The 48785-nt window shown below is 70.9% G+C and carries 46 protein-coding genes (1 of these 46 cut by a window edge); 20 read left to right on the top strand and 26 right to left on the bottom strand.

Annotated elements, in window-relative coordinates; genetic code table 11:
• From ABZ865_RS15495 to glgB, 4 genes are all read left to right on the top strand, one after another.
• The coding region (locus ABZ865_RS15495) for an alpha-glucosidase C-terminal domain-containing protein (protein WP_361229599.1) at nucleotides 1-653 on the top strand (653 nt) is incomplete at its 5' end.
• Nucleotides 650-2350, top strand: a complete 1701-nt coding sequence (gene treS / locus ABZ865_RS15490; RefSeq protein ID WP_361229596.1) for a maltose alpha-D-glucosyltransferase — start codon at nucleotides 650-652, stop codon at nucleotides 2348-2350. The genes ABZ865_RS15495 and treS, both read left to right, overlap by 4 nt.
• A 93-nt stretch (nucleotides 2351-2443) precedes the next feature.
• Nucleotides 2444-3889, top strand: coding sequence for a phosphotransferase (locus ABZ865_RS15485; RefSeq protein WP_361229593.1), 1446 nt, complete (start codon nucleotides 2444-2446; stop codon nucleotides 3887-3889).
• Between the two features lie 257 nt (nucleotides 3890-4146).
• A complete protein-coding gene (gene glgB / locus ABZ865_RS15480) occupies nucleotides 4147-6384 on the top strand; it encodes a 1,4-alpha-glucan branching enzyme (protein WP_361229753.1) in 2238 nt (745 codons plus the stop codon).
• Between the two features lie 15 nt (nucleotides 6385-6399).
• Here the strand turns inward: glgB and ABZ865_RS15475 are convergent, their stop codons facing one another.
• The 5 genes from ABZ865_RS15475 to ABZ865_RS15455 form a co-directional block, all read right to left on the bottom strand.
• Entirely contained in the window at nucleotides 6400-8670 is a 2271-nt protein-coding gene (locus ABZ865_RS15475; protein WP_361229590.1) for a UvrD-helicase domain-containing protein, read from the bottom strand.
• A gap of 153 nt (nucleotides 8671-8823) precedes the next feature.
• Nucleotides 8824-9309: a hypothetical protein gene (locus tag ABZ865_RS15470; RefSeq protein ID WP_361229587.1), complete on the bottom strand. Its 486-nt coding sequence runs from the start codon at nucleotides 9307-9309 to the stop codon at nucleotides 8824-8826.
• Nucleotides 9310-9437: 128 nt separating this feature from the next.
• On the bottom strand, nucleotides 9438-9770 hold the full coding sequence (gene trxA, locus ABZ865_RS15465; protein WP_361229584.1) for a thioredoxin: 333 nt from the start codon (nucleotides 9768-9770) through the stop codon (nucleotides 9438-9440).
• Nucleotides 9767-10195 carry a MerR family transcriptional regulator gene (locus ABZ865_RS15460; protein ID WP_361229581.1) on the bottom strand — a complete coding sequence of 143 codons (429 nt, stop codon included), beginning with the start codon at nucleotides 10193-10195 and terminating at the stop codon, nucleotides 9767-9769. The genes trxA and ABZ865_RS15460 overlap by 4 nt, the downstream gene beginning before the upstream one ends.
• A gap of 72 nt (nucleotides 10196-10267) precedes the next feature.
• Nucleotides 10268-10789: an Lrp/AsnC family transcriptional regulator gene (locus ABZ865_RS15455; protein ID WP_361229578.1), complete on the bottom strand. Its 522-nt coding sequence runs from the start codon at nucleotides 10787-10789 to the stop codon at nucleotides 10268-10270.
• Nucleotides 10790-10834: 45 nt separating this feature from the next.
• Here ABZ865_RS15455 and ABZ865_RS15450 point away from each other — a divergent pair, with 45 nt between their 5' ends.
• Both ABZ865_RS15450 and ABZ865_RS15445 read left to right on the top strand, forming a co-directional pair.
• Nucleotides 10835-11746, top strand: a complete 912-nt coding sequence (locus ABZ865_RS15450) for an NAD-dependent epimerase/dehydratase family protein (protein ID WP_361229575.1) — start codon at nucleotides 10835-10837, stop codon at nucleotides 11744-11746.
• Nucleotide 11747: 1 nt separating this feature from the next.
• Entirely contained in the window at nucleotides 11748-12641 is an 894-nt protein-coding gene (locus ABZ865_RS15445) for an aldo/keto reductase (protein WP_361229572.1), read from the top strand.
• Nucleotides 12642-12681: 40 nt separating this feature from the next.
• Here ABZ865_RS15445 and ABZ865_RS15440 read toward each other — a convergent pair whose 3' ends face one another.
• From ABZ865_RS15440 to ABZ865_RS15430, 3 genes are all read right to left on the bottom strand, one after another.
• On the bottom strand, nucleotides 12682-13212 hold the full coding sequence (locus ABZ865_RS15440) for an SMI1/KNR4 family protein (protein ID WP_361229570.1): 531 nt from the start codon (nucleotides 13210-13212) through the stop codon (nucleotides 12682-12684).
• Nucleotides 13212-13976 (bottom strand): DUF2127 domain-containing protein, encoded by a 765-nt coding sequence (locus ABZ865_RS15435; protein WP_361229567.1) that lies wholly within the window; start codon nucleotides 13974-13976, stop codon nucleotides 13212-13214. Before ABZ865_RS15435 ends, ABZ865_RS15440 begins: the two co-directional genes overlap by 1 nt.
• A gap of 124 nt (nucleotides 13977-14100) precedes the next feature.
• Nucleotides 14101-15774, bottom strand: a complete 1674-nt coding sequence (locus tag ABZ865_RS15430) for an MFS transporter (protein ID WP_361229564.1) — start codon at nucleotides 15772-15774, stop codon at nucleotides 14101-14103.
• Nucleotides 15775-15902: 128 nt separating this feature from the next.
• Here ABZ865_RS15430 and ABZ865_RS15425 point away from each other — a divergent pair, with 128 nt between their 5' ends.
• Nucleotides 15903-16529, top strand: coding sequence for a TetR/AcrR family transcriptional regulator (locus tag ABZ865_RS15425; RefSeq protein ID WP_361229561.1), 627 nt, complete (start codon nucleotides 15903-15905; stop codon nucleotides 16527-16529).
• Between the two features lie 131 nt (nucleotides 16530-16660).
• Here ABZ865_RS15425 and ABZ865_RS15420 read toward each other — a convergent pair whose 3' ends face one another.
• The gene (locus tag ABZ865_RS15420; RefSeq protein WP_361229558.1) at nucleotides 16661-18022 is read right to left on the bottom strand and encodes a cation:dicarboxylase symporter family transporter; all 1362 of its coding nucleotides are present in this window, start codon (nucleotides 18020-18022) and stop codon (nucleotides 16661-16663) included.
• Nucleotides 18023-18196: 174 nt separating this feature from the next.
• On the opposite strand from ABZ865_RS15420, the gene ABZ865_RS15415 reads away from it, so the two are divergent.
• From ABZ865_RS15415 to ABZ865_RS15405, 3 genes are all read left to right on the top strand, one after another.
• Nucleotides 18197-19834, top strand: coding sequence for a sensor histidine kinase (locus ABZ865_RS15415; RefSeq protein WP_361229555.1), 1638 nt, complete (start codon nucleotides 18197-18199; stop codon nucleotides 19832-19834).
• On the top strand, nucleotides 19831-20526 hold the full coding sequence (locus ABZ865_RS15410; RefSeq protein WP_361229553.1) for a response regulator: 696 nt from the start codon (nucleotides 19831-19833) through the stop codon (nucleotides 20524-20526). Before ABZ865_RS15415 ends, ABZ865_RS15410 begins: the two co-directional genes overlap by 4 nt.
• A gap of 139 nt (nucleotides 20527-20665) precedes the next feature.
• Nucleotides 20666-21355, top strand: a complete 690-nt coding sequence (locus ABZ865_RS15405; protein ID WP_361229550.1) for a helix-turn-helix transcriptional regulator — start codon at nucleotides 20666-20668, stop codon at nucleotides 21353-21355.
• On the opposite strand, the gene ABZ865_RS15400 is transcribed toward ABZ865_RS15405, so the two are convergent.
• Complete coding sequence (locus ABZ865_RS15400; RefSeq protein ID WP_361229547.1) at nucleotides 21352-22377, bottom strand: ATP-dependent 6-phosphofructokinase; 1026 nt, start codon at nucleotides 22375-22377, stop codon at nucleotides 21352-21354. The genes ABZ865_RS15405 and ABZ865_RS15400 overlap by 4 nt on opposite strands.
• Nucleotides 22378-22607: 230 nt before the next feature.
• Here ABZ865_RS15400 and pta point away from each other — a divergent pair, with 230 nt between their 5' ends.
• The 3 genes from pta to pyk all read left to right on the top strand — a co-directional run bounded on the left by pta (nucleotide 22608) and on the right by pyk (nucleotide 27482).
• Nucleotides 22608-24710 (top strand): phosphate acetyltransferase, encoded by a 2103-nt coding sequence (pta, locus tag ABZ865_RS15395; protein WP_361229544.1) that lies wholly within the window; start codon nucleotides 22608-22610, stop codon nucleotides 24708-24710.
• Nucleotides 24707-25912, top strand: coding sequence for an acetate kinase (locus tag ABZ865_RS15390; protein WP_361229541.1), 1206 nt, complete (start codon nucleotides 24707-24709; stop codon nucleotides 25910-25912). The genes pta and ABZ865_RS15390 overlap by 4 nt, the downstream gene beginning before the upstream one ends.
• 139 nt (nucleotides 25913-26051) lie before the next feature.
• Nucleotides 26052-27482, top strand: coding sequence for a pyruvate kinase (pyk, locus tag ABZ865_RS15385; RefSeq protein WP_361229538.1), 1431 nt, complete (start codon nucleotides 26052-26054; stop codon nucleotides 27480-27482).
• A 101-nt stretch (nucleotides 27483-27583) separates the two neighbouring features.
• On the opposite strand, the gene ABZ865_RS15380 is transcribed toward pyk, so the two are convergent.
• The 4 genes from ABZ865_RS15380 to ABZ865_RS15365 form a co-directional block, all read right to left on the bottom strand.
• Nucleotides 27584-29020 carry a hypothetical protein gene (locus tag ABZ865_RS15380; protein ID WP_361229535.1) on the bottom strand — a complete coding sequence of 479 codons (1437 nt, stop codon included), beginning with the start codon at nucleotides 29018-29020 and terminating at the stop codon, nucleotides 27584-27586.
• Complete coding sequence (locus ABZ865_RS15375; protein ID WP_361229532.1) at nucleotides 29010-29633, bottom strand: DUF6114 domain-containing protein; 624 nt, start codon at nucleotides 29631-29633, stop codon at nucleotides 29010-29012. Before ABZ865_RS15375 ends, ABZ865_RS15380 begins: the two co-directional genes overlap by 11 nt.
• A gap of 119 nt (nucleotides 29634-29752) precedes the next feature.
• The gene (locus tag ABZ865_RS15370; RefSeq protein ID WP_361229530.1) at nucleotides 29753-30406 is read right to left on the bottom strand and encodes a DUF6230 family protein; all 654 of its coding nucleotides are present in this window, start codon (nucleotides 30404-30406) and stop codon (nucleotides 29753-29755) included.
• Between the two features lie 622 nt (nucleotides 30407-31028).
• Nucleotides 31029-32000, bottom strand: coding sequence for a tetratricopeptide repeat protein (locus ABZ865_RS15365; RefSeq protein ID WP_361229527.1), 972 nt, complete (start codon nucleotides 31998-32000; stop codon nucleotides 31029-31031).
• 215 nt (nucleotides 32001-32215) lie between these two features.
• On the opposite strand from ABZ865_RS15365, the gene ABZ865_RS15360 reads away from it, so the two are divergent.
• Nucleotides 32216-32842, top strand: coding sequence for a TetR/AcrR family transcriptional regulator (locus ABZ865_RS15360; RefSeq protein WP_361229524.1), 627 nt, complete (start codon nucleotides 32216-32218; stop codon nucleotides 32840-32842).
• A gap of 213 nt (nucleotides 32843-33055) precedes the next feature.
• Nucleotides 33056-34234, top strand: a complete 1179-nt coding sequence (locus ABZ865_RS15355; RefSeq protein ID WP_361229521.1) for a DUF3103 family protein — start codon at nucleotides 33056-33058, stop codon at nucleotides 34232-34234.
• Between the two features lie 81 nt (nucleotides 34235-34315).
• Here the strand turns inward: ABZ865_RS15355 and ABZ865_RS15350 are convergent, their stop codons facing one another.
• The 4 genes from ABZ865_RS15350 to ABZ865_RS15335 form a co-directional block, all read right to left on the bottom strand.
• Nucleotides 34316-36016, bottom strand: a complete 1701-nt coding sequence (locus tag ABZ865_RS15350) for a methylmalonyl-CoA mutase family protein (protein WP_361229518.1) — start codon at nucleotides 36014-36016, stop codon at nucleotides 34316-34318.
• Between the two features lie 89 nt (nucleotides 36017-36105).
• A complete protein-coding gene (locus tag ABZ865_RS15345; RefSeq protein WP_361229516.1) occupies nucleotides 36106-36444 on the bottom strand; it encodes a DUF3817 domain-containing protein in 339 nt (112 codons plus the stop codon).
• A 43-nt stretch (nucleotides 36445-36487) separates the two neighbouring features.
• Nucleotides 36488-36997: a MarR family transcriptional regulator gene (locus ABZ865_RS15340; protein ID WP_361229513.1), complete on the bottom strand. Its 510-nt coding sequence runs from the start codon at nucleotides 36995-36997 to the stop codon at nucleotides 36488-36490.
• An 11-nt stretch (nucleotides 36998-37008) separates the two neighbouring features.
• A complete protein-coding gene (locus ABZ865_RS15335) occupies nucleotides 37009-38250 on the bottom strand; it encodes an MFS transporter (RefSeq protein ID WP_361229510.1) in 1242 nt (413 codons plus the stop codon).
• A gap of 133 nt (nucleotides 38251-38383) precedes the next feature.
• On the opposite strand from ABZ865_RS15335, the gene ABZ865_RS15330 reads away from it, so the two are divergent.
• Nucleotides 38384-39364, top strand: a complete 981-nt coding sequence (locus ABZ865_RS15330; protein WP_361229507.1) for a DUF5937 family protein — start codon at nucleotides 38384-38386, stop codon at nucleotides 39362-39364.
• Between the two features lie 28 nt (nucleotides 39365-39392).
• Here ABZ865_RS15330 and ABZ865_RS15325 read toward each other — a convergent pair whose 3' ends face one another.
• From ABZ865_RS15325 to ABZ865_RS15305, 5 genes are all read right to left on the bottom strand, one after another.
• Nucleotides 39393-40064, bottom strand: coding sequence for a TetR/AcrR family transcriptional regulator (locus ABZ865_RS15325; RefSeq protein WP_361229504.1), 672 nt, complete (start codon nucleotides 40062-40064; stop codon nucleotides 39393-39395).
• Nucleotides 40061-40774, bottom strand: a complete 714-nt coding sequence (locus ABZ865_RS15320) for a DUF4166 domain-containing protein (RefSeq protein ID WP_361229501.1) — start codon at nucleotides 40772-40774, stop codon at nucleotides 40061-40063. Before ABZ865_RS15320 ends, ABZ865_RS15325 begins: the two co-directional genes overlap by 4 nt.
• Before the next feature lie 101 nt (nucleotides 40775-40875).
• Nucleotides 40876-41631: a hypothetical protein gene (locus ABZ865_RS15315; RefSeq protein ID WP_361229498.1), complete on the bottom strand. Its 756-nt coding sequence runs from the start codon at nucleotides 41629-41631 to the stop codon at nucleotides 40876-40878.
• Nucleotides 41632-41779: 148 nt separating this feature from the next.
• A complete protein-coding gene (locus ABZ865_RS15310) occupies nucleotides 41780-42073 on the bottom strand; it encodes an MTH1187 family thiamine-binding protein (protein ID WP_189986363.1) in 294 nt (97 codons plus the stop codon).
• A complete protein-coding gene (locus ABZ865_RS15305) occupies nucleotides 42070-42414 on the bottom strand; it encodes a DUF3817 domain-containing protein (RefSeq protein ID WP_361229494.1) in 345 nt (114 codons plus the stop codon). The genes ABZ865_RS15310 and ABZ865_RS15305 overlap by 4 nt, the downstream gene beginning before the upstream one ends.
• A gap of 159 nt (nucleotides 42415-42573) precedes the next feature.
• Between ABZ865_RS15305 and ABZ865_RS15300 the strand changes: the two genes are divergently transcribed.
• From ABZ865_RS15300 to ABZ865_RS15285, 4 genes are all read left to right on the top strand, one after another.
• Nucleotides 42574-43206, top strand: coding sequence for an AIM24 family protein (locus ABZ865_RS15300; RefSeq protein ID WP_361229750.1), 633 nt, complete (start codon nucleotides 42574-42576; stop codon nucleotides 43204-43206).
• Between the two features lies 1 nt (nucleotide 43207).
• A complete protein-coding gene (locus ABZ865_RS15295) occupies nucleotides 43208-43858 on the top strand; it encodes an AIM24 family protein (RefSeq protein ID WP_361229491.1) in 651 nt (216 codons plus the stop codon).
• On the top strand, nucleotides 43855-44661 hold the full coding sequence (locus ABZ865_RS15290) for an AIM24 family protein (RefSeq protein ID WP_361229487.1): 807 nt from the start codon (nucleotides 43855-43857) through the stop codon (nucleotides 44659-44661). Before ABZ865_RS15295 ends, ABZ865_RS15290 begins: the two co-directional genes overlap by 4 nt.
• Nucleotides 44662-44753: 92 nt before the next feature.
• A complete protein-coding gene (locus ABZ865_RS15285; protein ID WP_100828283.1) occupies nucleotides 44754-45230 on the top strand; it encodes a MarR family transcriptional regulator in 477 nt (158 codons plus the stop codon).
• Nucleotides 45231-45257: 27 nt separating this feature from the next.
• On the opposite strand, the gene ABZ865_RS15280 is transcribed toward ABZ865_RS15285, so the two are convergent.
• From ABZ865_RS15280 to ABZ865_RS15270, 3 genes are all read right to left on the bottom strand, one after another.
• Entirely contained in the window at nucleotides 45258-46484 is a 1227-nt protein-coding gene (locus ABZ865_RS15280; RefSeq protein ID WP_361229482.1) for an MFS transporter, read from the bottom strand.
• A 182-nt stretch (nucleotides 46485-46666) separates the two neighbouring features.
• Nucleotides 46667-47623, bottom strand: coding sequence for a methylmalonyl Co-A mutase-associated GTPase MeaB (gene meaB / locus ABZ865_RS15275; RefSeq protein WP_361229478.1), 957 nt, complete (start codon nucleotides 47621-47623; stop codon nucleotides 46667-46669).
• Between the two features lie 109 nt (nucleotides 47624-47732).
• Nucleotides 47733-48785, bottom strand: partial view of an acetyl-CoA C-acetyltransferase gene (locus ABZ865_RS15270; protein WP_361229475.1) — the 3' portion only. The gene runs 147 nt beyond the window's last position; the window shows 1053 of its 1200 coding nt (coding positions 148-1200); the start codon falls outside the window, past its right edge; it ends in the stop codon at nucleotides 47733-47735.

Here is a 48785-nt window from a genome sequence, read left to right as displayed (position 1 = left end):
TGAGCGAGCTGACCGGGGAGGCGGCCGCCTACATGCGGCCGAACTTCTTCGCCAACACCCCGGACATCCTGCACGCCTACCTCCAGCACGGCGGCCGGCCCGCGTTCGAGGTCCGCGCGGTGCTGGCCGCGACCCTCTCCCCCGCCTGGGGCATCTACAGCGGCTACGAACTGTGCGAGAACACCCCGCTCCGGGAGGGCGGCGAGGAGTACCTCGACTCGGAGAAGTACCAGCTCAAGCACCGCGACTGGGAAGCGGCCGCACGCGAGGGCCGCACCATCGCCCCCCTCATCACCCGCCTGAATGCCGCCCGCAGGGAGAACCCGGCCCTGCGCCAGCTGCGCGATCTCCACTTCCACCACGCGGACAAGGAGGCGGTGATCGCCTATTCGAAGCACAGTGGTTCGAACACGGTTCTGGTGGTCGCCAACCTCGACCCGCACCACACCCAGGAGGCCACGGTCTCGTTGGACATGCCGCAACTCGGCCTGGACTGGCACGAGTCGGTGCCGGTGCGCGACCTGCTCACCGGCGAGACCTATCACTGGGGCAGGGCCAACTATGTGCGACTCGAACCGGGTCGTCGACCCGCGCATGTCTTCTCGGTTCTGCGACCGTCCAACCCGCAGATCGGAGGGTCACCCACCATATGATCGTCAACGAGCCCGTCCCGGACACGTTCACGGACACTCCCGCCAGGGACCGGGATCCGGATTGGTTCAAACGCGCCGTCTTCTACGAGGTCCTGGTCCGCTCCTTCCAGGACAGCAACGGCGACGGCATCGGCGACCTGAAGGGTCTTACCGCCAAACTCGACTATCTGCAGTGGCTCGGCGTGGACTGCCTCTGGCTCCCGCCGTTCTTCAAGTCGCCGCTGCGTGACGGCGGTTACGACGTCTCCGACTACACCGCCGTCCTTCCCGAGTTCGGTGACCTCGCCGACTTCGTGGAGTTCGTGGACGCCGCCCACCAGCGCGGCATGCGCGTCATCATCGACTTCGTCATGAACCACACCAGCGACCAGCATCCGTGGTTCCAGGAGTCGAGGCGGGATCCGGAGGGTCCGTACGGGGACTACTACGTCTGGGCCGACGACGACAAGCAGTTCCAGGACGCCCGCATCATCTTCGTCGACACCGAGGCCTCCAACTGGACGTACGACCCCGTACGCAAGCAGTACTACTGGCACCGCTTCTTCTCGCACCAGCCGGACCTCAACTACGAGAACCCGGCCGTGCAGGAGGAGATGATCTCCGCGCTGAAGTTCTGGCTGGACCTCGGTATCGACGGGTTCCGGCTGGACGCCGTGCCGTACCTGTACCAGCAGGAGGGCACCAACTGCGAGAACCTGCCGGCGACCCACGAGTTCCTGAAGCGGGTACGCAAGGAGATCGACGCCCAGTACCCCGACAAGGTGCTCCTCGCCGAGGCGAACCAGTGGCCGGAGGACGTGGTCGACTACTTCGGCGACTTCCAGTCCGGCGGCGACGAGTGCCACATGGCGTTCCACTTCCCGGTCATGCCCCGCATCTTCATGGCCGTACGGCGGGAATCCCGCTACCCGGTCTCCGAGATCCTGGCGAAGACCCCGGCCATTCCGTCCAGTTGCCAGTGGGGCATCTTCCTGCGCAACCACGACGAGCTGACCCTCGAAATGGTCACCGACGAGGAACGCGACTACATGTGGGCCGAATACGCGAAGGACCCGCGTATGCGCGCCAACATCGGCATCCGCCGCCGCCTCGCGCCCCTGCTCGACAACGACCGCAACCAGATCGAGCTGTTCACCGCCCTGCTGCTGTCCCTGCCGGGCTCGCCGATCCTCTACTACGGCGACGAGATCGGCATGGGCGACAACATCTGGCTCGGCGACCGCGACGCCGTCCGCACGCCGATGCAGTGGACCCCCGACCGCAACGCCGGCTTCTCCTCGTCCGACCCCGGGCGGCTGTTCCTGCCGACCATCATGGACCCGGTCTACGGCTACCAGGTCACCAACGTCGAGGCCTCCATGTCCTCGCCGTCGTCGCTGCTGCACTGGACCCGCCGCATGATCGAGATCCGCAAGCAGAATCCTGCCTTCGGACTGGGGTCCTACACCGAACTGCAGTCCTCCAACCCCGCTGTCCTCGCCTTCCTGCGCGAGTACGAGGACGACCTGGTGCTGTGCGTCCACAACTTCTCGCGGTTCGCGCAGCCCACGGAGCTGGATCTGAGGCGGTTCGGCGGGCGGCATCCGGTCGAGCTGTTCGGCGGGGTGCGGTTCCCGGCGATCGGCGAGCTGCCGTACCTGCTGACCCTGGCGGGCCACGGCTTCTACTGGTTCCGCTTGCGCCGGGAAGCGGCGTAGTCCGGCCGGGTGGGGCGGCGGGCGGTTTCCGCCGCCCCACCCGGGGCACGGATCAGTAACACCCCGACGTTCCGGGGAAAGGATGTGACGCCCATGGCGGACGCGGTCACCCCCTCCGACACCTCCAGCACGACCGGTCACCTCCTCGCTTCGCTCGATCCCCTGTTGCGCCAGTGGCTGCCGAGACAGCGCTGGTTCGCGGGCAAGGGGCGCCCGGTCACCGGGTTCACCCCCGTGGCCGCCACCGAACTGCTCCCTCCCGACGGCCGCCTCGGCCTGTACCACCTGCTCCTGCGCGTCCACCAGCCCTCCGCGCCGGGCGCCGCGCCGCATCCCGGGGACTGCTACCAGCTGGTGATAGGCGTGCGCGAGGCGCTGCCGCCCCGGCTGGCTCCCGCGCTGATCGGCCATGTGACCGAGGGCCCGCTCGCCGGACGCACGGTGTACGAGGCCCTGTACGACCCCCGGCCCGCCGAGGTGCTCCTGGAGGCCCTGCGCACCCGGGCCCGCATCGGCGGGCTCCGTTTCGAGCGGGACCCGCGCCAGGAGATCCGGGAGGGTCTCGTGGCCCGGCTGATGACCGGCGAGCAGTCCAACTCGTCGATCGTCTACGGCGATACGTTCATCCTGAAGCTGTTACGACGGGTGGTGCCCGGCGTCAATCCGGACCTGGAGATACCGCTCGCGCTGGCCCGCGAGGGCTGCGCCCGGGTGCCCGCGCCGACGGCGTGGCTCCATGCCGAGCTGGGCGACCTGGGCGAGCTGGGCAAGCTGGACGAGCGGTCGTACGTCCTGGCCGTGCTCCAGCCGTTCGTGAGCGGCGCGGCCGACGGCTGGGAGCTGGCGCTGGGGGAACTGGCCAAGGGCGAGGACTTCGCCGCCGAGGCTCGGGCGCTCGGCCGGGCCACCGCCGAGGTGCACACCGCCCTCGCCCGCGCCCTGCCCACGGTCACCCTGGGCCACGCCCAGCTGCGGCCGATGGTGGACGGCATGACCGAGCGGCTCACGGCGGCCGTCCAGGCGGTGCCGGCGCTGCGGCCGTACGAGCCGGGGCTGCGGTCCGCCTTCGAGGCGCTGGCCGCCCTGGCCGACGAGGGCCGCACCTGGACCGCCCAACGGGTCCACGGCGACCTGCACCTCGGCCAGTGCCTGCGCTCGCCGACGGGACAGTGGTCGCTGATCGACTTCGAGGGCGAGCCGGCCCGGCCGCTGGCCGAGCGGCGCATGCCGCAGCCGCCGGCCCGGGACATCGCCGGGATGCTGCGCTCCTTCGACTACGCGGCCCACTCGGCGAGCCCGCCCGCCCCGGACTGGGCCCACGCCTGCCGGTCCGCGTACTGCTCCGGGTACGCCGAGATCACCGGCCGCGACCCGCGCACCGACCCGGTCCTGCTGCGGGCCTTCGAGACCGACAAGGCGATCTACGAGGTCGTCTACGAGGCCCGCCACCGCCCCGACTGGCTCCCCGTCCCCCTCTCGGCCATCCGCCGTCTCGCCACGTCCGACCCGACCCGACCCGCCCGGGAGACTCGTCCGTGACGTCCAAGAAGTCAGCCTCCTCGAAGTCCGCCACCCCCAAGAACCAGTCCGCCAAGAGCAGGACCACCGCGTCCGCCAAGTCGGCGCAGAAGAAGCCGGAGAAGAAACCGGAGAGGAAGCCGGAGAAGAAAGCAGAGACGCAAGCGGAGAAGAAGGCCGAGACCAGGGCCGACGTGACCAAGGCCGAGACCAAGGCCGACGTGACCAAGGCCCCGGCCGTCCCGGGCCCGCGCGCTCCGAGGTCCACCCGGAAGAAGGTGCCGGCCCCGTCACCGATCCCCGCCCTGGAAGTCGCCCGAGAGGTCGCCGCCTCCCCCGCCCTCGACTCCGGGGACCGGGAGCGGCTGCTGCACGGCACCCACCACGATCCGCACGCCGTGCTGGGCGCGCATCCGGTCGCCGGCGGGGTCGCCTTCCGGGTCTTCCGGCCGTACGCGCAGGCGGTCACCGTGGCCTCGGGCGACCTGCGCGCGGAGCTGCACGACGACGGCGACGGTTTCTTCTCCGGGCTGCTCCCGCTCACCGAGGTCCCCGCCTACCGGCTGCTCGTGACGTACGACGGCACCGTCCACGAGACGGAGGACGCCTACCGCTTCCTGCCCACGCTCGGCGAGCTGGACCTGCACCTGATCGGCGAGGGCCGGCACGAACAGCTGTGGCGGTCGCTGGGGGCGCGCGTCCTGACCCACCAGGGCGTGACCGGCACCCGCTTCTCGGTGTGGGCGCCGAACGCGCGAGGCGTGCGGGTCGCCGGGAGCTTCAACTTCTGGGACGCGTCCGGGTATCCGATGCGTTCGCTCGGCTCCTCGGGGGTGTGGGAGCTGTTCGTGCCCGGCATCGGCGAGGGCGAGCTGTACAAGTTCGAGATCACCCGCCCGGACGGCTCCCGCACCCTGCGCGCCGATCCGCTGGCCCGTCGTACGGAGGTCCCGCCGGCCACGTCCTCGATCGTGGACGTCTCGGACTACGCGTGGGGCGACGCGGAGTGGCTGGCCCACCGGGGCGACACCCCCGTGCACGAGGCGCCGTTCTCCGTGTACGAGGTCCATCTGCCCTCCTGGCGGCCGGGCCTCACCTACCGCCAGCTGGCCGAGCAACTTCCGGCGTACGTGAAGGAGATGGGCTTCACGCACGTGGAGCTGATGCCGGTCGCGGAGCATCCCTTCGGCGGCTCCTGGGGCTACCAGGTCACCGGTTTCTACGCCCCGACGGCCCGGCTCGGCACCCCGGACGACTTCAAGCACCTGGTGGACCGGCTTCATCAGGCCGGCATCGGGGTCCTGATGGACTGGGTGCCCGCGCACTTCCCGCGGGACGACTGGGCGCTGGCCGAGTTCGACGGGCGCCCACTGTACGAGCACCACGATCCGCTGCGGGCCGCCCATCCCGACTGGGGCACCCTGGAGTTCGACTTCGGCCGCCGTGAGGTGCGCAACTTCCTGGTGGCGAACGCCGTGTACTGGTGCGAGGAGTTCCACATCGACGGGCTGCGGGTGGACGCCGTCGCCTCGATGCTCTACCTCGACTACTCGCGCGAGCCGGGTCAGTGGACGCCGAACGAGTTCGGCGGCCGGGAGAACCTGGACGCGGTGGCCTTCCTGCAGGAGATGAACGCGACCGTCTACCGGCGCTGCCCGGGCGTGGTGACCGTCGCCGAGGAGTCCACCGCCTGGGACGGCGTCACCCGGCCCACGCACCACCGGGGTCCGAGCGGCTTCGGCGGGCTGGGCTTCGGGCTGAAGTGGAACATGGGCTGGATGCACGACTCGCTGGAGTACATGAGCCACGACCCCGTCCACCGGAAGTACCACCACCATGAGATGACCTTCTCGATGGTGTACGCGTACAGCGAGAACTACGTCCTGCCCATCTCCCACGACGAGGTCGTCCACGGCAAGCGGTCCCTCGTCTCGAAGATGCCCGGCGACTGGTGGCAGCAGCGCGCCAACCACCGCGCCTACCTCGGCTTCATGTGGGCCCACCCCGGCAAGCAACTCCTCTTCATGGGCCAGGAGTTCGCCCAGGGCGCCGAGTGGTCCGAGGCGCACGGCCCGGACTGGTGGCTGCTCGACCCGTCGTACGGCGCCGAGGCCGACCACCGGGGCGTGCGGGACCTGGTCCGGGACCTGAACGCCGGCTACCGGGCCACCCCGGCCCTGTGGCAGCGCGACACCGACCCCGGGGGCTTCCAGTGGGTCGTCGGGGACGCTGCCGACGACAACGTCCTCGCCTTCCTCCGCTACGACGCCGACGGCAGCCCCCTGCTGGCCGTGTCCCACCTCGCGCCGGTGGTCCGCCACGACTACCGGATCGGCGTCCCGGACGACGTCCCGGCCTGGCTGGAGGTACTGAACACCGACGCGGCCCGCTACGGGGGCAGCGACGTCGTCCACCCGCACCCGGTCAAGCCGGAGCCGCAGGGCGCCCATGGCCGCCCCGCGAGCATCCGGCTGACCCTGCCGCCCCTGGCGACGGTGTGGCTGCGGCCGGCGTAGCCCCTGGGGCGCTCGCTACTCGGCCGCCTCGGCCAGCCCCGGCGGCAGCGAGCCCGTGTGCAGGATGCCGAGCCGTTGCGTGGCCCGGGTCAGGGCCACGTACAGGTCGCTCGTGCCGTAGCGGGCCGGTTCGACGACCAGGACGGAGTCGAACTCCAGGCCCTTGGACTGGCGGGGGTCGAGGAGGACGACGGTCCGGGTGAGGTCCGGTGCCGCGCCCGCCGTGACCCCGTCCAGCCGGGCGGCCAGCTTGCGGTGCAGATGGCGTGGGGCGATGACCGCGAGCCGGCCCTCGGCGGGCCTCAGCTCCTCGACCGCGTCGGCGACGGCGCCGGGCAGGTCGTCGGTGGCGCGCACCCAGGGTCGTACGCCGGTCGAACGCACCGAGCTCGGGGGTTCGAAGCCGGGGTTCTCGGCGCGGACGACGGCTGCCGCGAGGTCCATGATCTCGGCCGGCGTGCGGTAGTTGACGCCGAGGCGCGTGTGCTCCCAGCGGTCCTCGACGTACGGCTGGAGGATCTTCGACCACGAGCCGACGCCCGCCGCCTCCGCCGTCTGGGCCGGATCGCCGACCAGGGTCATCGAGCGGGTCGGGCTGCGCCGCATCAGCAGCCGCCACGCCATCGGCGACAGTTCCTGCGCCTCGTCCACGATGATGTGGCCGAACGCCCAGGTCCGGTCGGCCGCGGCCCGCTCGGCGGCGCTGCGGTGGTCGGCCTCCTCCTGCCGCTCGGCGAACCGTTCGGCGTCGATGATGTCGTGCGCGGACAGAACCTCGGAATCCTCGTCCTCCTTGTCCTCGAACTCGTAGGTGCGGGAGGCGTAGGAGACGTCGAGGACGCCCTGGGCGTAGGCGACCTGTGTCTCCCGTTCCCGTTCCGCGCGCGCCCGCGCCACCCGCTCGTCCACGCCGAGCAGTTCGGCCGCCTCGTCCAGCAGCGGCACGTCCGCCACGGTCCACTCCCGGGTCACCGGGCGGCGGACGGCGGCCGCGTCCTCGTCGGGGAGATAGCCGACGGGGTCCGCGAGGAAGTCCGCGACCAGGCGCTGCGGCGTCAGGCGCGGCCACAGCTGGTCGATGGCGGCCCAGACCTCGGGGTTCTCGGCGATCTCGTCGCGGATCTGGGTGATGTCGGAGGCGTCCAGCAGGCTGCCGCCGTCGTACGGGTCGGTGCCCACGCGCTCGGCGTACAGCTCGGTGAGCGTGTTGAGGATGTGGCCCTCGAAGTGCTCGCGGGCCACGTTGTGCGGCAGCTTGGCGGCGCGGGTGCGCTCGCGGGCCACCTTCACGAGGTCGTCGTCGAGCATCAGGATCTCGCGGTCGTGCTCGATCGCGATCACCGGGTCGGGCAGCGACTGCCAGTCGCGTACGACCTCGGCGAGCACGTCCGCCATGTCGGCGCGGCCCTTCACCGCGGCCGCCTCCCGGCTGTCGGTCGCCGTCGCCCGCACGCCGGGGAACAGCTCGCCGACCGTGGCGAGCAGCACCCCGGTCTCGCCGAGCGAGGGCAGCACCTCGCCGATGTAGCCGAGGAAGGCCGGGTTGGGGCCGACGATGAGCACGGCCCGGCGGGCGAGCAGCTCCCGGTGCTCGTAGAGGAGGTAGGCCGCCCGGTGCAGCGCGACCGCCGTCTTGCCGGTGCCGGGCCCGCCCTCGACCACCAGCACCCCGCGGTGCGGCGCCCGGATGATCTCGTCCTGCTCGGCCTGGATGGTCTGCACGATGTCGCTCATGCGGCCGGTGCGCGCGGAGTTCAGCGCGGCCAGCAGCACGGCGTCCCCGTTGTGGTCCTCGTGACCGGTGCGGGTGGCGTCGCCGAGGTCGAGGATCTCGTCGTGCAGGGAGGTGACGGCCCGGCCCTCGGTGGTGATGTGCCGACGGCGGCGCAGGCCCATCGAGGTGTGGCCGGTGGCCAGGTAGAACGGGCGGGCGACGTCGGCCCGCCAGTCGATGAGGACGGGGGTGCGCTCGGCGTCGTCCTCGCGCAGCCCGATCCGGCCGATGTGATGGGAGGCACCGTCGGACAGGTCGATCCTGCCGAAGCAGAGCGAGCCGTCGACGGCGTTCAGCGCGGCGAGCAGCCCCGAGCGCTCGGCGACCAGGATGTCCCGCTCCAGCCGGGCCTGCATGGGCTTGTCACCCTGGGCGAGCGCGTCCGCGACCGAGGTCTCGGCCTCGCCGCGCAGCACGTCGACGCGCGCGTACAGTCCGTCGATGAATTCCTGCTCGCGGCGCAATTCATCGTCTGGAAATTCGGTGTTTGACAATTCTGCTCCCGCCCGCATATACTGTGCTCAGTGAACTTCCCAGCGACCTCGCCGAATTGAAGTCGCGAACCACCGAATATACGCAGAGAAATCCCCCGAGCGCAATTGCTCAGGGGATTTTTTCGTACCGGGCGACGCTCGGACCGCGCGCAGACGCGCGCAGACCGCGGGTCAGGACGAGCCGACGACGAACAGCCACAGGCCGTTTCGCCTGAAGACGGTGAAGTTCTCCTGCTGTCCGGTGCGGCGGAAGCGGATGGTGCCGCCCCGGACGTCGTACGGATCCTCGGGGGTGAGGTCGATGGAGACCGGTCCCGCCGCCCCCTTGCCGTAGACGCCGATGACACGGCGGGCGGCGGCCGCCTCGGTGCGGCGGGCGAACCAGCGGCGGTGCCAGGAGAGGTCCGTCAGCCGGTCCGCGTCGCCGTCCCGCAGGCGCTGCACATAGAGCTCGAGATAGAGCTTCAGCGTGCCGGGGGCGCTCCGGTCGCCCGTGTACGTCACCGCGGGCAGGCCGGCCCGGCTCGCCCGGCGGTAGTCCCACTGGTCGCGCGGGGCACCCCATCCGACGGCGAGCGTGACGGTCAGCGTGAGCGCCACGGCGGCCAGGACCGCGGTTCGCCTCGCCGTTGGTCTCAGGGTTCTGAGGGATGGCAAGCGGATTCCTTGATCGACGGGAGAGGTTCAAGAGATGCTCACAGCAACCTCACCCCTTGTCCAAGGGCTCACGGCTGAAAGTACGCCGTCTTTACCCGGCGGCCTCCCCCTCGGCGCGGGCCGGCCCGCTACAGCACGTCGGACAGCTCCTCCAGCAGCCGACGCTTGGGGCGCGCACCCACCATCGACCGCACCGGCTCACCGTCCCGGAAGACCATGAGGGTCGGCGTGGACAGCACACCGTAGGACACCGTCGTCTGCGGATTGCGGTCCACGTCCAGCTGGACGATCTTCAGCCGGTCGCCCTCCTCGAAGGCGATGTCCTTCAGCACCGGCGCCAGCTGCCGGCACGGCCCGCACCAGTCGGCGGTGAACTGCACCAGGACCGGAAGGTCCGCGCCGAGCACCTCCGCCTCGAAGTCCGCGTCCGTCACCTCGGTCAGTCCGCTCACCAGACTCATCGCGTCAGCCCTCCCAGCTCGCATCCGGGTTCCGGACCCCCCGGAACCTGCGCCTCGGCGGCCAGCTCGTCCCGGGCCCGCTCCGCCCGCTCCAGCTGCCCCGCGACCGTCCGGCGCACCGCCTGGAGCTGCCCGATGAGCTCGTCCAGCTCCTCCAGCTTGCGCCGGTAGACGACGAGCGAGGCCGGGCAGGAGTCGCCCTCCGGGTGCCCGGCCCGCAGGCACTCCACGAACGGCCGCGTCTCCTCCAGGTCGAACCCGAAGTCCTGCAGCGTCCGGATCTGCTGGAGCAGCCTGACGTCACGCTCGTCGTACGTGCGGTGTCCCTTGTCGTCGCGCCGTGCGGGCAGCAGCCCCCGCGCCTCGTAGTAGCGCAGGGTGCGGGTGGTGGTCCCGGCCCGTGCGGCCAGCTCGCCGATTCGCATGGATACGACCGTAGGCGTTGACGTCGGCGTCAAGGCAAGCCGGTCGGCCGGCGAGGCATGCCGGGAGGCGGTTCAGGGCACGGCTGGAGGCAGCAGGGGCTTCCGGCGCACAGGAGAGGACAGCACGATCGAGGTCGTCGTACGGCCCAGCGCCGAGGTCTGCTCCAGGATGTCCTCCAGGTGCACGGTGTCGGTGACGGCGACCTTGAGGATCCAGCAGTCCTCGCCGACGACATGGTGCACCTCGGTGATCTCCGGGCGGTCGATCAGCTCCAGGGTCCTCGGATGCTTGAGGGTGTAGCCGCCGTGCGGGTTCACCCTGATGAACGCCTGGATGCCGTAGCCGAGACGGGCGGGCGCGACCTGGGCGCCGTATCCCTCGACCACACCGGCGGCCTCCAGCCGGCGCACCCGCTCCGCGACGGCCGCCGGACTCAGGCTGACCCGCCGGCCCAGCTCGCTGAGCTTGATCCGCCCGTCCGTCTGGAGCAGGTCGAGGATCTGCCGGTCCACCGCGTCGAAGGCCACTGACGTTTCGTCGGCGACGGCCCGCAAATGCCGCTGTTCTTTCGGTGTGGCGGCCGTATCTCCCATGTCTCCCCCTTCGGCGACGGCTGTGCCGCCCGGAGAATTATGGTCATGCGAAAGGCACGAGAGGTACTGGTCATCGGCGGCAACCGCTATTTCGGCAAGCGGCTGATCGCCCGGTTGGTGGCGGCCGGCGATCGGGTCACGGTCCTGAACCGGGGCTCGTCTCCCGCGCCGCCGGGTGTGGCGCATCTGGTGGCCGACCGCGAGGACGAAGAGGCCCTGCGCGAGGCCCTCGGCACCCGTGAGTTCGACGTCGTCCTCGACCAGGTCTGCTACACCCCGCGCCAGGCAGAGACCGCGCGCCGGGTCTTCGCGGGGCGCACCGGCCGCTATGTGATGACCTCGACGGTGGAGGTGTACGAGCACGAGGACTCCGAACTGCTCGTACCGGAGAGCGCGGTAAACCCGGCCTCGGTCGCCGTGGACCGGGAACTGCCCTGGGACGACCCGGAGTTCCTGGACTCCCACTACGGCGAGGGCAAGCGGCAGGCGGAGGCGGTGTTCACGGCGGACTCCGCGTTCCCCTTCGTCTCCGTCCGGGTGGCCCACGTCCTCGGCGGCGACGACGACTTCACCGGCCGCCTCCAGCACTACGCCGACCGCATCCGCACCGGCGCCCCCATCGCCGTACCACCGGTGACACACCCGGCGACGTACATCCACGTCGAGGAGATCGCCGACTTCCTGTTCTGGGCAGCGGGCGAGGACTTCACGGGCCCGGTGAACGCCGCGTCCAGCGGCCTGCTGACACTGGACGACCTGTGCACGGCCGTGGCGTCTCAACTTCCCGGCGGCAAGACGGTGTTCGACGAGACCGACTCCGCCGAGGTCTCCCCCTTCGCCTTCCGCCGCCGCTACGGCATGGACAACTCCCGGGCCACGCGGCTCGGTTTCGCCTTCGGCGAGGTACGGCAGTGGCTGCCGATGGCCGTCGCCGAGACGCTCGGAAAGGACGGCTGAAGTGCGGTACCGCACCCTTGGCGACCTCCGGGTGAGCGCGGTCGGGCTCGGCGCCATGCCGCTGTCCATCGAGGGCCGTCCCGACGAGGCGCGCGCCCTGGCCACGGTGCACGCCGCCCTGGACGCGGGCGTGACCCTGCTGGACACGGCCGACTCCTACCATCTGCCCGGCCAGGACCCCGGCCATAACGAACTCCTCCTCGCCCGCGCCCTCGCCTCCTACGGCGGCGACACCTCGGACGTGCTGGTGGCCACCAAGGGCGGCCGGGGCCGCCCGGCCGACGGCACCTGGACGGTGAACGGCGACCCCCGCCACCTGAAGGCCGCCGCCGAGGCCTCCCTGAAGCGGCTCGGCATCGAGGCGATCGGCCTCTACCAACTCCACAAGCCCGACCCGTCCGTCCCCTTCGAGGAGTCGCTCGGCGCCCTGCGCGACCTGCTGGACGAAGGCAAGATCCGCCTGGCGGGCCTCTCCAACGTGACCACGGACCAGATCCACCACGCCCGCGCGATCCTCGGCGACCGGCTGGTGTCGGTCCAGAACCGCTACTCCCCCGAGGTCCGCGACAGCGATCCCGAGCTGCGGCTGTGCGCGGAACTGGGCCTGGCGTTCCTGCCCTGGAGCCCGCTGGGCGGAATCTCGCGCAGCTCACTGGACGGGCCGTCGGGGCTGGACTCCGGCGGCGTTCGGTTCGCCGCGTTCCACGAGGTGGCACGGGAGCGCGGGGTCAGTCCCCAACAGGTGTGCCTCGCCTGGCTGCTGACCCTCTCCCCGACCGTGCTCCCGATCCCGGGCGCGAGCCGCCCACAGACGATCCAGGACTCAGCCGGGGCGGCGGACCTGGTACTGACGGAGGAGGAGCTGCCGCGGCTGACGGAGGCCGCGTCGGCCTGACACCGAGGCCCCCTCCGGCGTCCTTGAGGACCCGATGGCCTCAGCGACAGAGTTCGTCGAGGTCTTCGGCGAAGGTCGGGAACTCCGCCTCGGCCGTGGCGACGATCTCCCGGGCCGGGCGGCGCGGGGTGGTGGCGTGCCGGGCGGCGATGTCCGCCAGCGCGGCGTTCGGGCGGGCTTTCCACTCCTCCTCGTGCCAGAGGGCCTCCCGTGGTCCGTAACCGTCGGCCAGAACCCACAGGAAGTCGGAGAGGTCCCCGGCGACCACTCCGGCCTCCCCCTCGGAGCCCAGGAACACCACCGGCTGCTCGTGCAGGGGCCGCCCCGGCCGGGCACACCACACGGCAGCGAGACCGCCGGTGCCGTGTTTGCCGAAGACGCGGTGGGTGCTGCCGTCGACGTCGGGGTTGCCGGTCCAGGACCGGAGCCAGTCGGTGGTGTCCTCTGCGGAGTCGAAGGCGTCGTACGGCTCGAAGTCGACGCCGTTCCCGTGGTCATAGTCGAACTCCACGCGGGCCACCTCGGCCAGAGCCGGCGGGAGGCGGCGGCCGCCCTCGGTCTCGTCGGGCATCACACGGCCACCCCCGCCGACTCCTCCACCTCCATCAGGGAGGCGCTGTGGCGTTCCTCGTCGAACTTACGGCGTCCGCCGCGCAGGCCGAACAGGCGTTTGGTGAGGGCGATGTAGAGGACGGCGAGGATGTTGAGGACCAGGGTGGCGATCTTCAGCCAGCTGATGTGCTCGGTGAGTTCGTAGATCTCCAGGGGGAGGAAGGCGGCGGTGGCGACCACGGTCAGGTACTCGGCCCAGCGCTTGGCGTACCAGAGGCCGACCGCCTCGATCAGTTCGATCAGCGCGTAGGCCAGCAGCAGACCGGCCAGGATCAGCAGGGTGGGGTGCTTGTAGCCGAACGCCTTCTGGATGGAGCCGACGACCGGTGAGTGGTCGAGGTCGTAGTGGAAGTGCTTGAAGACCGGGCGGAGGACGTCCAGGTACTCGTTGAAGAGCCGGCGCACCGCGTCCTGGCTGTTGCTGAACTTCCAGACGGCCACCGCGACCAGCACGATGAACACGCCCCGCACGGCCCGCTCGATCGCCAGGAAGCGCAGGATGAAGAGGTCCCGGAGCACCTTTCCGCGCGGCACCAGCGGGGCGTCGGCGGCCGGTCCCGAGCCGTGCGGCTCACCGAGCACGAAGTCGCCGCAGCGCAGGCAGCGCCAGACCTCGCCCAGCGCGGTATCGGCGTGCAGCCGGATCCGCAGCCGGGGGTCGTCGGGCGCGTAGGTCACATGGCCCTTGCGCGCACAGGTCCGCCGGTCCCAGTCGATCTTCATCCCCCGATGCCTCCATTGCACATACGGACTCACAGGTACTGACTCACACGTACGGACGCCATGAACGAACGTGCCGTTCCGGATGAGCCGGAGCGGCACGTTAACGGATCGGAGCGATGAGTGGTCAGTCGGCTGTGCTGTCGACCAGTTCCTTCTCCTCGGTCTTCACGTCCGGTGCGGCCTTTTCACGGCGCGGCAGCAGAACCGCCACCAGGAGCGTGCCGAGGGCCAGGACGGCCGCGCCGATCAGGCTGGTGTGGGCGACGGCGTCGGAGAAGGAGGAGCCGACGGCGTCCGCCATCTGCCGGGCGCCGGAGGCGAGTTGGTCGGCCTGCTGCTTGAGCTGGGCGGCCTGCTGGGGGTCGCTCGTGTGGGCGGCCCGCGCGGCAAGCTGGTGCGCCTTGTCGCCGATGCCCTGCGCGACCGCGTACCCGGCGCCGACCGAGTCCTGCGCGGTGTCCAGGGCACCCGCCGGGAGCCCGCTGCCCTTGGTGGCGTCGCTCAGGTGGTTGCCGTACGACGTGGCGAGCAGGGAGCCGAGGATCGCGATGCCGAGCGAGCCGCCCAGCTCCAGCGAGGTGTCGTTGACCGCGCCGCCGACGCCCAGCTCGGACTCCGGGAAGGCGCCCATGATCGCGTCGGTGCAGGGCGAGAGGGCGAGGCCGATGGCCAGGCCGAGGATGATCAGGGGCGACAGGAAGTCGGCGTACGTCGACGTCGCGTCGACCCGGGTCAGCAGCGCCAGCGCGGTCGTACCGCCGACCATGCCCGCGCTGACCGTCCACTTCATGCCGACGCGCGGGGTGAGCCAGCCGGTGAGGGCGGAGCCGACGAAGACCGCGCCGGCCAGCGGCAGCATGCGGACGCCGGTCTCCAGGGCGTCGTAGCCGAGGACGAACTGGAGGTGCTGGGTGAGGTAGTAGAAGGCGCCGAAGACGGCGAGGAAGAAGAGGGCCACGGCGAGGTTGGAGCCGGCGAAGCGCCGGTTCGCGAAGCGGCGCACGTCCAGGATGGGGCGAGGGTGGCGCAGCTCCCAGAGGACGAAGGCGACCAGCCCCACGCCCGCGACCACCGCGGCGGTGACGGCCTTGACGCCCCAGCCGAAGTGCGGGCCCTCGATGATCATGTAGACCAGCGCGCCGGTCCAGATCACCGACAGCAGTCCGCCGACGTAGTCGATGCGGTCGTGGTGCCCGGCCTTGGACGGCGGTACGAGCACGAAGGCGGCGACGATCGCCACGGCGGCGATGGGCACGTTGATCAGGAAGGTCGAGGACCAGCCGTGGTCGCGCAGCAGGGCGCCGGCGACGACCGGTCCGGCGGCGATGGCGAGGCCGGCGGTGGCGGTCCACAGGGTGATGGCCTTGGCGCGCTCGGCCCGCGGGAAGGTCGCAGCGAGCAGGGAGAGGGTGGCGGGCATGATGAGCGCCGCGCCGACGCCCATCACGGCTCGGGCGGCGATGACCGTCGTGGAGCTGTCGGCGAGGTACCCGAAGACGGCACCGCCGCCGAAGACGACGAGCCCGAGCACGAGTGCCCCGCGCCGGCTGTACTTGTCGCCGATCGCGCCGAGCAGCAGCATCAGCGCCGCGTACGGAACCGTGTAGCCGTCGATCACCCACTGCAGGTCGGCGCTGGACAGCCCGAGATCCCGGGTCATGTCGGGCGCGGCGACCGTGAGGGCGGTGTTGGCCATCACGATGATCAACAGGCTCAGGCAGAGCACCAGCAGCGCCCACCAACGCCTGGCGTAGGGGCGCTCCATCCCTTCGACCGGTTCGGTCATGACGAGTCGCATGGCAGGGGTCGCCTTCCTCAGGTAGCGACAGGGATTGCACATTGACGTGCAATTGCACAACACTGTGCAATGTACGCCCGTTGCACAGTGCTGTGCAAGTCGAGAAGGCGCCAGGGAGGACGTGCAGAATGACTGCCATGACCACGGCTCACACCAGCCGCGCCGACACCAACCGGCGCCGCATCCTCGACGTCGCCCTCGCCGAGCTGCTGCGCGACCCCGACGCCTCCATGGACCAGATCGCGCGGGCCGCGGGCGTCGTACGGCGCACGGTGTACGGGCACTTCCCGAGCCGGGAGGCACTGATCAGCACCCTCATGGACGAGGCGGTCGGGGCCCTGACGGAGGCGGACACGAGCGCCCGCGCGGGGGTGACGGACCCGGCGGAGGCGCTCGCCCGGTCGGTCCTCGCGATCTGGGAGATCGCCGACGGCTACCGCCTGCTGGTCGCCCTGGCCCAGCGCACGGTCACCGTGCAGGGCATCCGCGAACGCCTCGCCCCGCTCCGCGAGACCAAGGTCCAGCTGCTCCAGCGCGGCCTGGACGAGGGCGTCTTCACCTCGCCCCTCCCCGCGCCCGCCCTCGCCTACGCCCACGAGCAGATGCTGTTCGGCGTGATGGAGGCGGTGAACGACGGACTGGTCACGGCGGAGGAGGCCGGCCGCTCGGCCACGGTCACCGTCCTGGCGGCGGCGGGCATGCCCGCGGCGGAGGCGAGGGAGCTGGTGGCGAGGGTGAGCGGGCAGACGTCGTAGGACCACAAGCGGGCAGACGTCGTAGAAACAGTAGAAACCGTCGTAGAAGCGGGAGAAACAAAAGAACTCCGTACGCCCGGCCCCGGTTCAGGCGGGTCCGGACGTACGGAGTGGAATGCGGGGGGGAGGGACTACGCGGCCGCGAGCTCCTTCGGCGCCGCAGCGGTCTCCGACTCGTCCAGCAAGGTCGTCTCGTCGAACGGCAATTCTCCTGCCAGCACCTTCTTCACCCGCTCCCGGTCGATCTCCTTCGTCCACGTACCGATCAGCACGGTGGCGACGGAGTTCCCCGCGAAGTTCGTCAGGGCCCGCGCCTCACTCATGAACCGGTCGATGCCGACGATCAGCCCGACCCCGTCGACCAGCGCCGGCTTGTGCGACTGGAGGCCGCCGGCCAGCGTCGCCAGACCCGCGCCGCTGACACCGGCCGCGCCCTTGGACGCGAGCAGCAGGAACAGCAGCAGCGGAATCTGCTCGCCCACGGACATCGGCGTGCCCAGGGCGTCGGCGATGTACAGCGACGCCATGGTCATGTAGATCATCGTGCCGTCGAGGTTGAAGGAGTACCCGGTCGGCACGGTGATACCGACGACGGCCCGGCTGACACCCAGGTGCTCCATCTTCGCGATGAGCCGCGGCAGCGCCGACTCGGAGGACGACGTCGACAGGATCAGCAGGAACTCGCGGGCGAGGTACTTGAACAGGGAGAAGACGTTCAGCCCGGCCACGATCCGCAGCAGCGCGCCCAGCACGACGAAGACGAACAGCACGCAGGTGACGTAGAAACCGAGCATCAGCACGGCCAGGCTCTTGAGCGCGTCCAGGCCGGAGGAGCCGACGACCGCCGCGATGGCGCCGAACGCACCGATCGGCGCGGCCCACATGACCATCGACAGGATGCGGAAGACGAGCCGCTGGATGTGCTCGACGCCGCGCAGCACCGGCTGCCCGGCCGACCCCATGGCCTGCAGCGCGAACCCGGTGAGCAGGGCGATCAGCAGGGTCTGGAGCACCTGGCCCTCGGTGAACGCGGACACGAAGGACGTCGGGATGATCGACAGGACGAAGTCGACCGGCGGCAGCGCGTCCGGGGACACCTGGTCGTGCCCGGTCGCCTTGAGGGCGCTGGTGATGTGCAGTCCGTCGCCCGGGTGCAGCACGTTACCGACGACGAGGCCGATGGCGAGCGCGATGAGCGACATCACGAGGAAGTAGCCGAGCGCGATGCCGCCGACCGCGCCGACCTTCGCGGCCTTCCGTACGGAGCCGATCCCGAGCACGATCGTGCAGAAGATGATCGGCGAGATCATCATCTTGATCAGGTTCACGAAGCCGGTGCCCAGCGGCTTCAGCTCGACCCCGGCGTCGGGCCAGATCAGGCCCACCGCGATACCGAGCGCGACCGCCACGATGACGGCTATGTACAGGTAGTGGGTACGGTCCCGCTTCACGGCGGGTGCGGCAGGTGCCGTATCGGGGGAACTGGCGGCCACGGCTGCCCTCCTTGACGTCTTCGTCGGCAACACCGGCGTGCGGCTCACGTCCGGGGGTTGTGGGGGATGCCGTGACTATCTCCCGGCCTGTGAGGGCGGTCACCCTTCCGTTCATTTAGTTCACGCGCGGACGTTCATTTAGTTCATGCCCGGACCGGGAGGCACACTGCTGGCATGCGCCTCCCCTCCCTCGCCCGGCCCCGCAGCCTGGCCGGCCAGCTGTTCGCCATGCAGGCCGTGCTGATAGCGGTGGTCGTGGCCGGGTACGCGCTGTTCACCTACCTCAGCGACCAGCGGCAGGCGCAGGACGCGGCGGTCCGTCAGGTCACGGCGGTGGCCCGATCGATCGCGGACGCCCCCTCGGTCCGCTCGGCGCTCCACACCTCCGACCCCACGGCCGACCTGGAGCCGTACGCGCTCCAGGTCATGCGGGACGCGGACGTCGACTTCGTCACGATCATGAGTCCCGAGGGCATCCGCTGGACCCACCCGGACCGCAAGGAGATCGGCAAACGCTTCCTCGGCCGGATCGGCCCCGCCCAGCACGGGCACACCTTCACCGAGACCTACACGGGCACGCTCGGCCCGTCCGTGCGCGCGGTGACCCCGGTGGAGGAGAACGGCCGGATCGTCGCCCTGGTCAGCGCCGGCATCAAGGTGGAGGCGATCAGCGCCCGGGCCCAGGACCAGGTCACGGCCCTGCTCGGGGTGGCCGGCGGCACGCTGCTGCTGGGCGCGGTCGGCACGTACGTGATCAACGCCCGGCTGCGCCGGCACACCCACGGCATGAACGCGACCGAGCTGAGCCGGATGCACGACTACCACCAGGCGGCGCTGCACGCGGTGCGCGAGGGGCTGCTGATGCTGGACGGGCAGTACAGGGTGGCACTGATCAACGACGGCGGGCGGGAACTGCTGGGCGTGGGCGAGGAGGAGGACGTGATCGGCCGCTCGGTCGCGGACCTGGGCCTGCCGGCCCCGCTGACCGGGGCGCTGCTGTCGTCGGAGCCGCGCGTGGACGAGGTGCATCTGACGGCGTCACGGGTGCTGGTGGTCAACACCTCCCCGGTGTCGGGAGGAGAGCGCCGGGGCACCGTGGTCACCCTCCGGGACGTGACCGAACTCCAGTCGTTGATGGGCGAGTTGGACTCCGAGCGCGGATTCACCCAGGCCCTGCGCTCCCAGGCGCACGAGGCGGCGAACCGCCTCCACACGGTCGTCTCGCTGATCGAGCTGGGCCGGGCCGACGAGGCGGTGGAGTTCGCGACGGCGGAACTGGAGCTGGCGCAGGCGCTCACCGACCAGGTCGTGGCGGCGGTGGGCGAGCCGGTGCTGGCCGCGCTGCTGCTGGGCAAGACGGCACAGGCCAACGAGCGGGGCGTCGAACTGGTGCTGTCGCCGGACAGCAGCCTGGACGACGGCGTCCTCCCATCCGGTCTCGCGGCGCGCGACCTGGTGACCATCCTCGGCAACCTGATCGACAACGCGGTGGACGCCGCCCAGGGCAGCGCCCGGGCGCGGGTGACCGTGACGGCGTACGCCTCGGACGCCGAACTGGTGCTCCGCGTCTCGGACACGGGCCCCGGTGTCGACCCGGCCCACGCCGACCTGGTATTCCAGCGGGGGTTCTCGACGAAGCCGGCCGGACCGGGCGGGCGGGGCCTGGGTCTCGCCCTGGTCCGGCAGGCGGTCACCCGGCTCGGCGGGACGCTGACGGTGGCGGAGGCCGAGGAGGGTGGCGCGGTGTTCGAGGTGCGGTTGCCCTTGCGTACGACGGCCGGGCCCGCGCCGGTCCCGGGAGGCGGCGCATGACGGGTCAGGCCGCGCAGCCCATCCGGGTCCTCGTGGTGGAGGACGACCCGGTGGCCGCCGACGCGCACGTGATGTACGTCGGCCGGGTCCCGGGGTTCGTCGCGGTCGGCAAGGCGCACACCGGCGCGGAGGCCCGCCGCGTCCTGGACCGCACGCCCGTCGACCTCCTCCTGCTGGACCTGCACCTCCCCGACGTCCACGGCCTCCAGTTCGCCCGCTCGCTCCGCGCCGCCGGACACCACGCCGACGTCATAGCGGTCACCTCGGCCCGCGACCTGGCCGTGGTCCGCGAGGGCGTCTCCCTCGGCGTCGTCCAGTACGTCCTGAAGCCCTTCACCTTCGCCACCCTGCGGGAACGGCTGGTCCGCTACGCCGAGTTCCGCGCGGCGGCAGGGGAAGCCGGCGGCCAGGACGAGGTGGACCGCGCTCTGGCCGTGCTGCGGGCACCCTCGCCCGCGGCCCTCCCGAAGGGACTGACCGGACCGACCCTGGAGCGGGTCACGGGAGCGCTCAGGGAGGCACCCGAGGGACTCACCGCGGCGGGTGTCGCGGAGGCGGTCGGCATCTCGCGGATCACGGCACGCCGGTATCTGGAGCACCTGGTGGAGGCGGGCCGGGCGGCCCGGAGTCCGCAATATGGGACGGTGGGGCGGCCGGAGCTGCGGTACCGGTGGCTCAAGGAGCCGGGGTGACGCGGGGTAACCCCAGGTTACAGGGGGTGACACCGGGTGCCACAACGGGGAAGGGGATCAAGACGTACGAATCTACGATGCGTGATCTCGTTCAAACGGACCGTAGTCAGCACGACCTGGCGCCCCTACCTTGTGCGAGGTGCGCCAACCCTCAGCTCCCCTGTTCAACGCCCCGGCCGCCCGCAGACTGCGCGCCGCCCTCGGCATGGGCCCCGAGCATGTCGCCTACGGCATGCGGGCCTCGTACGGTCTGCCCTATGTCACGCCCGATCTGGTGATCGCCTGGGAGCGGGGTGCCGCCGCCCCGAGCAGCCCCGAACTCACCGCCCTCGCGGGCGTGTTGTGGTGCTCTCCGGGGGAACTCCTCGGCCGGCCAGGGACCCTGCGCGAGCACCGGATCGCCCGCGGGGTCGCGCCCGAGGACGTGGCCCGCGCCGTCGGAGTGGACCTGCCCGGCTACCTGCGGATGGAGGAGAGCGGGCAGTGGAAGGGCAACGAACGCCAGTCGGCCGCGCTTGCGCAGGTGCTGGATCTCGCCCTGCCCGACTTCGTGGCCGTCACGGGCCGTGAGGCGAAGCTCGCGGAGCTGTTGCACAGCGCGGTGACGACCCGCTGGCAGGCCTACGTGCGGCCGGTGATGAGGGTGGCCCCCCTGGACAGGGGTGTCCTGGAGGAGGTGCTGCAGGAGCTGGCCCAGGACTATCAGGGGCACATGGCCGCCACCCTCAGCTGGGGTGGCGGCAGCAGAGGCGCCAGTGAGTCGGGGCGGGAGTTCCTCGACCGGATCGTGGAGAACTTCTGGAGGGCCGTGCAGGACAGGACCTCTTAGAAGACCGACTCCGCCTCGTCCATCCGGTCCTTCGGCACCGTCTTCAGCTCGGTGACCGCGTCCGCGAGCGGCACCATCTCGATGTCGGTGCCGCGCAGCGCGGTCATGTTGCCGAAGTCGCCGCGGTGCGCGGCCTCGACGGCGTGCCAGCCGAAGCGGGTGGCGAGGACACGGTCGTACGCGGTCGGGACGCCGCCGCGCTGGACGTGGCCGAGGATGACCGGCTTGGCCTCCGTGCCGAGGCGGCGCTCCAGCTCGTACGCCAGCGCGGTGCCGATGCCCTGGAAGCGCTCGTGGCCGTACTGGTCGATCTCGCCCTTGCCGTAGTTCATGGTGCCCTCGGCGGGGTGGGCGCCCTCGGCGACGCAGATGACGGCGAACTTCTTGCCGCGGGAGAACCGCTCCTCGACCATCTTGACCAGGTCGGCGGGGTCGAAGGGGCGCTCGGGCAGGCAGATGCCGTGGGCGCCGGCGGCCATGCCGGACTCGAGCGCGATCCAGCCGGCGTGCCGGCCCATGACCTCGACGACCATCACGCGCTGGTGGGACTCGGCGGTGGTCTTGAGGCGGTCCATGGCCTCGGTGGCCACGCCGACGGCGGTGTCGAAGCCGAAGGTGCGGTCGGTGCCGGAGATGTCGTTGTCGATGGTCTTCGGGACGCCGACGACCGGCAGGCCCGCGTCGGAGAGCATGCGGGCTGCGGTGAGCGTGCCCTCGCCGCCGATCGGGATCAGCGCGTCGATGCCGAACTCCTCGACCATGTCGGTGGCCCGCTCGCAGGCCTCGCGCAGCCGGTCGCGCTCCAGCCGGGAGGAGCCCAGGATGGTGCCGCCGCGGGCCAGGATGCCGCTGACCGCGTCCAGGTCGAGCGTGCGGTAGTGACGGTCGAGCAGACCCCGGTAGCCGTCCTCGAAGCCGATGACCTCGTCGCCGTACTGCGCCACCGCGCGGTGCACGACCGAACGGATCACGGCGTTCAGGCCGGGGCAGTCGCCGCCTGCGGTGAGAACTCCGATGCGCATCGTGCTGTGTCTCCTGCTCGCTGTTGGTACCGGTGAGCCGGTTCGATTCTTTCACGCTCCCCGGAGCCCCGACGACCGTCGTCCGAGAACAAAAGGGACCCGACGGCTTGACGGGCGCCCTATCTGTCGTCAGGGGTATTGTCAAGAGGGTTCTGCTCACCTCGGTGGGCGATTTTTGTGACCGATTTCTGTGACAGCGACGGACCGGCGAGAAGGATCGGAGAGCACGCGTGACGCGCAGCGTGTACGTGACCGGGATCGACCGCGGCGACGGCCGCCAGGTCGTGGAGCTGGGGATCATGGAGCTCCTGACCCGGCAGGTCGACCGGGTCGGTGTGTTCCGTCCGCTCGTGCACGACCGGCCCGATCGGATGTTCGAGCTGCTGCGGTCGCGCTACCGCCTCTCCCAGGAACCCGCCACGGTCTACGGCATGGACTACCACGAGGCGTCCGCGCTCCAGGCCGAGCAGGGCACGGACGAGCTGGTCGCCACGCTGGTCGACCGGTTCCACCTGGTGGCCCGGGACTACGACGTCGTCCTGGTGCTCGGCACCGACTTCGCCGACACCCAACTGCCGGACGAGCTGGCCCTGAACGCGCGCCTCGCCAACGAGTTCGGCGCGTCCGTGATCCCGGTGGTGGGCGGCCGCGGGCAGACCGCCGAGTCCGTGCTGGCCGAGACCCGCAATGCCTACCGCGCCTACGACGGGCTCGGCTGCGACGTGCTGGCCATGGTCGCCAACCGGGTCGCCCGCGAGGACCGCGACGAGGTGGCCGAGCGGCTGGCCGGCCGCCTGCCGGTGCCCACCTATGTGCTGCCCGACGAGCCCGCGCTGTCCGCGCCGACGGTCGCGCAGATCGGCCAGACCCTCGACGCCCGGGTGCTGCTCGGCGACGAGTCGGGGCTCGCCCGGGACGCGCTGGGCTTCGTCTTCGGCGGCGCGATGCTGCCGAACTTCCTCGGCGCCCTGACCCCGGGCTGTCTGGTCGTGACCCCGGGCGACCGCGCCGACCTGGTCGTCGGCTCGCTGGCCGCGCACAGCGCCGGCACCCCGCCGATAGCCGGCGTGCTGCTGACCCTGAACGAGGTGCCGAGCGAGGAGATCCTCACCCTGGCCGCCCGCCTCGCCCCGGGCACCCCGGTGCTCTCGGTGTCCGGCAACAGCTTCCCCACCGCCGAGCAGCTCTTCTCCCTGGAGGGGAAGATGACGGCGGCCACCCCGCGCAAGGCGGAGACCGCGCTCGGTCTGTTCGAGCGGTACGCGGACACCGCGGACCTGGCCCGCCGGGTCTCGGCGCCGAGCGGCGACCGGGTCACCCCGATGATGTTCGAGCACAAGCTGCTGGAGCGGGCCCGCGCGGACCGGCGCCGGGTGGTGCTGCCGGAGGGCGCCGAGGAGCGGGTGCTGCACGCGGCCGAGGTGCTGCTGCGCCGGGACGTGTGCGACCTGACCCTGCTCGGCCCGGTCGACCTGATCCGCAAGAAGGCCGCCGACCTGGGCATCGACCTCGGCGACACCCAGCTGATCGACCCGGCCACCTCGGAGCTGCGGGACTCCTTCGCCGAGAAGTACGCCCAGCTGCGCGCCCACCGGGGCGTCACGGTGGAGCTGGCCTACGACGTCGTCTCCGACGTGAACTACTTCGGCACCCTGATGGTCCAGGAGGGCCTGGCCGACGGCATGGTGTCCGGCTCGGTGCACTCCACGGCCGCGACCATCCGGCCCGCCTTCGAGATCATCAAGACCCGGCCGGACTCCTCGATCGTGTCGTCCGTCTTCTTCATGTGCCTGGCCGACAAGGTGCTGGTCTACGGCGACTGCGCGGTCAACCCGGACCCGAACGCCCAGCAACTGGCGGACATCGCCGTGCAATCGGCGGGCACGGCGGCGCAGTTCGGTGTGGACCCGCGGATCGCGATGCTGTCGTACTCCACGGGCACATCGGGCTCGGGCGCGGACGTCGACAAGGTGCGCGAGGCGACCGAGCTGGCGCGCTCGCGCCGGCCGGACCTGAAGATCGAGGGTCCGATCCAGTACGACGCGGCCGTGGAGCCGTCCGTCGCCGCGACCAAGTTGCCGGACTCCGATGTCGCCGGGCAGGCAACGGTTCTGATCTTCCCCGACCTCAATACAGGTAACAACACCTACAAGGCCGTGCAGCGCTCGGCCGGCGCGATCGCCGTCGGCCCGGTGCTGCAGGGTCTGCGCAAGCCCGTCAACGACCTGTCCCGGGGCGCGCTCGTCCAGGACATCGTCAACACCGTCGCCATCACGGCGATCCAGGCCCAGATCCCCGCCCAGCACCCGAACGAGAAGGCGTCCGAGCAGTGACCTCCCCCACCCGTGTCCTCGTCCTCAACTCCGGCTCCTCGTCGGTGAAGTACCAGCTGCTGGACATGCGGGACAGCAGCCGGCTGGCGGTGGGTCTGGTCGAGCGCATCGGCGAGCAGACCTCGCGGCTCGCGCACACGTGCCTGGTCACCGGCGACACCCGCGAGCACAGCGGCCCGATCGCCGACCACGACGCGGCCCTCAAGGCCGTCGGCGAGGAGCTGACCCGCGACGGCCTGGGCCTGGACTCGCCGGAGCTGGCCGCGATCGGGCACCGGGTGGTGCACGGCGGCATGTTCTTCACCGAGCCCACCGTGATCGACGACGCGGTGCTCGCCGAGATCGAGCGGCTGATCCCGGTCGCGCCCCTGCACAACCCGGCCAACCTGACCGGCATCCGCACCGCGCAGGCGCTGCGCCCCGACCTGCCGCAGGTCGCGGTGTTCGACACGGCGTTCCACACGACGATGCCTGAATCCGCGGCGCGCTACGCGATCGACCCGAAGATCGCGGACCGGCACCGCATCCGCCGCTACGGCTTCCACGGCACCTCGCACGCGTACGTCTCCCGGGAGACCGCGCGGCTGCTGGGCAAGGACCCGTCCGAGGTGAACGTGATCGTGCTGCACCTCGGCAACGGCGCCTCCGTCTCTGCGGTGGAGAAGGGCCGGTGCGTGGACACCTCCATGGGGCTGACCCCGCTGGAGGGGCTCGTGATGGGAACGCGGTCCGGCGACCTGGATCCCGCCGTCATCTTCCATTTGGCGCGTGTTGGCGGAATGTCCATGGACGAGATCGACACTCTTCTCAACAAGAGGAGCGGCCTGTTCGGTCTGTGCGGGGACAATGACATGCGCGAGATCCGGCGCCGGATCGACGAGGGCGACGAAGAGGCCCGGCTCGCCTTCGACATTTACATTCACCGGATAAAGAAGTACATCGGCGCCTATTTCGCGGTGCTCGGCCGGGTGGACGCCGTCGCGTTCACGGCGGGCGTCGGCGAGAACGCGGCGCCGGTGCGCGAGGCCGCGATCGCGGGCCTGGAGGCCCTCGGCCCGGAGGTCGACGACGCGCTGAATGCCGTGCGCGGCGGTGAGCCGCGGCTGATCTCGCCCGAGGCCGCGCGGGTGGCGGTCGCGGTGGTGCCGACCGACGAGGAACTGGAGATCGCCACACAGACGTATGCCCTGGTCGGGCAGTAACAATTTGCGGCTTCCCGCATCGCAGCTGAACAGCGACTGAGGAATACACGGCAGTAACACGCCTGAGCGCAGGTCCGCCCATTTGTATCTTCCGCCAGACGGAATATTCCGTAGCGAAACAAACCGATAGGATCGCCCCATGCGCCGTTCGAAAATCGTCTGTACTCTCGGCCCCGCGGTCGACTCCCACGAGATGCTCGTCGCCATGATCGAGGCGGGCATGAATGTGGCCCGGTTCAACTTCAGCCATGGCACCCACGCCGAGCACCAGGCGCGGTACGACCGCGTCCGGGCCGCCTCCAAGGAGACCGGCCGGGCCATCGGTGTCCTCGCCGACCTGCAGGGCCCGAAGATCCGCCTGGAGACCTTCGCCGAGGGTCCGGTCGAGCTCGAGCGCGGTGACGAGTTCGTCATCACGACCGAGGACGTGCCGGGCGACCGGCACATGTGCGGTACGACCTACAAGGGGCTGCCCGGCGACGTCTCGCGCGGCGACCAGGTCCTGATCAACGACGGCAATGTCGAGCTGAAGGTCCTGGACGTCGAGGGCTCCCGGGTGAAGACGATCGTCATCGAGGGCGGTGTCGTCTCCGACCACAAGGGCATCAACCTGCCCGGCGCGGCCGTGAACGTGCCCGCGCTGAGCGAGAAGGACGTCGAGGACCTGCGCTTCGCGCTGCGCATGGGCTGCGACATGGTCGCGCTGTCCTTCGTCCGGGACGCAAAGGACGTGCAGGACGTCCACCGCGTCATGGACGAGGAGGGCCGCCGGGTCCCGGTGATCGCCAAGGTCGAGAAGCCGCAGGCGGTCGAGAACATGGAGGAGGTCGTCGCGGCGTTCGACGCCGTCATGGTCGCCCGTGGTGACCTGGCCGTCGAGTACCCGCTGGAGAAGGTCCCCATGGTGCAGAAGCGCCTGGTGGAGATGTGCCGGCGCAACGCCAAGCCGGTGATCGTGGCGACCCAGATGATGGAGTCGATGATCACCAACTCCCGCCCGACCCGCGCCGAGGCCTCCGACGTGGCCAACGCGATCCTGGACGGCGCCGACGCGGTCATGCTGTCGGCCGAGTCGAGCGTGGGCGCCTACCCGGTCGAGACCGTCAAGACGATGTCGAAGATCGTCAAGGCGGCCGAGGAGGAGCTGCTCTCCAAGGGTCTGCAGCCGCTCGTGCCCGGCAAGAAGCCGCGCACGCAGGGCGGTTCGGTGGCCCGCGCAGCCTGCGAGATCGCCGACTTCCTCGGCGGCAAGGGACTGATCGCCTTCACCCAGTCCGGCGACACCGCCCGCCGCCTGTCCCGCTACCGCGCGGCCCAGCCGATCCTCGCCTTCACCACCGACGAGGGCACCCGCAACCAGCTGACCCTCAGCTGGGGCGTGGAGCCCCACGTCGTCCCCTTCGTCAACAGCACCGACGAGATGGTGGACATGGTCGACCAGGAGCTGGCCAACCTGGGCCGCTTCAACCCGGGCGACACGCTGGTCATCACCGCGGGCTCGCCCCCCGGCGTCCCCGGCACCACCAACATGGTCCGGGTCCACCACCTGGGCGGCGCGGACCTCGCCTGACGCCCCGGGACGCTCCCGCAGCGAACGCGGCCGTGGCCCGGTCCTCCTCGCGGAGGGCCGGGCCACGGTGTTGCGGCTCCCGGACGGGCTTGTGGGGCGGGTCAGTCGGTGGTGTACACGTGCATCCCGGGCACGTGCAGGCTGCCACCGAACTGGGCGGCCTGGACCACCTTGACGTTGGTGAAGTAGATCAGCGGGATGTTCAGCGGGGGCGGGCTGTCGGGGCTGAACGTCACCGGGATCAGACCGAACAGGTTGCCCGAGATGCTCTCGGTGTACATCACGGTGTCGCCGTCGCGGATGGTGGAGGTCGAGCCCTTGGCGGCCTGCACGTGGTAGGTCTTGCCCGACAGCTTGTCCTTCACCGTCTGGTGCAGGTCACCGATGTCGGTGCCGCCGGAGATGACGTACTTGAGCACCTTCTTGGTGGTGCCGTTGGCCGTCTTCACCTCGACGATGCCCTGGTAGTCGGCGCCCTTGAGCAGCAGCGAGCTGGCGTTCAGGTACCAGGGGTCGTCCGCCACCGGGACCTTGTTGTCGACACCGCTGACGTCGTCGCTGGCCTTGACGCAGTTGTCCGGGGTGGCGCTGGCGGAGGGGCTGGGCGTGGCCGAACCGGCCGCGTCCTTGGCCGCCTGGGTGGTGTCCTGGACCGTGTTGGAGGCCGTGTCGGTGGTGTCCTTGACGGTGTCCGTGACCTTCTCGGCGGTCTTGGTCACGGTGTCCGTGACGGAACCGCCGGTCTTGCCCGCGGACCCCGAAGTCCCCGAGGACCCGGAGGAGTCCGACCCGGACGACTGTGACGACCCCGACGACTGGGACGTCGTACCGGCCGAGGACGGGGACGCGGACGGCGTCGGGCTCGCGGACGTGCCGGAGTCCGTCTTGCCGCCGACGCCGAGGACGTCGCCGATCGTGTCGCCGATGGTGTCGAGCAGACCGCCACCGCTCCCGGACTGGGACGAGGAGTCCGTGGAGGTGCCACCGCCGGCGGAGCCGGTACCCGAACCGGACCCCGAACCCGAGCCGGAACCGGAGTCCGAGGACCCCGAACTCTGCGACGGCTTGGGCGTGGCCGTGTCGCCGGAACCCGAACCCGACGACCCAGAAGAGCCCGAGGAGTCCGACGAGCCGGACGAGCCCGACGACGACGTGCCCGTGTCCTTGGCGTCCTTGCCGCCGTCGGACGCCGACGGGCTCGGCGTGGGCGTGCCGGTGGACTCGCTCGCGGACGGCGACGGCGAGGGCGAGGCCGAGGCGTCGGTGGAGCCGTCCAGCGCGGCGACACAGTCCTTGTAGTCCGCGGCCTTCTGGCTGTTGGACGTCGCCGTGCCGCCGCCGTTGTCGGCGAGGGCGAGCGAGGACGTGAAGCCCAGCCCCACGAGCACCGCCGTGGGCATGGCCACGGAGGCTATCGCCTTGCCCGCGGGCATGTGGAACCTGGTGAACAGCGGCTTCTTGGGGGCCGCGTGGCGGGCTTTGGTTCTCTCACGGGACCCGTCCACGTCGGTCCCGTGGGTCACCTCGTCAGCCGGCACTGTGCCTCCCGTTAGCCCCGTTGGCCGGGCTCGTCTTCGACAGGTCGTTCGACTTGTGCGCCGCGTCCACGGCCTGCGGGGGCAGCGGTGCGGTGTCCGCGGCCGGCTGCGGGGACAGCGGCGCGGTGTCCCCGGCCTGCTGCTGGGGCAGCGGTACGGCCGCGGGGGCGTCACCCTCGCCCGGGGCGGCCGGGGCCGGCGGCTGCGCCTGCGGCGTCGCACCCGGCGCCCAGGCCACGGCCATCGCTCCGCCGACGAGGGCGAGCAGGAAGCCCATGATGAAGCCGCCGAAGTTGGCCACGGGGAGGGACACCAGCCCCAGCAGGATCGCGGCGACGCCCGCGAAGGTCCGTACGTGCGCCTGGAACCAGAGGCTGACGCCCAGGACCATGAGCAGCACGCCGATGATCAGTGATCCCGCCCCTGCCGTGGTCGACATCGCCAGCGTCAGGTGGCCCACCTGGAGGTGGAAGTACGGGAAGTAAATGATCGGAAGGCCGCTGAGCAGGACGTACAGACCGGCCCAGAACGGACGGTCGCCCCGCCAGGCGCGGAACTGCTGCCTCCGGTGGGTGAACTGGCCGGGGTCGGCGGCAGGGGTCTCGGCGCTCATGGAAAACAGCTCCCTGGTGCGGCGTTGCTGTGGTGGTGATGTGTGCCGCGCGTGAAGACGCGGCCGGAGTGCGGGACGGGCGGGGGCGCCATCGGCTCCCCCGCCCGATCACCGAGTGACTAGTAGCACTCGATTCCTGCGCCGCTGCCCTTGTGCAGCGACATGTGCAGACCGCTGAGCTTGAAGGTTCCGGCGGTGGTGGCCCACGCCGTCTGCTTCACGTTGGTCAGGTCCGCCGAGTCCGCCTGCTGGGCGAAGCCGAACGGGTTGGCCTGCTCGCCGCCGCCCTTCATGCCCGGACCCTTGCTGGCGTCCTTGGCGGCCACACCGATGTCGATGCCGTGGAAGGTGGCGTCGGCGGCGAGGTCCTCGACGTCGATGTACAGGTTGTCCGCCTGGACCTGGTGGTCCTTGTCGGAGCTGTCGCCCGCCTCCAGTCGCAGCGTGACATCACCGAGGATCGGGATGTCGGGCGTGACGACCGACTGGCACATCTTCTGAATCGTGGCCGACTTGAAGGCCGAGACCGCGACGGGGTGAGCCGTCTTGCCGCCGGACATCGTGTAGCCCTGGTCGATCGCCCCGTACTGCGAGAAGCCCTCGCCGTGGAGCGACTTCGCCGTCACCTTGAACGACTGACCCGAAACGCTGAACGAAGCGGCGAGAGCGCCCTGCGCGAGGGCGACACCTATCGCGGCCGTCGCGGCGACGCTGGGCACCATGACCACAGCGAACCGCTTCCATCTGGTCCCGCCACGCACCTGGGACTCCATATTTCCTCCTTCTCGGACGTACATCTCCTGGCCCGGACTCGAACCGGTCGGCGGCTCAGCCGGACAGGGATGGGAGAAGTGCTACGTCCTCGGGAAGGAGAGCGCCCGCGCTCGGCAGCGCGAACAGCGCCCGAATCACCGGCGATCACCCCCGAGCGACAACCACTGGTCGCGCCTGACACGCATCACGCACAACCTTCCGGACAGGCTCCACCGGTACGGCGAAGACCCCCCTGCCCTAGAACCGGCGCCACTGCCGCCGGTTCTGCTCGGTGGGGACCCAGATTCTCCCGCGACCCGACCGGTTGCCGGGGTACGGGAATGGACCGAGCGTCGCCGATCGTGGTGCATTCTCGGCCCGGACACAAGGGGGTTCGTTACTCGCTAGTAACGGCCGGATAACCGGCCGACGACCCAGAGGTCTCGAAGCGCGACGCTGGGTGCCATCCAGGGGCAGAGCAAAGCCGTTGATCCCTGGACGAATCCAGACAGACCAACGGCTCTGATTTACTCCGAGTAACAGCACGTGCGATTACCAAGATTTGGTAAAGCGCCGCCGCCCTGACGCTTCGTCGGCAGAATTTTCACCCCGGCATCACAAGCCGTGGCGTTTAGCGACTGGTCAGAAAAGCGCCCGCGCGAGCGCCCGACGGGCCCCGACCACCCGCGGATCCTCGGGCCCCACGACCTCGAACAGCTCCAGCAGCCGGCGCCGCACCGTGTCCCGGTCGTCACCCACCGTGCGCCGCACGGTGTCGATGAGCCGCCCGAAGGCGTCCTCGACATGACCGCCCACCAGATCCAGGTCGGCGGCCGCGATCTGCGCGTCCACGTCGGCCGGCTTGTCGGCCGCGTCCTTGCGCACCTGCTGCGGGTCCATCCCCTGCACCCGCTGCAGCAACTCGGCCTGCGCGAGACCGAGCTGGGCCTCGGTGTTGCCGGGGTCGTCGCTGAGCACGTTCTTGTAGGCCTGGACGGCCCCGCCCAGGTCGCCCGCGTCCAGCGCCCGCACGGCGGCCTCCAGCAGGGCGTCGTACGGCCCCGCCGGCACCTCCGGCCGCTCGGCGCCGCCCGGCTGGGCGTCCGGGTCGACGGTCAGGCCGGTCAGCCCGAACCGCTGCTCGGCCACCTGCACCAACTGGTCCAGGGTCTGACGGATCTGCTGCTCGCCGGCCGCGCCCTGGAAGAGGGGCAGCGCCTGCCCGGCGACGACCGCGAAGACGGCCGGGATCCCCTGGACCCCGAACTGCTGCATCAGCATCTGGTTGGCGTCGACGTCGATCTTGGCGAGCAGGATGCGCCCGTCGTACTCGACGGCCAGCCGCTCCAGGACCGGGCTCAGCTGCTTGCAGGGCTGACACCACTCGGCCCAGAAGTCGATGACGACGGGTACTTCGGCGGACCGCTGGAGGACGTCCCGCTCGAAGCCCGCCTCATCGACGTCGATGACGAGATCGGCCGGGGAGATCGCCCCCGTGCCGCCCTGCCGGGCGGCCTCGGCGCGCGCCTGCTCTGCCTTGGCCTTGGCCTCCTGGGCCGCCTTCACCGCGGCGAGGTCGACGACGCCGCTCATGGACATGTTCCGTGGCTGCATACGTCTATCCTCCCCCGTTCCCGCGCATGAAGAAAAAAGCGATGAGATGTGCGGTGACGTCGGGGTCCCCACCCCACGTCGTGATCGTCGCCCGTGTACGTCCATCACGAGCTTTCGCTACGAGTCGTAGCGTAATGCCATGCGGGGCCTCCGCGACACCACACACCGGTGATCTCCCTCACGACCGCACAGATCGCGCCGGTTATGGTCGAGGGATGCAGAGCCCCACCCCAGCCGGCCGTCCCGGACGCCCGCGCAGCACCGAGGCGGACACCGCGATCCTGGCCGCCACCCGCCAGGCTCTGGTCGAACTGGGCTGGTCGAAGCTCACGTTGGGAGACGTGGCGACGCGCGCCGGGGTTGCGAAGACGACGCTCTACCGGCGCTGGGCCGGCAAGAACGAACTGGTCGTCGACGCGGTCGCCGAACTCTTCGACGAGCTGGAACTCCCCGACCGCGGCAGCCTGGCCGCCGACATCGAGGGCGTGGTCCTGCAGTTCGCCGCCATCCTGGCCCGCCCGGAGGCCAAGAGTGGCCTGATGGCGGTGGTGGCGGAGGCCACCCGCGACGACGCCCTGCGCGAGCGCATCCGCGCCTCCATCGTGGGCCGCCAGAAGCGCCTCGTCCTGGAGGGCCGCACCCGCGCCCAGTGCCGCGGCGAACTCCCGCCCGAACCGGACCCCACGGAGTCCGCCCGCACGGAGGACCTCATCTTCGACATGGTCGCGGGCGCGGTGGTCCATCGCACCCTGGTCAGCGGCAAGCCCGCGGACGCGGGATGGGTGGAACGCTTCGTGGCGGTCCTGCTGCACGGCATCTCGGGAGCCGAGGCCGAGGACTGACAGGGCGAGGCCGGGTCCCTCCGGCCCCTCCGGTACACGTGAAGTTCACGCGTCCGCGCCCTGGAGACCTTGCATGTATGGCATGTCCCGGTCACCATGTCCCCGGATATCTACTCGCATAGATTCCCTAGCCGCTTCACCTGTTCCACCCGGCACAACCTGACAGTGCGTCACCGACCGACTGACCACTCGCACCCGGGAGGACCGATCCCCGTGAGACCTCGTCCCATCCGTAGACGTGGCACTCTGGCCGCCACCGCGGCCACCCTTCTCGCCCTGGCCGCGGCGCAGACCCTCGCCGCCGCCCCGTCGGCCGGCGCGGCCCCCGCCCCCGTCGCAGCCGCCTCCATGCCCCACTCCGCCCCCGCGTCCGCGGTCACCGCCGCCCAGAACCGGGCCGCGCGGACGATCGCGCGCTCGCTCGGTGACACCACCTGGCGGACGCGCCTTCAGGCGGCGGCCCTGAAGTCGGGCGACGTCGCCGTGACCCCGCTCGCCGCCGGAGCCGACCACCACCTGGGGTCCGAGCTGGCCGCCGCCGACCGTGCGATCGCCGCCGCCAAGGGTCTGGACACCAAGGTCGGCCCGCTGCTGCGGCTGCGGCTCGGGGACCGCTCCATGCGCGCCGCGCTGGCCGCCGGCACCGCACCCTGGGTCACCGCGGCCGACTCGGACGACGACGCCCGCACGGTCACCGCGTACGACAGCCGGGGCCGCGCCCACGAACTGGACGCCCGCAAGGCGCCCTCGCGCCCGGTGTACGTGGTCGACGTCGACAGCTCCAAGGCGCTGGCGGCCGGTCTGGACGTCCTGCGAGACGAACTGGTCAAGCACGGCGTGGCATCCGCGGCACCCGGCGCCGTCGACGCCTCGCCCAGGACCGGGACCGCGGCGACCACCTCGGGCTTCTGGACGACGAAGATCACCGCGGTCGAGCTCTCGGACGACGAGGAGCCCTGGATCAAGGGCGCGGCCGAGATCTACACCCTGGTCACCGGCTTCGGCCAGGACGGCAAGGTCCGCGTCGATCCCGTGGACATGCCGTACCTGGACTACGACGGCACGGTCTACCGGCCCAATCAGATTCTGGTGAACTGGTCGAACTACAAGTACAACCTGGCCGACGCCGTGATGATGGAGGAGGACGGCAGCACGAACTACCGCGACCTCGCCAACGCGATCGCCACGGCCCTGCTCACCATCACCGACCAGGGCGCCTACATCCCACTGGTGACCGCGGTCCTGAACGCCATACCGAACGACTGGTGGACCGACGACCCCGACTACGTCGAGTCCTGGTACACCCTGGCGCGGAGCAACAACGGCACCTACTACGGCGCCCGCGGCAACGGCTGGATGACCGTCGAGCCGTACTTCGTGGAGCAGTTCTGAGGCAGGACGACCGAAGTAGGCCCGCGGGAACGGAAGTCCGTCGCCCGCGGGCCCCTCGCATGCGCCGTGCCCGTACGGCCGTCAGAAGCCCGCCGGCTCCGTGTAGACGCCCCACTCGTCCCGCAGCACCCCGCAGATCTCGCCCAGGGTCGCCTCGGCGCGTACGGCGTCCAGCATCGGCTCGATCATGTTGGTGCCGGACCGGGCGGCGGCGAGCATCCCGTCCAGGGCCGCACGGACCGCGGACTCGTCGCGGGCCGCCTTGCGCCCGGACAGCACGCGGACCTGCTCCCGCTCCACCTCGTGGCTGACCCGCAGGATCTCCAGGTCGCCGGTGACCGATCCGGTGTGGACGTTGACGCCCACGACCCGCTTCTCGCCCTTCTCCAGCGCCTGCTGGTAGCGGAAGGCCGACTCCGCGATCTCGCCGGTGAACCAGCCGTCCTCGATCCCCCGCAGGATCCCGGACGTGATCGGGCCGATGGGGTGCCGCCCGTCCGGGTGCGCCCGCAGCCCGCGCTCCTTGATCTGCTCGAAGATCTTCTCCGCGTCCGCCTCGATCCGGTCCGTCAGCTGCTCGATGTACCAGGAACCGCCCAGCGGGTCGGCCACGTTGGCGACGCCGGTCTCCTCCATCAGCACCTGCTGGGTGCGCAGCGCGATCTCCGCGGCCTGCTCGCTCGGCAGCGCCAGCGTCTCGTCCAGCGCGTTGGTGTGCAGCGAGTTCGTCCCGCCGAGCACCGCCGCGAGCGCCTCCACGGCCGTACGGACCACGTTGTTGTACGGCTGCTGCGCGGTCAGCGAGACGCCGGCGGTCTGCGTGTGGAACCGCAGCCACTGCGCCTTCTCGCTCTTCGCCCCGTACACGTCCCGCATCCAGCGCGCCCAGATCCGCCGGGCCGCCCGGAACTTGGCGATCTCCTCGAAGAAGTCGACGTGGGCGTCGAAGAAGAAGGACAGGCCGGGCGCGAACACGTCCACGTCGAGCCCGCGCGAGAGGCCCAGCTCGACGTACCCGAAGCCGTCCGCGAGCGTGTACGCCAGCTCCTGCGCGGCCGTCGCACCGGCCTCGCGGATGTGGTAGCCGGAGACGGACAGCGGCTTGTACGCGGGGATGCCCGCCGCGCAGTACTCCATGAGGTCGCCGATCAGCCGCAGATGCGGCTCGGGCTGGAAGAGCCACTCCTTCTGGGCGATGTACTCCTTGAAGATGTCGGTCTGGAGGGTCCCGTTGAGCACCCCCGGATCCACACCCTGCCGCTCGGCGGCGACCAGGTACATGCAGAAGACCGGCACGGCGGGCCCGCTGATCGTCATGGAGGTGGTGACGTCCCCGAGCGGGATGTCCTTGAACAGCACCTCCATGTCGGCGGCCGAGTCGATCGCGACACCGCAGTGCCCGACCTCGCCGAGCGAGCGCGGGTCGTCGGAGTCCCGACCCATGAGCGTCGGCATGTCGAAGGCGACCGACAGACCCCCGCCACCGGCGGCGAGGATCATCTTGTACCGCTCGTTGGTCTGCTCGGCGTTGCCGAACCCGGCGAACTGCCGGATCGTCCAGGTACGCCCCCGGTAGCCGGTCGGATGGAGGCCGCGCGTGAAGGGGTACTCCCCGGGCCAGCCGATCCGCTCGAATCCCTCGTACGTGTCCCCCGGCCGGGGCCCGTACACCGGCTCCACGGGATCGCCGGAGAGCGTGGTGAAGTCAGCGTCGCGCTTGCGCGCGGCGTCATAGCGGGCCTGCCAGCGCCGGCGGCCTTCCTCGATGCCGTGAGCGTCCATACCATCGAATTTACTTGGACGTCCTAGTAAATGTCGATGGGCAACCGCCGTACGGGTGCCGTACGGCGGTGTGACGTTCGTCGTGCGGCCTACGCCTTGGCGACGGCCGGGGCCTGCTCGGCGACCCGGGACTGCAGCTCGCGGCTGATCTTCCGCTCGACGAAGAAGGCGGCCGTCGGGATCGTGCCCGCCAGCAGCACCCACAGCTGCTTGCCGACCGGCCACTTCGCCTTGGAGCCCAGATCGAAGGCGAAGACCAGGTAGACGACGTACAGCCAGCCGTGGGCGATGGCGACGGCACGGGTGACGTCGGCGGCGCCGTCGATGTGGAACCCGTACTTCGCGATCATGCTCAGGCACAGGAGCACCAGCAGCACACCGGTGATGTAGGCCAGGGCGCGGTAACGGGTCAGCACGCTCTTCTTCATGCCGACGAGCGTAACGACCCGTTCCGGGAGATCTTGCCCCGGGTCACCCCTCTTCGAAGTCGTGCGCCGCGATCCGCAGCGGGCGCAGCATCGCGAAGATCTCCGCGCACTCCTCGGCGTCGTACACCCCGAGGCCGAAGTCCATCGCCATCAGGTCGCGGGTGGCCGCGTCGACCACCTCGCGGCCCTTGTCGGTGATCACGGCGAGGGTGCCGCGGCCGTCGTTGGGGTTGGGGCGCTTGGCCACCAGACCGGACTTCACCAGCCGGTCCACGGTGTTCGTCACCGACGTGGGGTGCACCATCAGGCGCTCGCCGATCTTGGACATCGGCAGCTCGCCGGCCTTGGAGAAGGTGAGCAGCACCAGCGCCTCGTAGCGCGCGAACGTCAGTCCGTACGGCTTGACCACCGCGTCGACCTCGGACAGCAGGATCTGCTGGGCACGCATGATCGAGGTGATCGCGGCCATCGCGGGCACGTTTCCCCAGCGCTGCTTCCAGAGCTCGTCGGCACGGGCGATGGGGTCGAAGGGAAGACTGAGAGGCTTCGGCACGTCACCAGACCCTACCGGCCGGTCATTATGCGGTCAGCCCCGTCTCGGTCCTCGGTCATCCGGCACGCCAGGGCGAGCCCCCCGCAGCACAGCGTGCCCAGCACGCCGGCCGCCACGACGGCCGCCCGCACTCCCAGGAACTGGCCCGCGACCCCGGCCAGCGCCATGCCCACGCCCTGGATCGTCATCAGACCCGCGCTGAGCAGCGTCATGGCCCGCCCGCGCAGCTCCTCGGGCACGGCCCGGACGAACCACTGGTCGAGGCCCAGGGTGTACGCAGATCCGGCCCCGGACAGCAGCAGGAGCGGCAGGGAGGACCCCAGCCCGGGGTGGAGCGCGAAGCCGAGGTACGGCAGCAGGGTCAGGCAGAGCAGCGGCAGTGCGATCCGCTCGCGGGCCGCGGGACCCAGCCGCGCCCCGGCGTACAGCTCACCGGCGACCGTGCCCACGGGCAGCGCGCACATGAGCAGGCCGAGCCCGGTGGAACCGGCGCCGAGCGTGTCGGCGTAGGGCGCGGCCAGCGCCTCCGGGACGACGGAGAACATGGCCGGCAGCCAGAAGACGAGCAGCAGGACGCGGACCCGCCGGTCGGCGAGCAGCCGGCGGGCGCCGGGGCAGGAGTCAGCCCGGTCGCGGGCGCGGGCGGGCCGCCGTCGGGTGCCGAACCGCAGCAGCGCGGCGGAGGCGAGGAAGGTGCCGACGGTGATCAGCAGCGCGTGGCGGGGCGGGGCGACGGTGAGCAGCAGTCCGCCCAGCCCGTATCCCACGAGCAGGGAGCTCTGCGCGACGATCCGCAGCAGCGAGCGGCCGAGCACGAACAGGTCGCCGTCGCCGAGGACGTCGGCGAGGGTCGCCATCCGGGTGCCGGAGAACACCGGCGCGACGACGGCGAGCCCGCACCGCAGCGTGAGCAGCACGCCGATCCCCGCGCCCGGCACCGTCATCAGCGCCACGCACCCCGCGCACACCAGGTCGCATGTGACCAGCACCCGCCGGGCCGGGAAGCGGTCGGCGACCGAGGCGAGCACGGTGCCGCCGACGGCGTAGGGCAGGAAGCCGACGGCGAAGGCGAGGGCGCTCATCAGGGGCGACCGCGTGAGGTCGTAGACGAGCACCGAGAGCGCGATCTCGCTGACGATCACGCCGAGCATGGACAGGACGTGGGCGGCGAAGACGGCCCGGAACTCGCGTACGGCGAGGACACGGCCGTAGCGGGCGCGCTCGGGCGCGGCGGCCTGAGGGGGAGCGGACATGCCGGGAGGGTGCCTGCACGGACACGACGGGACGTAGAGTTTCGGCTCAGGCCGAATGTTGTGCGAATGTCGTGCCGGCCGTTGTGGCGAATGTTGTGCCGGATGTCGTGTGCGCGCAGGCGGGAGGATCACCGTGCCCTCACTCCTCCACTTCGGCGAGGACGACTTCCTGCGCTGCCGGTTCGCCGTGTCGCCGCTGTGGGAGACCCAGGACGCGGTGCGCACGCTCAGGCGCCCGGACCGGCACGGCTATCACGCGCCCTGGCTGCGCAGGATCCGTACGGCGGCGGCCGGGCTCGACCTGACGCCGCTGTGGCTGCTGATGCCGCGGCGCGGGCACTCCCCGGACTGGCTCGGTCCGCCGCCGATCGGCCCTGCGGCCACCTTCGAGGAGGAGATCGCGGCCGTCCGGGCGGCCGACCCGGAAGCGGCCCGGGAGGACACCGCCCTCTCGCTGGCCTGCACGCCGGGCGCCCTGGAGTCGGAGCACGGCAGGGCGTGGCTCGCGGACCCCGCCCGGATGGTGCGGGAGCTGGCGGACGCGCTGGAGGAGGCCTGGCGGGTGCTGGTCGCGCCGGAGTGGCCCCGGCTGCGGGCACTGCTGGAGGCGGACGTCGCCTTCCACTCGCGTCGGCTGGCCGAGGTCGGGCTGGGCGCCCTGCTCCCGGAGCTGGACTCCCGCCTGTCCTGGAACGGCCGCACCCTGACGCTCTCGCTGCACGGCGAGTACGCCCGCGACCTCGGCGGTCAGGGCCTGGTGCTGATGCCGAGCGTGTTCTCCTGGCCCGATGTGATCACCGGCTTCGAGCCCCCCTGGCAACCCACGGTCGTCTATCCCGCCCGTGGCCTCGCCGGCCTCTGGACCGAACCGGCCGACCGGACGCCGGGGGCCCTGGCACGCCTCCTGGGCGCCAACCGGGCCGCCGTCCTCTGCGCCCTGGACGACCCCGCGACCACCACGGCCCTGGCCCACCGCCTGCGCCTGGCCCCGTCCTCGGTCTCCGCCCACCTGACGGTCCTCCGCGACGCCGGCCTCCTCACCACCCGCCGCTACGGCCACCAGGTCCTGTACGAACGGACACCGCTGGGAATGGCGCTGGCGTCGGGGGGCTGAACCTGGTGTACCGGGTGGTGCCGAGCTCCTACGACGCGCTCCTGCCCGTACGCCGCAACCGGTGCCGCACGGCCCGCTGTGCGACCGGCCCCAGGTCCTCCAGGGCGGCGGCCAGCGCACCGAGCTGCTCCAGCGCGTCCAGGGCCGCGTGCGCCCCGGCCTCGTCCACACCCTCGTACAGCTCGATCCCGACGAACGACGCGGCGACCGCGCGAGCGAGGCCCGCCGGATCGGTGAACTCGCCGAAGGGTGTCCCTGCCAGCACCCTCCTCAGCACCTGTTCGATCTCGGTGATCCACAGGTCGAGGCCGGCGGTCGTGGCCGGGCCGAGCCCGGGATGGGTGGACGCGCCCGCCAGCAGCTGCCCGAGCAGGGCGACATGCCCGACGGCCCGCTCCTGCTCGTGCATCGCCCGCCCGACGGCGAGCAGTTCGGACAGCGAGCCGACCGCGGCGAGCCGGTCCCGGTAGCGGGCCACGGTCTGCTCGGCCCCGTATCGGCAGGCCGCGGCGAGGAGTTCGTCCACGGATCCGAAGTGGTAGAAGACCAGTGCCTGGTTGACCCCGGCCGCCGCGGCGACCGTACGGGCGGAGGTCTTGGCGATGCCCTGCTCGGTGAGGACCCGCAGGGCACCCTCCAGCAGCTTGGTCTTCGTCTCCTGGGACTTGGCGGTCTCGGCCTTCGCCCGCTCCGGCGTCATGCGCGCGCCTCCTCCCGCACCGGCCGCAGCCCCGGGCGCACTCCGCGGGCGTGGATGGGCGTGTACGACGCCGTGAAGGAGCCGTCGTAGCCGAAGAGGGGGCCGAAGTAGCGGTTGGCGACCCGGACGCGGATGCGGAAGCGGCCGGCCGCGTCGTCGTACGACTCCCTCACCTCGGCGGTGGCGCCGACGAGTTCGGGCACGCGGACGTCCACCGGCCCTTCCCGGAGCCGGTGTTCGCCGGAGCGGATGAGGAGGGAGCCGTCGGGCTCGGCGGTGAAGTGGAGTTCGCTGGCGAGGTGTTGGTGGGTGCCCAGGTAGTCGAGGATGCGGTCGTCCTTGGGGCTGAGCACCATCTGGGCGTCGAAGCGGCGGGCACGGCCGGGCAGGTCGAAGGTGCGCACGAAGCTCACCGTCTCACGGCCGAAGGTGTCGGCGTACGGCACGTTCTCGATGACGAAGGGGACGTTCCGGCCCGCCCTCGGCACGAGGATGTTGCGGGTGGTGCCGAGGGCCAGGAACGGCTTCACGAAGGCCGGGCCGTGCCAGATCCTGTCCATCACGCCCCGGCCGGTGCAGACTTCGCCGCCGGCCAGGCCCACCGAGAAGCGGCGCTGGAGCTGGGGGTGGAGGCGGTCGAAGGCGTCGCCCATGACCGTGCGGAACATGGAGGCCGGTTCGGTCGTCCGATCTCGTCCTGCCGTCGTCATCCGTGCCTCTCCTGCCGTCATCCGCGCCTCTCCCGCTGTCGTCCGTGCCCCTGCCGCTGTCGTCCGTGCCCCTCCCGCCGTCATCCGTGCCCCTCCCGCCGTCATCCGTGCCGCTCCAGGGTGCGCAGGACGCGCGGGACGCCGGTCTGGACGACGGGGGCGCGCAGGCAGCGGCGGGCGGCCGGGGTGCAGGCGAGGGGCGCCTTGAAGAGCGCCAGGGACATGGCGACCACGAGCAGGATCGGGCAGAGGTAGATCACGAAGACGGCGAGCGACCCGAAGGCCCGCACGACGGGGCCCAGCCCGAGTCCGGTCAGGCACACGACGAGCACCAGCGCCCGGACCAGCAGTTCGGCGAGCCAGTTGGCCAGGGCGCGTTCGGGGGTGATGCCCCGCTCCAGCCACAGCCGGAGCCGGTCGAAGGACCAGGCCGTGGCCCAGCCCATGAGCGGCCGGAACACCAGCCGGTCGGCGACGGCGCCGAAGGCGCCCCAGCGGGGTCGGTAGTCGTAGCCGGTGAGGAAGCGGACGCCGCCGTCCGCCTCGGGCACGTAGCGCCAGTAGCCACTGCCCTCGGCGAGCAGGGAGAGGGGGTGCGGGGAGCTGAAGCGCAGGGCGGAGGTGCGGGTGCCGTCGGGGCGTTCCTTCTCGCCCGCGGCGACGCCGGTGCCGGACACGGTGAGGAACGGCAGGACACGCGTGGCGTAACGGAAGCGCTGCGGTTCGCCCTCCGCGCGCGGGAGGTAGGTGATCTTGTTGAACCGGAGGTCCCAGCGCTGGTGCTGGGCGGGGTCCTGGGTGCGCGACCACAGTTCGTCGAGGTCGGCGCGGATACGCGTCTCTATGTAGAGACCCATGGTGTTCCCCCACGTCGGAATCATGTTTGAGCAGTCGCTCAAAACATCTGTGAGGCAACGTACCACCGTTTTGAGCGACCGCTCAAAGCCTGGGGACGAGAAAACCCCGGCCCCAACGGGCCGGGGTGTGCCGGGAGTTCGGCGGTCGCTAGCGCGCCAGGTGCCGCTCGACGGTCTCGACCTTGGAGGTGAGGCCGTCGGTCACGCCGGGCCGGATGTCGGCCTTGAGGACGAGCGAGACGCGCGGCGCCCGCGCCTCGACGGCGGCCACGGCGCGCCTGACGACGTCCATGACCTCGTCCCACTCGCCCTCGATGGACGTGAACATGGCGTCGGTGCGGTTGGGCAGGCCCGACTCGCGGACCACGCGGACGGCGTCGGCGACGTACTCCCCCACGTCCTCGCCGACGCCCAGGGGCGTCACGGAGAAGGCGACGATCATGCTTCCACGGCCTCTTCCTTGCGGGCCCGGGCGGCGACGACGGCGTCCTCGGCCTCGCGGCGCAGCCTGCGCTCCGCGATGAAGCCGCCGGTGGGCAGCACCGAGAGGACGAAGTAGAGGGCCGCGGTCTTCAGCGGCCACTTGGCGCGGTTCCAGGCGTCCGCCCAGAAGACCACGTAGAGGATGAACAGCACGCCGTGCACAGCGCCCATCACGGGGACCGCGTTGAAGTCCGTGGTGCGCTTCAGCACCGAGCAGACGAGCAGGATCAGGAAGGACACGGCCTCCGGGGCCGAGACCAGGCGGAGGCGGCGGAGGGCGGTGGCGGTCTTGATGTCCACAGGTCACCTTCGGTGGGAGAGACGTCCACGCTTTGTGAACGGAAGCACAAGCGCCGTCCATTGTGGCAAACGGTCGCCCTAGGGGTTCGCTCAGGGTGGCTCTCCACCCAGGGGCCCTGGCCGGTCCACCCGCGTGACCGCTACTTTCGCAGCGTGGCGATGTTCCGACTCCAAGGGAGCAAGGTGCTCGCCGTCGACATGACCGGGGATGCCGTGAAGGCGAAGAACGGCTCGATGGTCGCGTACGACGGGCAGATGGCCTTCAAGAAGCTGAGTGGTGGCGGCGAGGGGCTGCGGGGGATGGTGACCCGGCGGCTCACCGGCGAGCAGATGACGGTGATGGAGGTGAGGGGGCAGGGGACCTGCTGGTTCGCGGACCGGGCCTCCGAGATCAACCTGGTCAGCCTCCAGGGGGACAAGCTCTACGTCGAGTCGAGCAATCTGCTCGCGACGGACGCGGGGCTGAGGACGGGCACGACGTTCACCGGGCTGCGCGGCGCCGCGCAGGGCAACGGGCTGTTCACGACGACCGTCGAGGGCCACGGCCAGGCGGCGATCGTCTCGGACGGGCCGGCGGTGGTGCTCCGGGTCAGCCCGCAGTACCCGCTGATCGTCGACCCGGGCGCGTACATCGCCCATCAGGGGAACGTACGGCAGTCCTTCCAGTCCGGTGTGACGTTCCGCACGTTCTTCGGGGAGGGCGGCGGCGAGGCCTTCCAGATCCGCTTCGAGGGCGACGGGCTGGTCTACGTACAGCCCAGCGAGCGGAACACGATCGCGGGGGATCTGTGAGATGAGCTTCCGGGAGATCAACTCCAAGATGGTCGAGGCGACCGTGCTGCCCGGCCAGAGACTGTTCAGCCAGCGCGGGGCGATGCTCGCCTACAAGGGGGACATGTCCTTCACGCCCAACCTCCAGGGCGGCCAGGGCGGGCTCATGTCCATGATCGGGCGGCGGGTGGCCGGCGAGGCGACGCCGCTGATGACCGTCGAGGGCAGCGGCACCGTGTTCTTCGGGCACGGCGGCCACCATGTGCACGTCATCCACCTCTCCGGCGACACCCTGTACGTCGAGGCCGACCGGCTGCTCGCCTTCGAGGGCACCCTCCAGCAGGGCACGATGTTCATGGGCTCGCAGGGCGGGGTCATGGGCCTGGTCCGGGGCCAGGTCACCGGGCAGGGGCTGTTCACGACCACCCTCCAGGGCCATGGCGCCGTGGCCGTGATGGCGCACGGCGGTGTCTTCGAGATCCCGATCACCCCCCAGCGCCCGGTCCATGTGGACCCGCAGGCCTACGTCGCCCATCACGGCGACGTCCGCAACAAGCTGTCCACCGCGCTCGGCTGGCGCGACATGGTGGGCCGCGGCTCCGGCGAGGCCTTCCAGCTGGAGCTGAGCGGCAGCGGCACGGTGTACGTCCAGGCGTCGGAGGAGAAGCTGTGAGCGCGTACGGAACCCCCGGCGGCCCGGTGGTGCACGACCCGATGACGCTGCCCGCCGACGACAACGTGAACAAGTACACGTTCTGCGTCGAGCTCAAGAGCGGGCAGTGGTTCCTGCAGAAGGGGAAGATGATCGCCTACTACGGGGCGATCGAGTTCAACGGCATCGGGCATGGCCGACTCGACCGACTTGTCCGAACCTCGTTCCATTCGCCACTGCACGCGAGCGACTGGGTCGTGGCGGAGGGCTCCGGGAAGATGCTGCTGGCCGACCGGGCCTTCGACGTCAACTCCTACGACCTGGACGACGGGAACTTGACCATTCGCGCGGGCAACCTGCTCGCTTTTCAGCCAAGTCTCGCGCTCAAGCAATCGATCGTGCCGGGTTTTCTGACCCTCATCGGAACCGGAAAGTTCGTGGCCGCATCTAACGGTCCGGTGGTGTTCATGGAACCCCCGATCCGGGTGGACCCCCAGGCGCTGGTCGGGTGGGCCGACTGCCCGTCACCGTGTCATCACTACGACCACGGGTACCTGACAGGCGTCATGGGCGGTCTACGTGCGATGACGGGCCTCGGCGGTGCCTCCGGGGAGGAGCACCAGTTCGAGTTCGTGGGAGCCGGGACGGTCCTGCTGCAGTCGAGCGAGACCCTCATGGCCGAGCAGGCCACGGGGGCCGTTCCGTCGGAGCCGGGGGTGCCCGGTGGTGGCGGACCGGTACCGGGTGGACACGGTCCGCAATCGTCGGGCGTACCGCGCCTTCCCGGACAGCTGGGGGACCTCCAGCGTCGCTTCGGGCTGTGAGCGGTAATCTGCGGAGTGTGACATCGAACGCGTGCGCACAGTCACACCACCCGAAGTAGTTCGCCATTCAACTTCTTAGGTAGACTTCATTCATGGAGACCGAGACGGCCACGCGCTGGCTGACCGATGCGGAGCAGTGCGCCTGGCGCACCCACCTGGAGGTCAACAGGCTGTTGACGTACCAGCTCGAAAAGGATCTGCAGCCGTTCGGCCTGACGATGAACGACTACGAGATCCTCGTCAATCTGTCCGAGTCGGACGACGTGCGGATGCGGATGAGCGACCTGGCCTCGGCGACGCTGCAGTCCAAGAGCCGGCTCTCGCACCAGATCACGCGGATGGAGAACGCGGACCTGGTGCGGCGCGAGAACTGCGAGTCCGACCGGCGGGGGCTGTACGCCGTGCTGACCGAGCACGGCATGGAGACGATGAAGAAGGTCGCGCCGTATCACGTGGCATCCGTACGGCGGCACTTCATCGATCTGCTGTCGCCCGAGGCGCTGACGGACCTGGAGAAGTCGCTCAAGCCGATCGCCGAACATCTGAGGGGCCAGCGGGGGCGCCCCTGACCCCAGGGCCGGCGGGGGTGGAGGCGCTTACCGGCGCTGTGCGGCGGCCGCGCCCACCCGTGTCGTTCCGACGGCACGACCGCCCGCAGCCGCTGCGGCCGCGGCGATGAGAGCGGCGCTCCCCGCCACCGCGAAGCACATCGGGAGCGGCAGGGCGCCGATCAGCAGCCCTGCCGCCAGCGCTCCCCCGGAACTCCCCGCGTTCACCGCCATGTTCACCCAGGCCCCCGCCTGCGTACGGGAGCCCTCCGCCGCCGTCTCGTCGGCCAGGAGGTAGGCCGTCGTCAGGGCCGGGGCGATGAAGGCGCCCGCGCAGGTCATGGCCGTCGCGAGGGTCCAGGGGCCGGGGGCGAGGCCCCCGACGGCGATCACCAGGCCCAGGCCCGCCGCGAAGCCCGCGAGCCGGGCACGGGCGGACCCCCGCCAGTCGATCGCGCCGTTGACCAGGCCGCCCACCGCGCTGCCCACGGAGAGGGCGCCCAGGATCCAGGGGACGAGCGCGGTGTCGTAGGAACGCGCGTTCGCGAAGGCCATCACCAGCAGGTCCACGGCACTGAGGGCCAGTCCGACCCCCGCGGCCACGGCGACCGGGGCCAGCAGACCGCGGGGCCCGCCGAGGCGCTTGCCGCGCGATCCCGGGCGCGGGCCGGTCATCGCCGGGGACGCGACGAAGGCACAGGTGCCGGCGACGTTCAGCAGGGCGCTGAGCAGGATGCCCGCCGCCGGAGGCGCGCAGGTCACCAGCGCGCCGACCAGCACCGGGCCGGAGACGAAGAGCAGTTCCTCGGCGACGCCGTCCAGGCTGTAGGCGCGCTGCAGGAGACGGCGGTCGGCGACGAGTTCGGACCACAGGGCGCGCATGGTGGGGCCCAGCGGAGGCGCGCAGGCGCCCGCGAGAGCGGCGGCGGTGGCGATGAGCGGGGCCGGGGCGCCAGGGCGCCAGGTGAGGGCCGCCAGGACGCACAGCAGGGCGCCGTAGAGGGCGGCCATGGGCAGCAGGGCGCGGCGGGGGCCGTGCCGGTCGATCAGGGCGGCCCGCAGGGGCAGCAGGAAGACCGTGGCGCCGCCGAACAGGGACATCACCGCGCCGGAGGCGGCGTAGGACCCGGTGGCGCGGGTGACGGACAGCAGGACCGCCAGCGAGACCGTCCCGTAGGACAGGCGGGCGGTCAGGGCGGCGGTGAAGGTACGGCGGGCGTGCGGGACGCGCAGGACGGCGGCGTACGAAGGGCATGGCGAAGTGGTCGCGGACATGCGGATGTTCCTCGGTGGGAGGCGGAGAGCGGACACCTGGGCACCTAGGGCCTGTCCGGCCCTGGACGGTGCGGGGGTGCGCTCTATGCCATGAGGAGGAACATGTTGATCAAGTTAACAGGCGCCGGCCCGGGTGACCAGACCCGTGCGAGCGCCTGCGTGTGGCCTTCGTCCGCCGGTCGTCAGCCTTCCGTCAGGCTCGCCACCAGTTCGTCGGCGGCGCGGTACGGGTCCAGTTCGCCCGCCACGATCCGTTCTGCCAGGGCGCCGAGGTGGCGGTCGCCGTGCAGGTCGCCGATGCGCTCGCGCAGTGCCGTCACGGCGATCGTCTCGACCTCGCGGGACGCGCGGGCCAGGCGGCGCTCCGCCAGGACTCCCCGCTCCTCCATCCAGGCGCGGTGCTTCTCCAGGGCCTCGACGACCTCGTCGACGCCCTCGGCGCGGGCCGCGACGGTCTTGACGATGGGCGGGCGCCAGTCGCCGGGGCCGCGGGCCTCGCCGAGGCCGAGCATGTGGTTCAGTTCGCGGGCCGTGGCGTCGGCGCCGTCGCGGTCCGCCTTGTTGACGACGTAGACGTCGCCGATCTCCAGGATTCCGGCCTTGGCCGCCTGGATGCCGTCGCCCATGCCGGGGGCCAGGAGGACGACGGAGGTGTCCGCCTGGGAGGCGATCTCCACCTCGGACTGGCCGACGCCGACCGTCTCGACCAGGATCACGTCGCAGCCCGCCGCGTCCAGGACGCGGATCGCCTGCGGGGCGGCCCAGGCCAGGCCGCCGAGGTGGCCCCGGGTCGCCATGGAACGGATGTAGACGCCGGGGTCGGAGGCGTGGTCCGACATGCGGACGCGGTCGCCGAGGAGGGCGCCGCCGGAGAAGGGGGACGAGGGGTCGACGGCCAGGACGCCGACCCGCTTGCCCTGCTTGCGGTACGCGGTGACGAGCGCGGAGGTGGAGGTCGACTTGCCGACGCCCGGGGAGCCGGTCAGGCCGACCACATAGGCGTTGCCGGTCAGCGGCGCCAGTGCCGCCATGACCTCCCTGAGCTGCGGGGACGCCCCCTCCACCAGGGAGATCAGCCGGGCCACGGCCCGCGGCCGGCCTTCCCTGGCCTGGGCCACCAGAGAGGAGACGTCCTGCATCAAACAGCTCCGTTCACTTTCACCGCCGTACAGACGTACGAGGCGTACCGCCAGACGTACTAGACGTACAACACGTACAACGGGCGCCCGGGACGCCCAAAGGTGTCGCTCAGGCCTTCGGCACCCGCACGATGAGCGCGTCGCCCTGGCCGCCGCCACCACACAGCGCGGCCGCGCCGACGCCGCCGCCCCGGCGCTTGAGCTCCAGCGCCAAGTGGAGCACGAGACGGGCGCCGGACATGCCGATCGGGTGACCGAGGGCGATCGCGCCGCCGTTGACGTTCACCTTTTCCGTGGACACGCCGAGGTCCTTCATTGACTGCACGGCGACCGCGGCGAAGGCCTCGTTGATCTCGATGAGGTCGAGGTCGGAGACCTCCAGGCCGTCCTTCTTCAGGGCGTGCAGGATGGCGTTGGACGGCTGGGACTGCAGGGAGTTGTCCGGGCCGGCCACGTTGCCGTGGGCGCCGATCTCGGCGAGCCACTCCAGGCCCAGCTCCTCGGCCTTGGCCTTGCTCATCACGACCACGGCGGCGGCGCCGTCGGAGATCTGGGACGAGGTGCCAGCCGTGATCGTGCCGTCCTTGGTGAAGGCCGGGCGCAGCTTGCCCAGGGACTCCACGGTGGTGTCGCCGCGGATGCCCTCGTCCTTGCTGAAGACGACCGGCTCGCCCTTGCGCTGCGGGATCTCGACCGGGGTGATCTCGGCCTCGAAGACGCCGTTCTTCTGCGCGGCCGCGGCACGCTGGTGGGAGAGGGCGGCGATCTCGTCCTGCTCGGCGCGGTTGATGCCGAGGCGGGTGTTGTGCTTCTCCGTCGACTCGCCCATGGCGATGCCCTCGAAGGAGTCGGTCAGGCCGTCGTAGGCCATCGCGTCGAGCATCTCGACCGCGCCGTACTTGAAGCCCTCGCGGGACTTCGGCAGCAGGTGGGGGGCGTTGGTCATGGACTCCTGGCCACCGGCGACCACGATGTCGAACTCGCCGGCGCGGATCAGCTGGTCGGCGAGCGCGATGGCGTCGAGGCCGGACAGGCACACCTTGTTGACGGTGAGCGCCGGGACGCTCATCGGGATGCCGGCCTTGACGGCGGCCTGGCGGGCCGGGATCTGGCCCGCGCCGGCCTGGAGCACCTGGCCCATGATCACGTACTGCACCTGGTC

This window comes from Streptomyces sp. NPDC047085 (assembly GCF_040643735.1).
GTDB lineage: Bacteria > Actinomycetota > Actinomycetes > Streptomycetales > Streptomycetaceae > Streptomyces.
This window is presented reverse-complemented; position numbering and strand designations above follow the sequence as displayed.

Excerpts from the sequence above, each read along its gene's own strand:
- ABZ865_RS15475 (WP_361229590.1), bottom strand. The coding sequence starts at position 8,670 with ATGCGGGCGGGAGCAGAATTGTCAAACACCGAATTTCCAGACGATGAA.
- ABZ865_RS15350 (WP_361229518.1), bottom strand. The coding sequence starts at position 36,016 with ATGGACGCTCACGGCATCGAGGAAGGCCGCCGGCGCTGGCAGGCCCGC.
- ABZ865_RS15410 (WP_361229553.1), top strand. The coding sequence starts at position 19,831 with ATGACGGGTCAGGCCGCGCAGCCCATCCGGGTCCTCGTGGTGGAGGAC.
- ABZ865_RS15365 (WP_361229527.1), bottom strand. The coding sequence starts at position 32,000 with ATGCAGCCACGGAACATGTCCATGAGCGGCGTCGTCGACCTCGCCGCG.
- ABZ865_RS15295 (WP_361229491.1), top strand. The coding sequence starts at position 43,208 with ATGAGCTTCCGGGAGATCAACTCCAAGATGGTCGAGGCGACCGTGCTG.
- ABZ865_RS15345 (WP_361229516.1), bottom strand. The coding sequence starts at position 36,444 with ATGAAGAAGAGCGTGCTGACCCGTTACCGCGCCCTGGCCTACATCACC.
- ABZ865_RS15315 (WP_361229498.1), bottom strand. The coding sequence starts at position 41,631 with ATGGGTCTCTACATAGAGACGCGTATCCGCGCCGACCTCGACGAACTG.
- ABZ865_RS15320 (WP_361229501.1), bottom strand. The coding sequence starts at position 40,774 with ATGACGACGGCAGGACGAGATCGGACGACCGAACCGGCCTCCATGTTC.
- ABZ865_RS15460 (WP_361229581.1), bottom strand. The coding sequence starts at position 10,195 with ATGCGAATCGGCGAGCTGGCCGCACGGGCCGGGACCACCACCCGCACC.
- ABZ865_RS15325 (WP_361229504.1), bottom strand. The coding sequence starts at position 40,064 with ATGACGCCGGAGCGGGCGAAGGCCGAGACCGCCAAGTCCCAGGAGACG.
- ABZ865_RS15430 (WP_361229564.1), bottom strand. The coding sequence starts at position 15,774 with ATGCGACTCGTCATGACCGAACCGGTCGAAGGGATGGAGCGCCCCTAC.
- ABZ865_RS15310 (WP_189986363.1), bottom strand. The coding sequence starts at position 42,073 with ATGATCGTCGCCTTCTCCGTGACGCCCCTGGGCGTCGGCGAGGACGTG.
- ABZ865_RS15485 (WP_361229593.1), top strand. The coding sequence starts at position 2,444 with ATGGCGGACGCGGTCACCCCCTCCGACACCTCCAGCACGACCGGTCAC.
- ABZ865_RS15375 (WP_361229532.1), bottom strand. The coding sequence starts at position 29,633 with ATGAGCGCCGAGACCCCTGCCGCCGACCCCGGCCAGTTCACCCACCGG.
- ABZ865_RS15415 (WP_361229555.1), top strand. The coding sequence starts at position 18,197 with ATGCGCCTCCCCTCCCTCGCCCGGCCCCGCAGCCTGGCCGGCCAGCTG.
- ABZ865_RS15435 (WP_361229567.1), bottom strand. The coding sequence starts at position 13,976 with ATGAAGATCGACTGGGACCGGCGGACCTGTGCGCGCAAGGGCCATGTG.
- ABZ865_RS15400 (WP_361229547.1), bottom strand. The coding sequence starts at position 22,377 with ATGCGCATCGGAGTTCTCACCGCAGGCGGCGACTGCCCCGGCCTGAAC.
- ABZ865_RS15440 (WP_361229570.1), bottom strand. The coding sequence starts at position 13,212 with ATGCCCGACGAGACCGAGGGCGGCCGCCGCCTCCCGCCGGCTCTGGCC.
- ABZ865_RS15455 (WP_361229578.1), bottom strand. The coding sequence starts at position 10,789 with ATGGGAGATACGGCCGCCACACCGAAAGAACAGCGGCATTTGCGGGCC.
- ABZ865_RS15370 (WP_361229530.1), bottom strand. The coding sequence starts at position 30,406 with ATGGAGTCCCAGGTGCGTGGCGGGACCAGATGGAAGCGGTTCGCTGTG.
- treS (WP_361229596.1), top strand. The coding sequence starts at position 650 with ATGATCGTCAACGAGCCCGTCCCGGACACGTTCACGGACACTCCCGCC.
- ABZ865_RS15335 (WP_361229510.1), bottom strand. The coding sequence starts at position 38,250 with ATGTCCGCTCCCCCTCAGGCCGCCGCGCCCGAGCGCGCCCGCTACGGC.
- ABZ865_RS15450 (WP_361229575.1), top strand. The coding sequence starts at position 10,835 with ATGCGAAAGGCACGAGAGGTACTGGTCATCGGCGGCAACCGCTATTTC.
- ABZ865_RS15300 (WP_361229750.1), top strand. The coding sequence starts at position 42,574 with ATGTTCCGACTCCAAGGGAGCAAGGTGCTCGCCGTCGACATGACCGGG.
- trxA (WP_361229584.1), bottom strand. The coding sequence starts at position 9,770 with ATGAGTCTGGTGAGCGGACTGACCGAGGTGACGGACGCGGACTTCGAG.
- ABZ865_RS15280 (WP_361229482.1), bottom strand. The coding sequence starts at position 46,484 with ATGTCCGCGACCACTTCGCCATGCCCTTCGTACGCCGCCGTCCTGCGC.
- pyk (WP_361229538.1), top strand. The coding sequence starts at position 26,052 with ATGCGCCGTTCGAAAATCGTCTGTACTCTCGGCCCCGCGGTCGACTCC.
- ABZ865_RS15360 (WP_361229524.1), top strand. The coding sequence starts at position 32,216 with ATGCAGAGCCCCACCCCAGCCGGCCGTCCCGGACGCCCGCGCAGCACC.
- meaB (WP_361229478.1), bottom strand. The coding sequence starts at position 47,623 with ATGCAGGACGTCTCCTCTCTGGTGGCCCAGGCCAGGGAAGGCCGGCCG.
- ABZ865_RS15425 (WP_361229561.1), top strand. The coding sequence starts at position 15,903 with ATGACTGCCATGACCACGGCTCACACCAGCCGCGCCGACACCAACCGG.
- ABZ865_RS15285 (WP_100828283.1), top strand. The coding sequence starts at position 44,754 with ATGGAGACCGAGACGGCCACGCGCTGGCTGACCGATGCGGAGCAGTGC.